This window comes from Kitasatospora sp. NPDC057940 (genome assembly GCF_042887425.1).
In the GTDB taxonomy this organism is placed as follows: domain Bacteria; phylum Actinomycetota; class Actinomycetes; order Streptomycetales; family Streptomycetaceae; genus Kitasatospora.
Window position 1 is genome coordinate 223,887 of record NZ_JBHVPH010000005.1, and the last position, 54,316, is coordinate 278,202.

Here is a 54,316-nt window from a genome sequence, read left to right on the forward strand (position 1 = left end):
CTCCCCGAGGTCCGGGCCGCCGCCCCCGACACGGTGGTCCTGGCCGACGGCTTCAGCTGCCGCACCCAGATCGCCCAACTCGCCCAGGGCCGCCAGGCCCTGCACCTGGCGGAACTGATCGCCCGGGCGCTTCGGGAGCGCGCTTAGGGCGCGGCGTGCTCGCCGAGGAAGGCCCCGGCGCGGGCCGCGGCCTCCTCCTTCGTCGGGTAGCCGCGGTCGGCGGCGCCGCGCGCACCGTCGGCGCCGACGCCCGCCCAGCGCCAGCCGCCGGATTCCGCCTCCTGCTCCAACTCGGCGGTGCCACCGAACAGTTCGAGCCCGCCCTGCGGCGCCGACGGGCGGGCCTCCGGCCACTTCTTCCGGGCGCCCTGCCGGGTGATGCCCCAGGCCGCGCCCAGTTGCTCGTAGCTCGCGCCGTAGGAGCCCGCGGTCGCGGCAGCGATCGCGGTCAGCCGCTTGACCTCCGTGTCCAGCACCTTCCAGGTGGCGAGGACGGAGAGCGCGACCTCGGCCGGGTCCGCGTTCCACATCCGGTCCTCGGGCAGCCCGGTCGCACGCGAACGCACGGCCCCGGCAAGGGGGTTCAGGGCGTCACCGAGCGCCCTGGCCAGTTCGGACCGTTCCTCGGGGGTGATCTCGATCGCTGTCATGCGACAACCATAGTTAACGAATCGTCACGCGACAACCAAAGTTACCGCCTGATCCGATCCGTACCGAGGGGCAGGCTCAAGTCCCGTCGCTCGGGCGCGAAGGGAAGGCCCGCGAGGAGCACCCGACAGCCGACCGCCAGGGCCTCGCCGAGGAAGCCCGCGCCGATCGACAGCTGGACCGGCCGGGCGTCCGGAGCGAGACCGAAGCGGCCGGCGAGGAAACCGAAGCCCGCCATCACCACGAGGGAGCCTGCGGCGACCAGGAAAGTCCGGCCGGTGTACCGCTGCCACGCCACGCCGTCACGCTCGAACAGCGTGACGGTGATGCCGCGCAGCACCCCGAGCCCGACGCCGAGCGCGGCACCGGCGGCCACCCAGACGTAGTCACCCCCACCCAGGCCCGGGTGCCGCACCAGCGACCAGATCCCGATCGTGGTGAGCACCACCGGCGGCGCGAACAGGTCCCGGGCGTTGAGCGGTTCGCCACGCAGCCGCCGGATCACCACCACCGCGACCACGACGGCGATCAGCCCCGCTTGCAGCCAGACGTTCATCGGCGCACCCCTCCCCGGGAGTTTTATAGCTCGACCATGCTAAATCAGCAATTTAGCTCGACCGTGCTATAACGGCAACATGCCCAAGATCGTGGACCCCGTGGAACGCCGCCAGGCCGTCGCGGACGCCGTGCTCCGCGTCGCCGCCCGAGAGGGACTGGAACGCGCCTCGTTGCGCAACGTCGCGGACGAGGCCGGGCTCGCCATCGGCTCGGTACGGCACTACTTCGCCGGCAGCTCCGAACTGATGATCTTCGCGATGCAGGAGCTGGCCCGCCGCATCGACAGCCGGATCCGCGCCCACGCCCGCACCCTGCTCGACCCGGAGGGCGGCACCGACCGCCGCGCACAGGTCGAGGACCTCCTCGCCGAGACCCTCCCCCTGGACGCCGGGCGCCGGGAGGAGTCCGCGCTCTGGCTGTCCTTCGTCACCGCCGCCCGCACCCGCCCCGAACTCCGCTCCCGCGCCGCCGAGGTGCAGGCCGGACTGGACGAGCTGATCCAGCGCGTCCTGACGGAGGCCGAGCGCTCCGGCGCCCTGGCGCCCGGCCTCGACCTCGCCGTCGAGACCCGCCGCCTCTCCGCCCTGCTCGACGGCCTCACCCTCCAGGCCGTCCAGCACCCGGACCTGGTCGGCCCGGGCGAACTGCGCGCCGTACTGCGCCGCCACCTCGACACCTTGGCCGGACGATGCCCCGACTGATCGCAACGGGCCGATCCGCCGCCGTCAGGCCCCGGCCTTGGCCGCCTCCTCCGTGGGCGCCTCCTCCGCGCAGACCGCCGACACGAACTCCGCGAGCCGGGCCTGCGGCAGCCCGCGCGCGATGTCCGCCTCGCTGATCATCCCGACCAGCTTGTGCTCCGGGTGGTTGATCACCGGCAGCCGGCGCACCCGGTACTGCTCCATCACCCGTAGCACCTGCTCCGCGTCCTCGTCCGCCTCCACCGTCATCGGCCGGCCCAGGGCCAGTTCGCCCGCCATCACCCCGGCCGGGTCCCGGCCCTCGGCGACGCAGCGCAGCACGATGTCGCGGTCGGTCACGATGCCCAGCAGCTTGTCGTCCTCCCCGCAGATGGGCAGCGCGCCGACGTGTCGTTCCCGCATGATCCGGGCGGCGGCGGCGAGCGTCTCGTGCTCGCGGATGCACTCCGCGCCCGGGTGCATGATGTCGCTGGCTCTGGTCATGGTCCCGCCTCCTGGCCTGGCTTCCCGCCCCCTGTTCCATCCTGGTCCGGGCCCGCGGAGGCCGCCACCGGGCACCGGTCAGGCCGCCTGGTCCGGCTCCGCGCGCCCGCCCGGCGCGTCCGCCCCCTGCAGCGGCGACTGGTCCAACAATTCCTCCAGCGGCGGGAGTTCGTGCTGCGACCGGTCCTGCTCGACCTCCTCCTTCGCCGTCTCCTCGCGCTCCACGGCAGCCCGTTCGGCGGCCTTCGCCGCTGCCGCCGCGGCGTTCACCGCGGCCCGCTGCTGGTTGTCCGTCGCGCTGTCCAGGAAGCGCAGCAGCTCCACCGGGAAGGGCAGCACCAGCGTCGAGTTCTTCTCCGCCGCCACCTCCACCACCGTCTGCAGCAGCCGTAGTTGGAGCGCCGCCGGGGTCGCGCTCATCACCGCCGCCGCCTCCGACAACCGGGCCGAGGCCTGGTACTCGCCGTCCGCCGTGATGATCCGCGCCCGCCGCTCCCGCTCGGCCTCCGCCTGCCGAGCGATCGAGCGCTTCATCGACTCCGGCAGCGCGACGTCCTTGATCTCCACCCGGTCGATCTGGATGCCCCAGCCCAGCGCCGGGCTGTCGATCATCAACTCCAGCCCCTGGTTGATCGGTTCGCGGTTGGCCAGCAGGTCGTCCAGCTCGCTCTTGCCGATGATCGAGCGCAGCGAGGTCTGCGCCACCTGGGAGATCGCGAACTGGTAGTCCTGCACGTTGACGGTCGCCCTCACCGGGTCCTCGACCCGGAAGTACACCACCGCGTCCACCCGGACGGTCACGTTGTCCCGGGTGATGCCCTCCTGCGCCGGGATCGGCATCGTCACGATCTGCACGTTCACCTTGCGCAGCTTGTCCGCGATCGGCAGCAGCGCCACCAGCCCGGGTTCGCGCACCTCCCTGCGCACCCGGCCGAAGCGGAACACCACTCCCTTCTGGAACTGCTGGACGACCCGCACGCTCAGGCCCGCCCAGATCGCCCCCAGCCCGACCAGCCCCCCGATGGCACCCAGCACCGCATCGACGATCATCGCGGCCTCCTTGCGGCCTCGGCGAGGCCTCCTCGCGCACCAGCCAGCCCCGGCCGTCGCCGACCCGGCCCAGCCGGGGGCCGCCGGAGCAGCTGATTCAACGCTACGCCTGCCCGGGCACGGCCGGCGCGAGCTCGGTACGGGGCCGAGGACGGACCGTAGGATCGTGGCCATGCCGCAGTCCGCCGCCGACGACCCCGGCCACCCCCGCCACCCCGCCGAGGCCGCCGCCCGCGCCACCTCGCTCACCGCGCTGGACCGCGTCGTCACCGACTGCCGGGCCTGCCCGCGCCTCGTCGAGTGGCGCGAGGAGACCGCCCGCACCAAGCGCCGCGCCTACCTGGACTGGGACTACTGGGCCCGCCCGATCCCCGGCTTCGGCCCGCCCGACGCCCCGCTCGTCCTGGTCGGCCTCGCCCCCGCCGCCCACGGCGCCAACCGCACCGGCCGGATCTTCACCGGCGACCCGTCCGGCGACCTGCTCTACGCCGCGCTCTACGACCTCGGGCTCGCCAACCGCCCCGAATCCGTCCGGTACGGCGACGGCCTGCGCCTGCACGGCGTCCGCATCACCGACCCGGTCCGCTGCGCCCCGCCCGACAACAAGCCCAGCACCGCCGAACGCGACACCTGCCGCCCCTGGATCACCCGCGAACTCCAGTTGCTGCGCCCCACCGTACGGACCGTCGTCGCCCTCGGCGGCTTCGCCTGGCAGGCCCTCCTGCCCGCCCTCGCGCAGGCCGGTTGGCAGGTCCCCCGGCCCCGACCCGCCTTCGGCCACGGCGCCCTGGCCGTCCTCCCCGCCACCGACGGCGGCCCCGCCCTCCAGCTGTACGGCTGCTACCACGTGAGCCCGCGCAACACGAACACCGGCCGCCTCACCACCCCCATGCTCCGCGCCCTGCTCCGCACCGCCGCCCGGTCGGCCGGGCTGGACCCGGCGCAGGAGTAGGCCCGCCGGCACACGGGTCCAGGTCGGGCACGCTCTAGCCGAACCGCGGCAGCTTGCGCCCCGCCGCCCGGTCCCACACCTGGGGCAGCCGGGACCGGGCCGTCTCGGCGGCGGTGAGCTGGCGGGCGTAGAGCACCCCGAGGCCGAAGGGCTCGACGCTGTCGGCGGCCTGCCCGGCGAGGGTGTCGGCGGCGATCACCGCGTCCTGGTGCTCGCCCAGCAGTTCCTGGACGGCCTTCATCCGGTCCGTGTACCGCTCGGCGGCAGCGCCGACCGCCGGGGCGGCGGTCTCGCCGGCGTAGCGGGCGCGTTTGGCGGCCTTGCGGGCCTCGTGCAGGGCGCGGTCGCGCTGCTCGGCGGGCCCGGCCCCGGCGTCGAGGGCCGCCCGGACGCGCTCGCCGGTGCGGTGCTGCTCGCGCTCGGCGATCCGGGCCAGCTCGGGGACGGCGTCACGCCCGGCCCGGCGGCGCAGCGGGGGGTCGGCGAGGAGGGCGGCGAGGGCGTCGGCGAGGGCGCGGCGGCGCGGGCTGTCGAGGGCCGCGAGCACCTCGGGCCACGCCTGCCGGTACTCGACCCGCCCCCACCGCTCCAGCTCCGCGGCGACCCGCTCCGGCCGGCACTCGGCGGGCAGTGCCCGGGCCTGGGCGGCCAGCCGCTCGGCGAGCACCTCGCCGTCCCTGGCGCGGCCGAGGGCGGCCGCGAGCCAGCGCAGTTCGGCGACCAGGTGGTCGGTGGCCCCGGGGGCGAACAGCCGCCGGAAGGTCCGCAGGGCGCTGCGCAGCCGCCGGCAGGCGACCCGCATCCGGTGCACCGCGTCCGGTTCGTCCGCCCGGACGGCGTCGTCGAGGCCGGCCAGTACCTCCGCCTGGGCCCCGAGGCGGTCCAGCAGCACCTGCCCCACCGTGGTGGTCGGTCGCGCCATGAGCGCTCACCCCCTCTTCGGGGTCGCCGGGAACGCCTTCCAGGCTACGGGTCCGGGCGCACGACGACGACCAGGACCGCGACGGGGACGAGCAGGCCCGGACGGGGACGGGCAGGCCAGGGAAGACCGCGCGGCGGGCCCGACGCCGATCCGCACGACCGGCGAGGCGGTCCCGGCTGAGCGCACGTCAGGCTGGTGAACGAACGGCCTCCGGCGGGCAACGCTTCCACTCCCCGGGTACGCGCCCTCGTGCCGGATGTAAGCGTCGTGGCATACTCCGGGACGTGACGACCTCCACCCATGCGATCAGGGCCCTGCGGGCCGCGGTGTTCACCGCGCTCGCCGTGCCGCTGTCCGCGCTGGGCCAGGTGGTCATCACGGGTCGCCCGCTGCCGCTCTCGCTGGTGGCGGCCGCGACCGCCGTCGTCTTCCTGGTCGCGGCCGCGCTGGCCGGCGGGGAGCGGCGGCTGCTGCACATCTCCGGTGTGCTGGTGCCGGTCGAGCTGCTGCTCAACACGACGTTCAACCTGGGGCAGGCCGGCTGTGGGCCGATCCTGTCCGAGCACGTGCCCGCGCGCGGTGTGAACCTGCTGGTGTGTGGCGGCGGTTCGGTGGACGGGTCGCTGCTGGCCGGTCCGCTGGGCCACGTGGGGCCGCTGGCCCCGGCGGCGACGCAGGTGCTGCTCCTGCTGGTGCACCTGGTGATCGCGCTGGCCGCCGCGGCCTGGCTGCGGCTGGGCGACGCGGCCCTGACGGGTCTGGCCCGGTCGCTGCGCGCGCTGCGCCAGTCGCTGACCCGCCCGTTGCGCGCCCTGGTCCTGCTGCTGCTCCCGGCTCCGGTCCGGCCGGTGCTGCGGGTGCCGCTGCCGGTGTCGGACCGCGTGCGGCCGCGCCGCGAGGACGTGGTGCTGAGCCCGGCTCCCCGGCGTGGTCCGCCGGTTCTCGCGCCTGCCTGCTGACCCGCCCGAGGCCGTAGGGCCGCCGCGCACGTTCGTCCGCAGGCAGCGCGCACAACTCCCGCGTTCACTCGATCCCGCCGCACCCGGTGCGGTTTCCCGCGCGCATCCGCGCGCCGCGTACAGGAGTTGACCTTCCATGGCTCAGACCCCCAGCAAGCAGCAGGCCAAGCGCATCAGTGCCCGTGAGCGGATCCAGGAGGCGCAGCGCATCGAGCAGGCGGCCTCGAAGCGCCGTCAGCGGATCGTCGTGGCGGTGTCCGCCGTCGCGGTGCTCGCCCTCGCGGGCGGAGCGGCGGTCGCGATCAACTCGGCGTCCGGCAAGAAGGACTCGAAGGCGGCCGCCGACGCGTCCGCGCCGACCGAGCTGGTCGTCCCGGCGAACGCCTCCGGCCCGGGCGGCACGGTGATCACCTACGGCAAGGCCGACGCCCCGCACACCATGGAGGTGTACGAGGACTTCCGCTGCCCGGTCTGCAAGCACTTCGAGGCGGCGAACGGCGAGGCGGTCAAGAAGCTGACCGAGGACGGCTCGGTCAAGGTGGAGTTCCACCTGGCGGCGTTCCTGGACAACGCCCTCGGCGGCAAGGGCTCGCGCACCGCGCTGGCCGCCGCGGGCGCCGCGCTGAACGAGGGCGTGGACAAGTTCAAGCAGTTCCACGACGTGCTGTACGCCAACCAGCCCGACGAGCGGAAGGACGACTTCGGCAACGTCAACCACATCCTCGACCTGGCCGGCCAGGTGCCGGGGCTGAAGACGGACGCCTTCGTGAAGGCCGTCACCGACAAGACGTACGCGCCGTGGGCGGCGAAGGTCGCGGAGGCGTTCAACGGCAGCGGGGTGACGGGCACCCCGACGGTCAAGGTGGACGGCAAGCCGATCACGCTGTTCAGCGGCCAGTCCACGGTGACGCCGGAGCAGTTCACCGCCCAGGTGAAGCAGGCCGCCGGCCTGCAGTAAGCACGGCACCACCGGCCCGGCCGAACCCCGGCCGGGCCGGCTCCTCCCAGCCACCGGAGTGTGCTGCCATGACCGCCGCTACCTCTGTGCACCTCTCCCCTCCCGTCCCCGGCGACGCCGGCCGTGCGCCGGTCGGCGCGGGCCGGGCGTTCTCCCTGCTGCTGTTCCTCGGCGGGCTGATCGGGCTGGCCGCCTCGGCCGTCCTGACCTTCGACAAGCTCCGCATCCTGGAGAACCCGTCCTACGTCCCCAGTTGCAACATCAATCCGGTGATCAGCTGCGGTTCGGTGATGCGCACCGAGCAGGCGGAGGTCTTCGGGTTCCCGAACCCGCTGCTCGGGCTGGCCGCCTTCGGCGCGCTGGCGGCGGTCGGGGCGGGGCTGCTGGCCGGTGCCGCGTACCGGCGCTGGTTCTGGCTGGGCCTGCACGCGGGCACCCTGCTGGGGGTGGTGTTCGTGCACTGGCTGATCGACGAGGCGCTGTACCGGATCGGCGCGCTCTGCCCGTACTGCATGGTGGTGTGGGCGACGGTGGTGGCGCTGTTCTGGTACACGACGCTGCACAACCTCCGGACGGGCGTGATCCCGGTGGGCCCGCGGCTGCGGCCGGTCGTGCGGGAGGCGGCGCGCTACCACTGGGCGGTGCCGGTGCTGTGGGCGGCGGTGATCGCGCTGCTGATCCTCAACCGGTTCTGGTACTACTGGAGCACGCTGGTCTGACGGGCCCGACGGGTTGGCGTGTTTGACGGATCGTCAGCCGACGTACCCCGTGGAGTGCAGCAGCGCGGTGGCGCCGGTGCGCCGGGCCGCCAGGGCCCGGGTGAGCCGGCGCGCCGCGCAGGGGTGCAGCAGTGCGGCCGCCCGGGCGGGGGTGAAGTACCCGTACTCGGCGATCTCCTCGGCCTGCACCCGGATCGTCGCGCCGGCCGGGACCGTTCCGCCGTCGAACATGAACTGCACGGCGGGGTGGGCGTGTTCGCCCTGGCCGGGGATCGGATCGCGCCACTCGACGACGAGCAGCCGCAGCTCGCCGACCACCAGCCCGGTCTCCTCGCGCAGTTCGCGGGCGGCGCATTCGGCGGGGCCCTCGCCCGGGTCCATCCCGCCGCCGGGGAACTGCCACTGGGCGCGGTAACTGGCCTTCAGCAGCAGGACGTCGCCGTCTTCGCCGGTGAGCAGCACGCTGCAGCCGACGTAGGCGCGCAGCAGCCCGGCCAGCCAGTCGTGTTCCGAGAGCCAGGTGTCCGTCATCGCGCCTCCTCCGCCGGTGCCCCGTCGCGGTGGCCACTCTGCCGCAACCCCCTTGCCGGATCGGGCGGTTCGTACCTAATCCACCCGATCGGGTACTCGACGCGGGAACGGGACTACCCGAAGACCGCCCGCCGGTAGGCGTTGCGCAGGTCGGTGAGCGGCTGGATGCCGCGGTCGTAGTGGACCTTGTTGGTGAGCAGCAGCGCCCAGCGGCCGAGCCGCCGGGAGATCCAGATGCCGGTGCCGGTGAAGCCGTAGTGGACGAAGGTGCCCTCGGCGGGGTCGGTGCCGGGGGCGTGCAGCCAGGACAGGCCGCGGGCGGGGGCGAGGCCGCCGGTCTGTTCGCGCAGCGACTCGGCGATCCAGGCCTCTCCCCAGGGCAGTTGGGGCGGCGGGGCGAGCAGTGCGGTGAGGAAGCGGGCGAGGTCGCGGGCGGTGGAGAAGGCCCCGGCGTTGCCGGAGACGCCGCCGAGCAGCCGGGCCGAGGGGTCGTGGACGACGCCGCACAGGTGGCTCCCGACCTGCGGGTCGTACTCGGTGGGCGCGGTGCGGGCGGTGTCGGCGGGGCCGAGCGGCCCGTACCGGGTGTCGGCCATGGCGAGCGGCCGCCAGATCCAGCGGGCGGCGAGCTCGTCCAGCGGTGCGCCGCCGAGGTCCTCGACGAGGTAGCCGAGCAGGACGGCGGCGCGGTCGGTGTACTCGACGGCCGCGCCGGGGGCGCGGTGCAGCGGGGCGGCGATCACCCCGGCCCGGATCGCCGCGAGGTCGCGCCCGTAGAGCTGCTCGAATCCGGTGCGCGGGAGCATTCCTGCGGTGTGTGCGAGGAGTTGACGGGTCGTCACCGCTCCGACGGGACGTCCGGAGGCGGGCGGCCACCAGTGGCCGAGCGGTGCGTCGAGCGGGAGCCGCCCGGCCTGCCGGAGCGCTCCGGCGCAGGGCCAGAGGGCGATGATCTTGGTGAGGCTGGCGAGGTCGTACCGGGTGTCCGGCCCGGGGGCGAGCCGGGCGTACGGGCCCTGCCCGAGCACGCCGTGCGCGCCGCCGCCGAGCGTCCCCCCGGCATCGCCGACGGCCCAGACGGCGCCGGCCCCGACGGCGCGCACGCCGCCCCGGACCAGCCGGTCCAGCTCCCCACCGGGCGCGGCCAGGGCGGGGAGCCGGTCGGCTCCTGGCGGTTGCTGGCTCATCGTCCCCCCTCAGAGGTGCCGTGAGCCTACCCGGCGGGCGGGCCGGTCAGGCCGCCGCGGGAAGTTCCTTGCCGAGGCAGATGCTCTGCGGGTGGTCGCGGTAGATGCCGAACTTCCGGATCGCCGCGTACCCCTCGGAGCCGTACAGCGCCACGGCCTCGGGCTGCTCGGTGCCGGTCTCCAGGATGACGCGGGTGCGTCCGGCCTCGGCGGCGGTCTGCTCCAGGCGGCGCAGCACCGCCCGGGCCAGGCCGCGGCCGCGGGCGGCGGGGACCACGAACATCCGCTTCAGCTCGACGTCGCCGTCGCGCAGCCCGTCCGGCCCGGCCTGCTTGGCCCGCCAGCCCCCGCAGGCGACCGGTCGGCCGTCGAGGTAGGCGACCAGGAACAGGCCGGCCGGCGCGTCGAAGTCGTCGAGGTGCAGCACGGTCTCGTCGGGGTCGCCGTAGCGGCGGACGTACTCCTGCTGCACCTCCGCCGACAGGGCCTGGGCGTCGGGGTGGGCGTAGCCGGTGACGCGGAACTCGACGGTTCCGGCCTCCATGGTGGTGCTCTTCATGAGGGAAGAGCCTACGACCTGGGTCAGCGGGCCCCGAAACGGGCGACCAGCTCGCCCTTGCCGAACATCCGTGCGGTGTCGACGGCGTTCGGGGTGCCGGCGGTGGGGTCGGCGCCGCCGTCCAGCAGGACGGTCAGCACGTCCTCGGCGCCCTTGAAGACGGCGCCGGCGAGCGGGGTCTGGCCGCGGTCGTTGGCGCGGTTCGGGTCGGCGCCGCGCGTCAGCAGGGCTTCGACGGTGGCGGCGTGGCCGTGGTAGGCGGCGAGCATGAGCAGGGTGTCGCCGCGGTCGTTGGTGAGGTCGGCGGGCGCGCCGGCGTCCACGTAGGCGGCCAGGGTGTCGGTCTCGCCGGCCCGGGCGGCGTCGAAGAGCTTTCCGGCCAGGGCGATCACCTCGGCGTCGGGGGCCCCGGGGGCGTCGGCGGGCTGCTGGTTGGCGGCGTCGGTCATGGCGGGCGGCCTTTCCGGTCTGCGGGCTCTGTGGGTTCTACAGGTTCTGCGGGTTCCACAGGGTCCGCAGGCGGCAGAGCCACGGTGGAGGAGTGTCGCTGGAGGAGTGCGGCTGGAGGAGCTGCGCGTACCGCACCGTAGCGGCCGGGCGCCGGGCCGGGCCAGCGCGCGTCCGGATGGCGGATGGCGGCCCTCGAACGGCGGCCATCCGGGCGAACTTCCCCGACCCCCCGGAAACCTCCCGCCCACCCGGCGGGAATGCCTCGCCGCACCGGAACTGCGCGGGACACGGCCCCACCCCGGCCGGTCCGCCCGCCTTGGCCCGAACTCCAGGGCGACGTTGAACGGGAAACCACCCATTTGCACCGTTCCATCATCTATTACTTTTTGTCACGATTAGCGCACTTTCCGTAACACCGTCCCGGTCCCCCCTCCCCGAGGAGCAGAACGTGATCCTCTCGATTTCCGGCATCGTCCTGTTCGGCACCATCGCCTTTCTGTTCTTTCGCAGGGACGGGCTAAAGGTCTCCCACGCCGTCGTCTGCGCCCTCTTCGGCTTCTACGTCGCCGGTTCCTCGATCGCCCCGAGCATCACCGCCGGCGGCGCCAGCCTGGCGAGCCTGCTCGGCGGCCTCAAGTTCTAGCGGTCCACGTTCCAGGCGCTGCCACTCCCCCGCACGGGCCCGGGCGCGGATCCCACCGCCCCGGGTCCCGTCATACCGGCTCCGCCCCCGCCACCCGACCCGTCCCACTCGCCCGGGGAGTCAAGGAATGCCGCTCCAACGCCATCTCAGCAAGGGCCGCGAGTTCGCCCGAACCGCCGGGGACCACGCCTCCGACATGTTCGCCCCGCTCTCCGTGATCGGCCGCGGACTGCGCCACCACGCGGGTTGGGCCAAGGACCGCTGGAACGCCACCCCGAAGGAGCGCCGCGGCCCGACGCTGTTCCTCTCCGCCGCGATGCTGGTCGGCGTCTACCTGCTGCCGCACGGCCTGCTGTTCGCCCTGATCGCGCTGATGGCCAGCTCCGCCTGGGCCGGCCGGGCCCCCAAGCCGGCACCCGCCCCGCCCGCCCCGGACGTCGCCGACATCAAGCTCGGCGCGCTCTACGCGGCGCTCACGCCGTACCTGTGCGGCCCCGAGGACGCCAACCCGCTGTACCACTACGAGGGCCACTACAAGCGCGCCTTCGGCTCCTGGGAGTTCGACGACGAGGGCCGCCTCTCCCGGCTGGAACTCGGCTACCCGGCGTACTTCACCGACACCGAGCCGAGCGCGCGGGCCCGGATCGAGCAGGTCGTCCAGGGCAAGGCCGGCCGGGCCCGGGAGTACCGCTTCGACTGGGACGAGGAATCGAACCGGCTGCGGATCGCCGCGCTCACCCCGCTGCCCGCCGACATCGTCGCCCAGCGCTTCGTGGCCGCCCCCGGCGAGATCGTGCTCGGCTTCACCGACGAGGACGGCACCGCCCGGACCATCCCGGTCGCCCAGGGCGGCGCGATCGCCCAGCAGCCGCCGGTCGTCTGGCGCACCGGCCCCCGCTCGGCCGAGCCGCACCTGCTGGCGCTCGGCGTCACCGGCTACGGCACCTCCAGCCTGATCCGCTCGATCGCGCTCCAGGCGCTCCCGTACGGGGACCTGGTGGTGGTCGACGGCGCGGGCACCGGGGAGCACGCCTGCCTGGTCAACCGGCCCGGCGTGCACACCGTGGAGACCAGCCTGCACGGCGCACTGGCCGCGCTGGAGTGGGCCGCGCAGGAGACCGAGCGCCGGCTCGCCGCGCTGAACGCCGCCCGGCACGCCGGCACCGCGCCCCCCGAGGACGCCACCCGCCCGCTCTGGCTGCTCCTGGACCACCCGACCGAGCTGAGCGAGCTCGCCCACGCCGAGGGCCGCCCGGACCCGCAGGACCTGCTGGAGCTGCCGCTGCGGCACGGCCGCGCCGCCCGCGTCACCGTGGTGATCGCCGACGACGTCGAGGCCTGGGGCCGGATCACCCCGACCGTGCGCTCCACCACCCGGGCCCGGGTCGTCCTCGGCCCCACCGGGCCCGAGGAGGGCCACGCCGTGCTCGGCGCGCCGCTGGACATCGTGCCCGCCGCGCACGCCCCCGCCGGCCGCGGCTACGCCCGGATCGGCAACGGCACCCCCGTCCGGCTCCAGGTGCCCGCCACCGTCGACCCGCTGGACGAGGAGGCCCCGACCCAGCTGCGGGACGCGGTGATCGCCCTGCTGCCGCACCGCGACACCCGCACCGAGGCCGCCGCCGACCTGCCGCCCCGGCCGGAGCACCCGCCGCTGGTCCTGCCCGCCGACCCGGCCTCCCGGACCCACCCGATCGACCTCGCCAAGGGCGAGCCGATGATCCGTTCCCGCCCGATCTCCTGACCGCGGCGGACGGGGGCGGCGGCGGTCGTCGAATCCCGCCCCGGTAGGCTCGTCACGGAAAGGCCGACCGATCACCAGATGTGAAATAGGTGACACCTAGGGTGATATCCACGGCCAGATGTGACAAATCGGGCGCCGATGGGTACAAACAGGGGCGGCACGACAGACGACGCATGTCCCCGGACGGGAATCTTCGTCGGAAGCCGAGCGTTGACCGAACGACGAAGAACAGCGACCACTAGTCCTGTGGGCCATAAGCCCGGGAGGCACGATTCATGAGCGAGCGAGCTCTCCGCGGCACGCGACTCGGGGCCACTAGCTACGAGACCGACCGCGGTATCGATCTGGCTCCCCGCCAGACCGTCGAGTATGCATGTCAGAACGGACACCGATTCGAGGTTCCTTTCTCGGTCGAGGCGGAGATCCCCCAGGCCTGGGAATGCCGCTTCTGTGGCCAGGAGGCGGTGCTTCTCGACGGCGACGAGCCGGAAGAGAAGAAGGTCAAGCCGACGCGTACCCATTGGGACATGCTGATGGAGCGCCGGACCCGTGAGGAACTGGAGGAGGTACTGGCCGAGCGACTGGCCGTGCTCCGCTCCGGCGGAATGAACCTCGCGGTGCACCCGCGGGACACCCGCAAGAGCGCCTGACCTCGCTCCCGCCACGGCGGGAGGACGCGAAAAGGGACCCTGGTCACCAGGGTCCCTTTCGCGTTCCCGCCTCGCCGTTCCCGCCTCGCGTTCCCGGGGGCCCCAGGGTCGGCCCTGGGGCCCCCGGGAGGGGCGGTCAGCCCGAGATCGGCGGGCGGTAGGTGGTGTCCGGGCCCTGCGGACCGCGCGGGCCGTCACCGGGCTCCACCACCTCGCCCTGGATCACCTTGCCGTCCGGGCGGTGGATGCGCAGCTGCTCCTGCAGCCGCATCGCGTCCGCGAACGGGTCGGCCCCGGCGGCGACGGTGCTGCGCAGCGCCTTGTCGGCCACCCGGCGGCCACCGGCCCGCCAGAGCGCCCGGGTGGGCGGGAACAGCAGGGTGAGCGCCACCAGGTCCGACAGGAAGCCCGGGACGATCAGCAGCAGGCCCGCCAGCACCGTCAGGCTGGTGCCGGTCTCGGGCTGCTCGGACTTCGGGTCCTTGCTCTGCTCGATCGCCGCGGACAGCGCCTTCAGCCCGGCCCGCTTGATCAGCGAACCGCCGATCAGCGCGCCCGCGATGAGCAGCAGCACGACGACGAATCCACCCAGCCACGAGCCCACTTGGACCAGCAGCCAGATCTCCAGCACCAGCCAGGCGGTGATCAGCAGCGGCAGCACCCGGCGGAGCTTGCCGCGCGGGGCCGGACGGGCGGGGGTAGCTTGCTGGGTCACGGTACGAATCCACTCCAAGCAGTGCTCTGCGCGCCGCACGGGAGGTCCGGGCCGGCTACGGCACCACCTGGTCCAACGATTCCCCGGCGGCCGGTGTTCCGGCGCCGGCCTTCCGTCGGCGGCCGACCAGCACGCCCGCACCGCAGGCCAGCAGGCCTGCGAGGGCCAGCGTCCACTCCGGAGCGGCGCCGACCCGGTCGGCGACCGTGGTGCCGTCGCGCAGCGGGACGACCGCCGACAGCTCGGCCGCGGTCAGCTCCGCGGTGCGCTGCTGGACCGTGCCGTCCGGGGCGATCACCGCGCTGATGCCGCTGGTGGCGGCGATCAGCACGGCCCGGCCGTGCTCGACCGCGCGCAGCCGGCTCATCGCGAGCTGCTGCTCGGGCTGGCCGGTCTTGGCGTAGGTCGCGTTGTTGGTCTGGACCACCAGGACGCGGGCGCCGCTGTCCACGGTGTCGCGGACGATCTCGTCGTAGGCGACCTCGAAGCAGATCACGTCGCCGATCCGGGCCGGGCCGAGCTGCATGACGCCGTTGTGGTCGCCGGGGTAGAAGTCCCGGGCGACCCGCTGGAGCCGGGTGATCACCTTCATCAGCTGGGCGCGGAACGGCACGTACTCGCCGAACGGGACGGGGTGCTGCTTGGTGTAGGAGGCGCCGGGGCCGGTCTTCGGGTCCCAGACGATGCCCTCGTTCTGGACGTGCTGCGCGTCCGGGCCGTCCACCAGGGTGCCGACCAGGGTGGGCACGCCGACCGTCTTCACGGCCTGGTCGATGCGCTGGTAGGCGAGCGGGTCGCTGAACGGGTCCAGGTCGGAGGAGTTCTCCGGCCAGATCACGATGTCGGGGCGCTCGACCTTGCCGGCGGCGATGTCCGCGGCCAGCCGCTCGGTCGCCACCGCGTGGTTGTTGAGGACCATCATCGGGCGGCCCAGGAAGTCCATGCCCGGGTTGGGCACGTTGCCCTGGACGATGGCGACCTTGACGGTGTCGGCCGGTGCGGTCGGCACCGGCACCAGGTACCCGGCCAGCAGCGCGGCCACCGCGCCCAGCCCCGCCAGCGCGGCGGCCCTCGGGGTCCTGCGCGGCCCGCGCAGGCGCAGCGCGGCGCCGGCGAGCAGGGCGCCCGAGAGGGCGACCGCGAAGGTCACCAGCGGTGCGCCGCCGAGCGCGGCCAGCGGCGTGAACGGGGTCGCGGTGTTGGCGAAGGCCAGCCGCCCCCACGGGAAGCCGCCGAACGGCAGCCGGTCGCGCGCCCACTCCTGGGTGATCCACAGGCAGGCCGCCCAGAGCGGCCAGGCCGGCAGCCGGGAGGTGAGGGCCAGACCGCCGCCGAGGACGGCCAGGAACAGCGCCTCCACGACCGACAGGCCGACCGTCGCGTCCCAGCCGACCACCCGCAGCCAGCTGAGCAGCATCAGGAAGAACGGCAGGCCGAAGGCGAAGCCCGTCCAGGCCGCCTGGCGGACGGTGCGGCCCCGGGTGAGCAGGGACAGCGCGGCGACGCCGAGCAGCGACAGCGGCCACAGGTCGAAGGGCGGGAAGGCGAGCGCGAGCAGCAGACCCGCCAGGGCCGCGAGGCCGGTGCGGGGAAGGCCCGCCCGGACCTTGGCGACGGCGCGGGCGGCCCGGCCGGGCCTGGGCGCCGACTCCGCCGGCTCGGGTGCGGCCCCCGGCCGCTCCTGGGTGACGGGCATGGCCACCGGCGCACCATCTTCCTGGATCTTGCTGTTCGGACGCTGTCCGAAGAAGGTACCCCGGAAGGTCGGGGAAGCGTGAGGTCAGGGTGGTAGCCCGGTCAGCGCCTCACGGCCCGGCGGGCCTTGCCGCACACGCCCCCGGCCGGGCGGCGGGGTCGGAGGCGCGGTGCTGCCCGCCCACGGGCTCCGGGCGGGAGTCCGGGGCGGGCAGCTCGCGGGGGCGTGCTCGGCTCTACTCGGCGGCCCGGTGGACGGTGCGGCCGCGGACGACGGTGCGCAGGCAGGCCGGCAGCGGGTGGCCGGGGGTGAGGTCGGGCAGGCCCGGGGTGCCCGAGCGCGGGTCGGTGGACCAGCCCGCCACCCGGGAGTCCGGGGCCTGGACGACCAGTTCGGCGGCGGCCCAGATCGCGTAGCTGGCGACGGCGCCGGGCACGAGCACGCCGTCCTGGTCGCGGCCGATCGCGCGCCAGCCGCCGCGGGTGTGCGCGGTGAAGGCCGCGCGGACGGAGATCCGGTGGTCCAGGGTCTGGTGGAAGGCCGCCGCGCGGACGGTGCCCCAGGGGTCGAGCGGGGTGACCGGGGCGTCCGAGCCGAAGGCCAGCGGCACGCCGGCCCGCAGCAGGGCGGCGAAGGGGTTGAGCCCGGCGGCCCGCTCGGCGCCGAGGCGCTGGACGTACATGCCCTCCGGGCCGCCCCAGGCGGCGTCGAAGGCGGGCTGGACGGAGGCGGTGAGGCCGAGCTCGGCGAAGGCGGCGACGGACTCGTCGTCCAGCGCCTCGGCGTGCTCGACGCGGTGGCGCAGCGCCTTGACCCGCCCGGCGCCGACCCGCTCGCCGGCCGCCCGGACGCCGTCCAGGACGGCGGCCACGGCCGCGTCGCCGATGGCGTGGAAGCCGGCCTGGAGCCCGGCCTCGGTGCAGGCGGCGACGTGGTCGGCGACCTGCTCGGCGGTCAGGTAGGCGGTGCCGGTGTGCTCGGCGTCGGCGTAGGGGGTGTGCAGGCAGGCGGTGTGCGAGCCCAGTGCGCCGTCCGCGAAGAGGTCGCCGCCGGCGCCCACCGCGCCGATCCTGCGGGCCGTCTCGACGCCGCCCAACTCGCCCCAGTAGCCGAAGACTTCGGGGCCTTCGCCCTCGGCGGCGAGGGCCAGCAGGGCGGTCAGGTCGGCCTCGGAGGAGATCTCCGGGCCGGCGCACTCGTGCAGCGCGCCGATGCCGAGTTCGGCGGCGCGGGCGAGGGTGGCGCGCTGGGCGCGGCCGCGCTGCTCGGGGGTGAGGTGGGCGAGCGCGGTCCGCCGGACGGCGTGGTGGGCGTCCCTGGTGAGCGGGCCGTCGGCGGTGTGGCCGGGGTGCTCGGCCAGGCCGGGGGCGAGGGTGCGCAGCGCGGTGGTGGCGAGCGCGGAGTGCACGTCGGTGCGGGAGAGGTAGAGCGCGGCGCCGCGGGCGGCGGCGTCGAGTTCGGCGAGCGTGGGCGGGCGGCCCTCGGGCCAGCCGGTCTCGTCCCAGCCGTGGCCGATGAGCACCCCGCCGGGCTCGGGCCGGGCGTCGACGAAGGCGGTGACGGCCGCGAGGGCGGCGGCCAGCGAGGGGCTGCCGGTGAGGTCGAGGCCGGTGAGCGCCAGGCCGGTGGCGGTGGCGTGCACGTGGGCGTCGACGAAGGCGGGGGTGACCAGGGCGCCGTCCAGCTCGACGATCTCGTCGGCGGTGGCGGCGTACGCCTCGGCGGCGCCGTCGCTGCCGACCCAGGCGATGTGCTCGCCCTCGACGAGCATCGCGGTGGCGAAGGGGTCGGCGGGGCTGTAGACGGCGCCGCCGCGCAGCAGGACGGTCCGGGAAGTGCGTTCGGTCATGCCGCTAAGTCTGCACCTGCGGGGTTCGTCCTCAGAGCCTCGGGGGTCGTGCCTCGTAGGGGGTGGAGAGGACGACGGTGGTGCGGGTGGAGACGCCGGCGGCGCTGCGGATGCGGGCGAGCAGGTCCTCCAGGTCGCCGGGGGCGCCGACGCGCACCTTGAGGATGTAGTTCTCGTCGCCGGCGACGCTGTGGCAGGCCTCGATCTCGGGCAGGCCGGCCAGCCGTTCGGGGGTGTCGTCCGGGGCGCTGGGGTCGAAGGGCTTGACCGAGATGAACGCGGTCAGCGCCAGGTCGACGGCGTCGGGGTCGATGATCGCGGTGTAGCCGCGGATCACCCCGCGCTGTTCGAGGCGGCGCACCCGCTGGTGCACCGCCGAGGTGGACAGGCCGGTGGCCTTGCCCAGGTCCGTGTAGCTCATCCGGCCGTCCTCTAGGAGCAGCTGGACGATGCGTTGGTCGAGATCCTCCACAGTGCGCAAACCTACCCGGTCGGGGGCACGGGGGGCGCACGCGGTGTCACATCGGGTGCCCGCAGGTGTCACGCGGGCAAATGCCAGGCGAATGTGGCAGTGGATGTGGCCAAGGACACACCCGGTGCATCACGGTGCACCGGACCGCAGGGTTATGAGCCCGAATCGGAGGGAAGTGCTGGTTGTGGCCCCGGGCGACCACGCCGGGCCCGATCCGAGGGGGATCCTCATGCCGACTGACCAGCGTGCCCTGGGCGCCGACGAGACCGACGATACGACCGGCCGCGACGACCTCGCGGTCGATCACGGCCACGTCCCGGGCATCGACCCGGGCGAGGCCGAGACCTGGGACATCTTCCGGGTGCACTGCCCCGAGTGCCGCCGCCCGATCGCCCTGGTGGCCGACGAGGAGCGGCTGCCGCAGCACGCGCTGCTGCCGACCGCCTGGAACCCCTTCACCCCCGCGCTGTGCCCGGGTTCGGGCACCCCGACCGACGACCTCGCCGAGGTGGAGACCCCGGAGGACGCCCAACCCGCCGGGCTCGACGCGCTGTTCCGGCTCCCCACCGAACTCGACTGGCGCACCCAGCCGTTCTCGCACGCGGTGGCGCACCGGCCGACGCGGACCGCCGTCGTCGCCCCGGCCGTCCCGGTCATCTCGGCCATCCCCGAGCAGCGCCGCCGCCTGGTCCGGCGCTGATCCGCCGGCCCGCGCGGGCGGGTTGCTGATCCGCCCTCCCGCGCAGGCGGGTTGACGCAGAAACGAAGACGCCTCCGGCCGTCACTCCGCACCCTGGAGTGACGGCCGGAGGCCGTTCGTGGGGGGCTCAGCCCTTGGTGAGGTGACGACCGATCACAAGCCGCTGGATCTGGTTGGTGCCCTCGACGATCTGCAGCACCTTCGCCTCGCGCATGTAGCGCTCGGCCGGGAAGTCCTGCGTGTAGCCGTAGCCGCCGAGCACCTGGACCGCGTCGGTGGTCACCCGCATCACGGCGTCGGTGCAGAACAGCTTGGCCATCGCCGCCTCCTTGGAGAACGGCAGGCCCGCGTCCCGCAGCCGGGCGGCGGACAGGTAGAGCGCCCGCCCGGCCTCGATCTGGGTGGCCATGTCGGCGAGCATGAAGGACAGGCCCTGGAACTCGGCGATCGGGCGGCCGAACTGACGGCGGGTGCGCGCGTAGTCGACCGCGAGGTCGAGCGCGGCCTGCGCGACGCCGACCGCGCAGGCGGCGATGCCGAGGCGGCCGGAGTCCAGTGCGGCGAGCGCGATCTGGAAGCCCTGACCCTCCTCGCCGATCAGCCGCTCCCGGGAGACCCGGGCGGCGTCGAAGTGCAGCTGCGCGGTCGGCGAGGAGCGCATGCCCATCTTGTGCTCCGACTGGGCGGCCGACAGGCCCTGTGCGTCGCCCGGGACGAGCAGGCAGCTGATGCCCTTGGAGCCCTCGTCGCCGGTGCGCACCAGGGCGCTGTAGAAGTCCGCCCGGCCGCCGTGGGTGATCCACGCCTTGGTGCCGTTCACCACGTACGCGTCGCCGTCGAGGTCGGCGCGGGTGCGCAGCGCGGCCGCGTCCGAGCCGGACTGCGGCTCGGAGAGGCAGTAGGCGCCGAGCTGCTCGCCGGAGAGCATTCCGGGCAGCCACCGGCCGCGCTGCTCCTCGGTGCCGAAGCCGGCCAGCGCGTGGCAGGAGAGGGTGTGCACGCTCACCCCGAGGCCGACGGCCAGCCAGCCGGCCGCCAGCTCCTCCAGCACCTGCAGGTACACCTCGTAGGGCTGCCCGCCGCCGCCGTACTTCTCGTCGTAGGGGAGGGAGAGCAGGCCGGCCTCGCCGAGGGTGCGGAAGACCTCGCGCGGGAAGCGGCCGGCGGCCTCGTCCTCGGCCGCGCGGGGCTGCAGTTCGCGCTGGACCAGGTCCCGGGTGAGGCTCAGCAGCTCGTGGGCCTCCTCGCTGGGCAGCTGGCGCTCCACGGCTTTCGCTGGGGACGGGGTCATGGCGGCGGTCGCCTCCTCGATCGGGCACCGGAGCGTGGTGTGGCTGGTCCGGCGCGGGTGTGGCAGGTCGGCCCGACCGGCACCGGATTACGGTGAACGGCCGTTCACAGGCATGGCGATGCGAGTATGCCGGAAACCCGGGCCGCCGTCACGATCACTCAGGAGTAACTGGACGGACTGGTGGGCTACGGCACCGTAGGGTTGCCGTTGTGGCTGCTTCCCGACCCCTCTCCCCCGCCCTTCCGCCCGTTCCCGGCGACGCGGTGGCCTCGCTCGCGGCGGAGCTGCGCGCACTGCCGCCCTCCTGCGGACCGGTGCGGCTGATCGCGGTGGACGGGCACGCGGGCTCGGGCAAGACGACCTTCGCCGGGCGGCTGGCGGCGGCGCTCGGCGGGGCGCCGGTGGTCCACCTCGACGACCTGGCCACCCACGCCGAGCCCTTCGGCTGGACCGGGCGGCTGCGCGAACAGGTGCTGGAGCCGCTGGCGGCCGGCCGGGACGGCGCGTACCGGGTGTACGACTGGACGCTGCGCCGCTTCGCGGGCACGGCCGCGGTGCCGGTCGCCCCGGTGGTGCTGGTGGAGGGCGTCGGCGCCGGCCGGCGGGCGGTGCGGCCGTGGCTGGCCCGGGTGATCTGGCTGGAGCTGGACGCCGCCTCGGCCCGGCGGCGCGGCGAGCAGCGGGACGGGCCGGATCTGGCCGAGTTCTGGGCCGGCTGGGCCCGGGCCGAATCGGCACATTTCGCCGCGGATCCGAGCCGTCCGTTCGCCGGGACGCGGGTCGACGGGGTGACCGGACGAATCACGCCGGGCACCGTGGGTGAACCTTCAACAAGCCCTTGACCTGCACTGTCACCAGGATTTAGGTTCTCCTCAGCCGCCGGAACGGGATGTTCCGGCCGCCTCGGACCCGGCGTCCCCGGCTTGTTCCCCCGTGAGCCGGGGGCGCCGTCCGGTCCTTTCCGAATCGCGCTCCCCCATCGCCGGTTCGGGCCCCCACCCGCTCAACGACCGCTCACACGATCGCATTTGACTCCGTGGGCGCCCTTCCGGATCAGCGCCACGCCGGTACGATTCCTCGCAGGCGCAGATGCGCCCGGGGGCTTTCGACCACCGGCCCGGCTGCACGCAGGCGACCTGCCACCGAGCCCCGGGCCATGCCGCGGGGGGGCGTGAGTGACGACGGTGGACAGTTCGGACAGCAACGCGGGCGGCCCGGACCGGCTCGCCGAACGCGCGTGGCTGCGTGCCATGGACGCGTACACGGCGGGCGCGTACGCCCGTGCCGAGGAGGAGTTCCGCGCGGCCGTCCGGCTGGACCCGGGCATGGCCGACGCCTGGCTCGGCCTGCACGCGCTGCGCAGCGACACCTCGGCGGCGCTGCTGGCCATGTACCGCAACCAGAAGCGGTTCGGCGAGCAGCGGCGGCGCCACCGCCGCCCGCTCAGTTCCTGGTACTGGCTGGGCTGGTGGGTGCAGCCCGTCCTGGAGGACGCCCGCGACCTGGCGCTGGCGCACGCCTCGCACTGGCTGGACGGCCGCCACCTGGCCGAGCTGGACCGGGCGCTGGAGCAGTGCCCGGCGCCCAGCGAGGACCCGTCCGCCCAGTTCCTGTACGCCTGCCGGTCCTATCTGCTCAAGGACTGGGAGCAGTTGATCCGGGACACCGACCGGCTGCTGGACGACCCGCTGCTCGGCATCGAGGCCGGGCTGTTCGCCGGCATGGCGCGGGTCCGGCTGGACATGTGCGCCCAGGCGCAGGCTCCGTTGGCCGCCTCGCTGGCCCGCTGCCGCTCCGAGCAGCCCCAGCGCAAGGAGCTGCGGTACTGGCTGGCCCGGGCGTACGAGGGGGCCGGGCGCAGTGCGGCCGCGCTGCCGCTCTACCGGGCGGTGCACCGGGCCGATCCGGTGTTCATGGACACCGCCGCGCGGCTGGCCGCGATCGCGGCGGAGGACGGGTTGGCGGACGACCTGCCGGACGCCCTGCTGGACGGCGGCCTGCCGACGGGCGGGCGGTCGGCCGGGTACGAGGACACCGGGCCGGACGAGGTGGACGAGGCCGACAGGACGGACGGGACGGACGAGGCGGACTTCCCGGACGGGGCCGGGTACGCCACGGCGGGGGGCTTCGGCGACGCGGCCCCCGGCTTCACCGAGGGCGTCGGGTACACCGGCGGGGTCGGATTCGTCGAGGGCGTCGGGTTCCTCACGGGGCCCGGACCGGGCGACGGCTCCACGGCCGGCCCGGCACCGCAGGCGGCCGGCGAGCGGTCGGGTTCGCCGGGCGGCTCCGCCGCCCCGCTGCCGGCACCGGTCCGCGCCGAGGCCCAGCCCCGCACCGCTCCGCCGCCCGCCACCCAACCGGTCGACGACGAGCGCGAGTTGGACGCGGCACTGGCGGAACTCTCGCTGATGGTGGGCCTGGAGCCGGTCAAGCGCCAGGTGCGGGCGCTGTCCGCGCAGCTGCGGATGTCCAGACTCCGGGCCGCGCAGGGCCTGCCGGTCCAGCCGCCCAAGCGCCACTTCGTCTTCTCCGGCCCCTCCGGCACCGGCAAGACCACCGTGGCCCGGATCCTCGGCCGGGTCTTCCACGCCCTCGGGCTGCTCTCCGGCGACCACCTGGTGGAGGCCCAACGGGCCGACCTGGTCGGCGAGTTCCTCGGCCAGACCGCGGTCAAGGCGAACGAGCTGATCGATTCGGCGCTGGACGGCGTGCTGTTCATCGACGAGGCGTACAGCCTCTCCAACTCCGGCTACACCAAGGGCGACGCCTACGGCGACGAGGCCCTCCAGGTGCTGCTGAAACGCGCCGAGGACAACCGCGACCGCCTGGTGGTGATCCTGGCCGGCTACCCCGAGGGCATGAACCGGCTGCTCGCCACCAATCCCGGCCTCAACTCGCGTTTCACCACCCGGGTCGACTTCCCCAGCTACCGCCCGACCGAGCTGACCGCGATCGGCGCCGCGCTGGCCGGCCGGGACGGCGACGGCTGGGACGAGGACGCGGCCGAGGAACTGGCCAGCATCTGCGCCCACGTGGTCCGCGAGGGCTGGATCGACGAACTGGGGAACGGCCGGTTCATCCGCACCCTGTACGAGAAGTCCTGCGCCTACCGGGACCTGCGGCTCTCACTGCTGCGCGAGCCGCCGGGCCGGGAGGACCTGGCGACCCTGCGCCTGCCCGACCTCGTCCAGGCCTACGGGGAGCTGATCGACGGCCGCGGCTGAGACCGGCTCCCCGGGATCGCGCCGGGCTCAGCCCCGGAGCAGCTCGGCCTCGCGCTCGGGGTCGAGGCCGACCTGCGGCCGGTCGGCGCGCTGCGGGGCGACGCCGCCGATCGACCGCAGCCAGGCCCAGGTGTCCTCGACCGTCTCGCCCACCGGCCGGCAGCGCAGTCCGGCGGCGACCGCCCGCTCCACGGACGCGCCGTGCAGGAAGTCGTTCAGCTCTCCGGGCGCCAGCCAGATCGGCAGCTCCGTCCAGGGCTGGACGCCGGCCGCCAGGATGCGCTCGGGGTCGGTCCAGCGCAGGTCCGCGTCCGAGCCGGTGACCCGCACGCAGGCCTCCAGCAGCTCGCCCATCGTGGTGTGGCCCGCCGGGCCGACCACGTTGCACGCGCCGCCGAGCCGGGCCGCCGACGCGTCCAGGAGCCAGCCCGCGAGGTCGCGGACGTCGATGTACTGCAGCGGCAGGTCGTACGGGCCGGGGGCGAGCACGGGGCCGCCCCGGGCGATCCGGTTCAACCACCAGGGCAGCCGGCCGATGTTCTCGTGCGGGCCGAGGATCAGCCCGGCCCGGGCGAGCAGGGCGCGCCCGCCGAACTCCGCCTCCAGGGCCAGTTCGGCCCCGCGCTTGGCCTCGGCGTAGGGCACCTCGCCGTCGGCGTCCGGGGACGACTCGACCGCCTTCGCCGACTCGTCCGCCCCGCGCGCCAGCGGGTAGTCGTACACCGACCGGCTGGAGACGTACCCGTAGTGGCCGACCCGGCCGGCCAGCAGCCGGGCACTGTCACGCACCGCCGCCGGGGCTCCGGACCAGGTGTCCACCACCGCGTCCCACTCCCCCGTGGCCAGCGCCGCGAGCCCGCCCTCGGCGGTGCGGTCGCCCCGCAGCGCGGTCACGCCCGCGGGCGCGGGCTGCGTACCGCGGTTGAGGGCCGTCACCTCCCATCCCCTGGCCAACGCCTCCTCGGCGACGACCCGTCCGACGAAATTCGTTCCACCCAGCAGGAGAAGCCTCATGCCGACCACCCTGCGCCCAGGGTGGCCGGCATGGGAACGGCTGAACGCTGAGAGCAGAATCGCCCGCAGCGGACACGCCGTCAGCGGAGGGGGGAACCTCAGGCGGCGGAGCGGTGGTCCGGGTCGTGCATCTCGCCGACCAGCTCCTCCAGCACGTCCTCCAGCATGACCACACCGAGCGTGCGGCCGTCCTGGTCCAGCACGGCGGCCAGGTGGCAGGTCGCCCGGCGCATCGCGCCGAGCGCGTCGTCCAGCGGGAGGCTGCCGCGCAGCACCGTGATCGGACGCCACAGCCGGGCCGGGACGGGCGCGGACGGGTCCTCCACGTCGAGGATGTCCTTGAGGTGCAGGTAGCCGAGGTAGCCGTGGCCGGCCGGGTCGCCGTCGGTGACGGGGAAGCGCGAGAAGCCGGTGCGCAGGGCGAGCTCCTCGACCTCCGCGGCGGTCACCTTGGTGTCCACGGTGACGAGCTGCTCGGGCTTGAGCAGCACCTCGGTGACCGGGCGGTGGCCCAGTTCCAGGGCGTCCTCAAGACGCTCCTGGCGGCCCTCGTCGAGCAGTCCGGCGTCCCGGGAGTCGGCCAGCAGGTACATCAGCTGCTCGGTGGTGAACACCGACTCGACCTCGTCCTTGGCCTCGACCCGGAACAGTCGCAGCACGCCGTTGGCGATGGCGTTCAGCAGGCTGATCACCGGGGCCAGCCAGCGGGCCAGCCGGTCCAGCGGCGGGCCGAGCCAGAGCGCGGCCTTCTCCGGGCCCGCCATGGCCATGTTCTTGGGCACCATCTCGCCGATCACCATGTGCAGGAAGACCACGACGGCCAGCGAGATGCCGTACGACAGCGGGTGCATCAGGCCGGACGGGACGCCGATCGCGTGGAACGGGCCCTCCAGCAGACTGGCGATGGTCGGCTCGGCCAGGGCGCCGAGGCCCAGCGAGCAGACGGTGATGCCGAGCTGGGCGGCGGCCAGCATCGCGGACACGTTGGACAGCGCGTGCAGCACGGTGCGGGCACGCTTGTGGCCGGCCTCGGCGAGCGGTTCGATCTGGCTTCGGCGCACCGAGACGACGGCGAACTCGGCGCCGACGAAGAAGGCGTTCCCGAGCAGGAGCAGGACGGCGACGGCCAGTTGCAGCGCGGTCATCGGGCGTTCTCCTGGTCGTCTCCGAACGAGGCCGGCGCGCTGGTGCGCTCGACCCGGACCTGGCTGGTGCGGTGCCGGTCGACACCCGTCACGGTGAAGCGCCAGCCCGGCAGCTCCGCCTGCTCCCCGACCTCGGGCAGCTTGCCGAGCAGGTCGGCGACCAGGCCGGCCAGCGTCTCGTACGGGCCGTCCGGGGCGATCAGGCCGATCGCCTCCAGCTGGTCGATCCGGGCGCGGCCCTCGGCCTCCCAGGCCGGCAGGCCGTTCACCGGGGGCAGCGGGAGCAACTCGGGGCGGTCGGCCGGGTCGTGCTCGTCCTGCACCTCGCCGACGATCTCCTCGACGATGTCCTCGACGGTGACGACGCCGGCGGTGCCGCCGTACTCGTCGACCACGATGGCCATCGGCTGGAGGCGGCGCAGCTGGTCGAGCAGCCGCTCGGCGGGCAGGGTCTCGGGCACCAGCAGCGGCGGCGAGGTGAGCTCGCTCACCCGGACCAGGCCGCGCCGGGCGGCCGGGACGGCGAGGGCGTCCTTGAGGGTCACGATGCCGGTGACCTCGTCCAGGCTGTGGGTGTAGACCGGGAAGCGGGACAGGCCGGTGGCCCGGGTCAGGTTGATCACGTCGGAGGCGGTGGCGTCGCCCTGGAGGGAGGCGACGTCGATCCGCGGGGTCATCACGGACTCGGCGGTCAGTTCGCCCAGGCCCAGGGTGCGGACGAACAGGGTCGCCGACTCCTCGTCTATCGCGCCGGCCTTGGCCGAGTGGCGGGCCAGCGAGACCAGTTCGGCCGGGGTCCGGGCGTGGTCCAGCTCCTCCTGCGGCTCGACGCCGAAGGCGCGGACCGTCCGGTCGGCCGCCCCGTTGAGGAAGCTGATCAGCGGGCGGCAGGCGAAGGAGAAGGCCATGTGCGGGGCGGCGACCGCGCGGGCCACCTGGAGCGGGCGGGAGATCGCCCAGTTCTTCGGGACCAGCTCGCCGATCACCATCTGCACCACGGTGGCGAGCACCATGCCGACGACCACGGCGACGCCGCGGGCGGCCGACTCGGGCACGCCGATCCCGGTCATGACGGGGCTGAGCAGGGTGGACAGCGCCGGCTCGGCGAGCATGCCGACCACCAGCGAGGTGACGGTGATGCCGAGCTGGGCGCCGGAGAGTTCGAACGAGAGGTGCCGCAGGGCCCGGGAGACGCGGACGGACTTGGCGTCGCCGGCCTCGGCGGAGCGTTCGACGGCCCCGCGCTCGACGGTCACGAAGGCGAACTCGGCGGCCACGAACAGGCCGTTGGCGAGGATCAGCAGGAGGGCTGCGAGCAACAGCAGCCAGGCGGTGATCACAGTGCCGCCTGCCTTCCGCTGACAGGAAGGTGGGCGGCGCAGGTACTACCGGACGGATCGTCCATCGAGGGGGGAAGTCACTCCTCAAGTCGTCTTTCGGGCAGGACGGAAGTTTTGCCCTGCTTTTACCAGCGTAGACCATACCCGGACGGTGGTAGGAAGAGTGTTCGGACCCGCCGGGCCGAGGATTCGCAGGCCCGGCCGGTCCCCCGGGCTCAGGCCCCGGCGTGGTGCTCGACCAGGTCGCGCAGGGCGCGGGCGTGCGCGATCGCCTGGTCCTTGCCGACGCCGGACTGGATGCCGACCGCGGCGAGCGAGGTGCCGTCGGCCAGGTCGAGGGTGGCCCACGGGTCGCCCTGGCGGAAGTTGACCCGGACGATCTCGGCCCAGGTGAGCCGGCGGCTGCGGACGAAGTTGACCACCGTCACGCCCTGCGCGTCGGCGCTCACCCGGGGGCGGGCCAGCATCAGGCCCACGCACGCGAACAGCACGCCGCTGCCCGCCATCATGATCCGGTCGTTGAGCTGCCAGTTCTCCGGGAGCGCCACGGCCATCACCGCGAACAGCACCACCAGCAGCGCGCAGACCGGCAGCAGCACGGCGCGGGTGCGGCGCGGCGCCCAGGTGACGGGGAACTCGACGGGCGGCGTGGACACGTGGGGTCTCCGGTGGGGTGGTTCGGGGGGAACGGTCGTTCCCGGGAACGACGGTCCCGGGCGGCGGGCGGATCGGACGAAGGGCGGGGACGCCGGTCAGCGTCCCCGCCCCATTCAACCGTTCCTTACCCGCACCACGGCGGGCGAGGTCGCCGCCGCGCCGGTCAGAGGCGGCAGGCGTGGATGTTGGTGACCAGGATGGCCCGGGCGCCGATGCCCCACAGGTCGTCCATGATCTGCTGGGCCTCCTTACGGAGCACCATCGAGCGCACCGCCACCCAGCCCTCGGTGTGCAGCGGGGAGACGGTCGGCGACTCCAGGCCGGGGGTGAGCGCCACGGCGGCGCCGACCTTCTCGGCGCGGATGTCGTAGTCCATCAGCACGTAGCGGCGGGCCACCAGCACGCCCTGGAGCCGGCGCAGGAACTGGTCCACCCGGGTGTCCTCGCCCGCGCCCTTGGGGCGGATCACCACGGCGTCCGAGATCAGGATCGGCTCGCCGAACACCTCCAGGCCGGCGTTGCGCAGGCTGGTGCCGGTCTCCACCACGTCGGCGATCACGTCGGCGACGCCCAGCTGCACCGCGGTCTCCACCGCGCCGTCCAGCTTGGTGACGGTCGCCTTCACGCCGTGGTCGGCGAGGTGCTGCTCGACCAGGCCGGTGTAGGAGGTCGCGATCCGCAGGCCCTCCAGGCCCTTGACGTCCTCGACGGCCACGCCTTCGGGGCGGGCGAAGCGGAAGGTCGACGCGGCGAAGCCGAGGGCGAGCACCTCCTCGGCGTTGGAGTGCGAGTCCAGCAGCAGGTCACGGCCGGTGATGCCGATGTCCAGGCGGCCGGAGCCGACGTAGACGGCGATGTCGCGCGGGCGCAGGAAGAAGAACTCGACCTCGTTGTTCGGGTCGACGAGGACGAGCTCCTTGGGGTCCTTCCGCTGGCGGTAGCCGGCCTCATGGAGCATCTCCGCCGCGGGACCCGAGAGAGAACCCTTGTTGGGGACGGCGATGCGCAGCATGGGAGGTTGGTTCCTTACCTGTGGGGAGGGGTGTGCGGTTCGGGTTTAGAGGTACTTGTAGACGTCGTCGAGCGTCAGCCCGCGGGCGATCATCATCACCTGAACGTGGTACAGGAGCTGTGAGATCTCCTCGGCGGTCTGCTCGTCCGTCTGAAACTCGGCGGCCATCCAGACTTCGGCGGCCTCCTCGACGACCTTCTTGCCGATCGCATGGACGCCCTGCTGGGCGAGCTGCGCGGTACGGGAGGACGAGGGGTCGCCGGTGGCGGCCTTCTGCTGGAGCTCGGCGAAGAGCTCCTCGAATGTCTTCGAAGCCATGATGGGACTCACCTTACGGCGTGCGGGCTGACCGGCGGTAAACGGTCCCGGACCGTGGACAGTCCGTTGGATGTCCACGGTCCGGGTCGGGACGGTGCGCTCAGAGCGCGGCGCGCAGCACCGCGGCGGTCGCGACGGCGGCGGTGACGGCCTCGTGGCCCTTGTCCTCCGCGGAGCCGGGCAGGCCGGCGCGGTCGAGCGCCTGCTCCTCGTTGTCGCAGGTCAGCACGCCGAAGCCGACCGGGACGCCGGTGTCGACGGTCACCTGGGTGAGGCCGGCGGTGGCCGCCTGGCAGACGTAGTCGAAGTGCGGGGTGCCGCCGCGGATCACCACGCCGAGGGCGACGACCGCGTCGTAGCCGTGGTCGGCGAGGCGCTTGGCGGCGACCGGCAGCTCGAAGGTGCCGGGGACGCGCAGCACGGTCGGCTCGACGACGCCCAGTTCCTTGAGCGCCCGGTGGGCGCCGTCCAGCAGGCCGTTCATCACGACGTCGTGCCACTGGGCGGCGACGACGGCGACCTTGAGGTCGGCGGCGCCGTCGATGGTCAGCTCGGGGGCTCCGTGGCCGCTCATGCTCGTTCTTCCTGTCCGTGGTGGTGGTTCGTGAGGTGGTGCGTGATGCGTGCGAGGGGCGTGCGGTGGGTTCAGGAGTCGAGACCGGGCAGGTCGTGGCCCATCCGGTCGCGCTTGGTGCGCAGGTAGCGCAGGTTGTGCTCACCCGGCGCGATCTCGACCGCTTCGCGCCCCTTGACCTTGAGGCCGTGCTCGGTGAGCGCGGTGAGCTTCTCCGGGTTGTTGGTGAGCAGGGTGAGCGAGCGGACGCCGAGGTCCACCAGCATCTGCGCCGCGATGCTGTAGTCGCGGGCGTCGGCCGGCAGGCCGAGGTCGAGGTTGGCGTCGACGGTGTCGCGCCCCTGCTCCTGGAGTTCGTAGGCGCGCAGCTTGTGGGCCAGGCCGATCCCCCGGCCCTCGTGGCCGCGCAGGTAGAGCACCACGCCGCGGCCGGACTCGGCGACCTTGTGCAGCGAGGCCTCCAGCTGGGGGCCGCAGTCGCAGCGCAGCGAGCCGAAGACGTCGCCGGTCAGGCACTCGGAGTGGACCCGGACCACGACGTCCTCGCCCTCGGGCAGCCGGCCGTCCGCGCCGAGGCCGCCGGCCACCAGCGCGAGGTGCTCGACGCCGTCGATGGTGCCCTTGTAGCCGACGGCCGTGAACTCGCCGTGGACGGTGGGCAGGGCGGTCACAGCGGCCCGGTCGACGTGCAGTTCGGTGCGGCGGCGGTAGGCGATCAGGTCCTCGATGGAGATGATCGCGAGGCCGTGCTCGCGGGCGAAGGCGACCAGTTCGGGCAGCCGGGCCATGGTGCCGTCGTCGTTGACCACCTCGGCGATCGCACCGGCCGGCGGCAGTCCGGCGAGCCGGGCCAGGTCGACGGCGGCCTCGGTGTGGCCGGGGCGCACCAGCACGCCGCCCTCGACCGCGCGCAGCGGGAACACGTGCCCGGGGCGGGTGAGGTCGCCGGGCTCGGTGCCGGGCGAGGACAGCAGCCGGACGGTGCGGGCTCGGTCGGCGGCGGAGATGCCGGTGTCGACCCCCTCCCGGGCGTCCACCGAGACGGTGTACGCGGTGCCCTTGCGGTCCTCGTTGACCTGGGTCATCGGCGGCAGCTTGAGCCGGTCCAGCTCCTCGCCGGTCAGCGGGGCGCAGATCACGCCGGAGCTGTAGCGGATGGTGAAGGCCATCAGCTCGGGGGTGGCGGCGGAGGCGGCGAAGACGATGTCGCCCTCGTTCTCGCGGTCCTCGTCGTCGACCACGATCACGGCGCGGCCGAGGGCGATGTCGGCGATCGCGCGCTCGACCGGGTCGAGGACGAGTTCGGGTGCCGCCTCGCGCTCGCGGTCGGCGGTGTGGTTCTCGGTCATACCGTGACTCCCTGCGGGACGGTGGCGGAGTTGACGCGCGGCTCACGACTGCTCAGCCACCAGGAGCGCAGGCCGAGCAGCACCAGGACGAAGTAGATCGAGTAGGTGAGGCCGGAGAAGGGGTAGCCGTTGTTGAAGGCGAGCGGGACGCCGACCACGTCGACGGCGATCCAGGCGAACCAGAACTCCAGCCAGCCACGGGCCTGGGCGACCATCGCGGCCAGCGTGCCGACGAAGATGTAGGCGTCCGACCAGGGGCTCCAGGACAGGCTGGGGTGGGCCGTGAACAGCCAGGCCAGCGCGACGGTGCCGGCCGCGGTGCCGACCACCAGGGCGGCCCGCTCGGGCCAGGTGGCGAAGCGGACGGCGATCGTGCCGGTGTCCCGGCGGCCCCGCCGCCACTGGGCCCAGCCCCAGGCGGCGGTGACGAGCACGATCAGCTGCTTGCCGATCAGGCCGGGGACGTGGCCCCCGAGGTAGGCGGCGATCAGCACGGCGCCGGACAGGAGTTGGAGCGGCCAGCTCCAGACCGAGCGGCGCCAGCCGAAGGCCAGCCCGGCCAGGCCGAGCAGGTTGCCGAACATGTCGGCCCACTTCACGTGCTCGCCGAAGACGGTGAACGCTTCTCCGCTGAGCCAGTTCACTTGGACTCTCCGGCGATCGTCGGGGGAAGGGTGCGGGAGTCGAGCAGTCGCTCGACGTACTTGGCGAGCACGTCCACTTCGAGGTTGACGCTCTCGCCGACGGCCTTGGCGCCGAGCGAGGTCAGCGCGAGGGTGGTGGGGATGAGGCTGACGGTGAAGCTGTCCCGGGCGGCCTCCACCACGGTGAGGCTGACGCCGTCGACCGTGATCGAGCCCTTCTCCACCAGGTAGCGGGAGATGGTGTCGGGCAGCGAGAAGCGCAGCACCTCCCAGCGCAGGTCGCCCACCGCGTCGCGCTCGCCGGGCTCGCGGCCCAACAGCGTGCCGGTGGCGTCGACATGGCCCTGGACGAGGTGGCCGCCGAGCCGGTCGCCGAGCGCCATGGCGCGCTCCAGGTTGACCCGGGAGCCGGGCTTCAACTCGCCGAGGCTGGAGCGGTGCAACGTCTCGGCCATCACGTCGGCGCTGAACTCGCCGGTGTCGGCCGCCAGTTGGTCCGGGCTGTCGACAACGGTCAGGCAGACGCCGTTGACCGCGATGGAGTCGCCGTGCCGCGCACCCTGACAGACCACCGGGCCGCGCAGGCGGATTCGCGAGGAGTCGCCGATCTCCTCGATCGACACGACCTCGCCGAGCTCTTCGATGATGCCGGTGAACACCCGGGTTCTCCTCGCGCTTGGGGCGCGGACTCCGGGGCGGCATGGGAGATGACACGGACGGGCAACGGCGCGCGAGCCGACGGCACGACCCGTCGCCGGGATGCCGAGGCCGCCGGGAGATCGCTCGCCCGGCACGGGAGACACCTCTCCCGCCGTTCACCTGGCCGTGGTCCACCGGGGGACCACGGATACTGCTCTTCGTCCGCCCGCGCACGCCTCCCATCCGGACTTTAACCGTCGGTCCAGGAATTTCACCTGGTCAACCGGCCGCTGGCTGCGGACGGGTCGCGGACTGTAACCGCCGGTTCGGATTTTCACCGACCCCGGAGTGCGCTGAACGTCACTGCTGTTGGGGTCATTCTGCCATGACGCGCGCAAGCCCAGGGAGAGCCTTCCGCTGTGGGCTGTTTCACGCGGATGCGGGGAATGTGCGGCCGGGTGGTAGGTGGCGCCCGCAACACGGCGTTCACCTACGGAGGGTGGCGAGCGCATACGAAGGGTAGTCGGGCGCGGTCGGAGCGCGGCGGGTGCGCTCAGAGCGTGGCGGGTGCGGCGATCGACGTGAAGTGGCTGACCACCGGCGGGTGCGCGAGGTAGCACAGCTCGCCTTCCGACCAGACCGGCCGGATCCGCCACATCGGCCCCGCGTACCCGCGCAGCGCCTCCTCGTCTCGCCAGCGGCTCACCACGAGCACCCGGTGTCCGTCCTCGGTCACCGAGCGCAGCAGTTCGCCGCCCAGGCAACCGTCGGTCCGTCCGAGCTGCGGGATCACCTGGGTTGTCAGCAGCACACAGAATTCCTCGATGCGACTGGCCAGGACCTGCCCGGCCCAGATCCTCACGATCACGACCACCACCTCCGAGCGGAGCGCCTGGCCCCATTATCAGGGTAAAAGCGCTGGTGGGGAGGGGTGGCGGGGAAGCTTTACCGAGGACCGCACCGGTCGGCGGCCGGGGGCTCCGGGAAGGGGCTCGGCTAGATTTCCGGTATGACCAGCACACCGGAATCTGTCATATCGTCAACCGCCGCTCCGGATGCGCCGGGCAGCCTGTTCGCCGCTCTCAGCGCAGGGGCGCTGACCGACCCGGCGCAGCTGCGCGAGATCTACGAGCAGCCCGGCGACCACGCGCGCCGCAAGCAGGTCGACCACCTGCACGAGGTCGCACGGCGGCTGATCGCCTGCTCCTCGCTGGTGTTCGTGGCCAGCTCGGACGCCGCCGGGCGCTGCGACGTCTCCCCGCGCGGCGGGCCGGCCGGGGTGGTCTCCGTCCTCGACGAGCACACCCTCGCCATCCCGGACGCCACCGGCAACAAGCGGTTGGACACCCTGCACAACATCCTGGAGAACGGCCGGGTCGGGCTGCTCTTCGTCGTCCCGGGCCGGGACACCACGCTCCGGGTCAACGGGCGGGCCTGCGTCTCCACCGACCCGGAGCTGCTGCGGCAGCTGACCGCCGTCGGCAAGCCCCCGCGCAGCGCGATCGTGGTGGCCGTCGAGGAGGTGTACGCGCACTGCCCGAAGTCCTTCCTGCGCGGCTCGGCGTGGAAGCCGGAGAACTGGCCGGCCAAGGACGCGCAGCCGACCTCGGCCGAGATCACCCTCTCGCACCTGCGGGACGACTCGCTGACCATCGAGATGATCGAGCGGACCGAGCGGGAGGCGCTGCTCCACCGCTACGAGTGACGACCGCGGCGCGGGCGGGTGCGGCGGGCGCCTTCCGCCACACGGCGTGCCGCCGCGTGGCGGGCGGCGCTCGGCGCTCGATGCTCGGTGCTCGGCGCTCGGCGCTCGGCGCTCGGTGCTCGGCGCTCGGCGCTCGGCGTGCTCAGGCGGCCTTGGGCAGGTCCACCACCGGCGCGTCGCTGGCCGCCCGCTGGACGGCCTCGACGCCCTTGTGGGCGGCCTCCTTGCTGGAGTAGCCCTGGCCGGTGGCGACGATCTCGCCGTTGCCCGCCTTGAGCCGGAACCGGTACTTGCCGCCGGCGTCCTCGTAGACCTCGAACTTGCCCGCCATCGGGCCACCTCCTCGTGCGGCGCGCGGCGCGCCTCTGGTCGACCCCCTCCAGCACCGTGCGCCCCCCGACCGGGCGGCCGCACCCGCTCGGGGGCCGGACGGGTGACGCCCCGCGACCGCGCGATCGCGGAGGTGCCGGGGCGGGCGCCGGTGGTTTGAATGGACGGATGGACTGCGTCTTCTGTGCGGTGGTGGCGGGCGAGGAGCCCGCGCACCGGGTGCTGGACGACGAGGCGGCGGTGGCCTTCCTGGACCGGCGGCCGCTGTTCCCCGGCCACGTGCTGGTCGTCCCGCGCGCCCACCACCGCACCCTGGCGGACCTGCCGGCCGCCGAGGTGGGGCCGTTCTTCCTCCAGGTGCAGCGGGTGGCCGCCGCGGTGGAGCGCGGACTGGGCGCGGCGGGCAGCTTCGTGGCGGCGAACAACCGGATCAGCCAGTCGGTGCCGCACCTGCACGTCCACGTGGTGCCGCGCAATCCGAAGGACGGGCTGCGCGGCTTCTTCTGGCCGCGGGGGAAGTACCCGGACGAGGCGGGGGCGGCGGAGATCGCGGCCCGGCTGCGCGCGGTGCTCGGCGGCTGAGGGGCGGCTCGGGGGCTGAGGGGGGCGGCTCGGGGGCCGAGGGGGCTCGCGGGGGCACCAGGGGGCGTGCGCACAGCATTTGTGAGCCTGTTTCACCCACTCTCTTGACAGGTATAGAACACTCCGCTTGAGTCGCCTTCACGGCCCCGCACCGGCCCACACCCCGGTCGGCCGCCTTCCCCTGGCGCACCCCCGCACGAGGCCCGGCTCCCCTGCCCGCTCAAGTCCCTGTCACGACGACGTGCGGCCCCCACCGCACAAGGGGTGATGACGTGTCAATGAAACGCCTGCTCGCGCTGCTCTCCGCCGTGGTCACGGCGCTGGCGGTCGCGGTCCTCCTCCCCGCCTCCGCCAGCGCCGCCGCCTGCGGCACGCCGTGGAGCGCGGCCACCGCCTACACCGGCGGCGCGGCCGTCTCGTACAACGGGCACAACTGGACCGCCAAGTGGTGGACCCAGAACGAGGCCCCGAGCACCGGCGGCACCGGGGTCTGGGCCGACCAGGGCTCCTGCGGCGGGTCCACCGACCCGACGCCGACCCCGACGTCCGGCACCTGCAACTACCCCGCCTGGGTCGCCGGCCGCGCCTACGCCGCCGGCGACATCGTCCGGTACACCAACGGCGGCTACTACCGCGCCACCCACGACAACCCGGGCTACGACCCGGTCATCAGCACCTGGTACTGGTCGCCGTACGACTGCGGCTCGACCCAGCCGCCCAACCCGGGCGGATTCCCGGTCAGCCAGGCCCAGTTCGACCAGATGTTCCCGGGCCGGAACTCCTTCTACACCTACCAGGGCCTACTCGACGCGCTCGGCGCCTACCCCGCCTTCGCGGCCACCGGCAGCGACACCGTGCGCCGGCAGGAGGCCGCCGCGTTCCTCGCCAACGTCAGCCACGAGACCGGCGGACTGGTGTACGTGGTCGAACAGAACACCTCCAACTACCCGCACTACTGCGACACCTCGCAGCCGTACGGGTGCCCGGCCGGGCAGGCCGCGTACTACGGGCGCGGGCCGATCCAGCTGAGCTGGAACTTCAACTACAAGGCCGCCGGCGACGCGCTCGGCATCGACCTGCTGCACAATCCGAACCTGGTGCAGACCGACCCGGCGGTGGCCTGGAAGACCGGCCTCTGGTACTGGAACACCCAGAACGGGCCGGGCACCATGACCGCGCACAACGCCATGGTCAACGGGTCCGGCTTCGGTGAGACGATCCGCAGCATCAACGGCTCGCTGGAGTGCAACGGCAACAACACCGCCCAGATGCAGCACCGGATCAGCCTGTACCAGAGCTTCGTCCAGATCCTCGGCACCGTCCCCGGGGGCAACCTGAGCTGCTGACGGCTCGCCCCCGCCCCACCGCGCGCCCCGCTACGCCCGGACCGGTCATCACACCGTGGTGCCCGTACGCTGCCGAGCGTAGCGGGGCGTACCCATGTGGGGGGCGTACTCCTGCGGGAGCAGCGGAGGGCGGCTGAAATCGTCGTTCCGGCGGACGACTTCGCAGGTCGCGGCCCCCTACGCTCAAGGCATGAACGAACTCGCCAGCCTCGTGCAACAGACCGCCGACCGGCTCGCGGGCCAGCACGTCGGCGCGGTGGTCGCCGGGCTGGCCGGCGGCGCCGTGGAGATCCGTGGCGCCGGGCGGACCGGTCCGGGCGGCGCCATGCCCGGGCCGCACACCCTGTTCGAAGTCGGTTCCGTCACCAAGGTGTTCACCTCGCTCGTCCTCGCGCGGCTGGTGCTCGCCGACTCCGGCGGGGCCGCCACCGGGCTCGACGACCCGCTCGACGAACCGCTCGCCGACGTGCTCGCCGACGTCCGGCCCGACGGTGTCGCCGTCCCGGCCAGGGGCGGGCAGCCGGTCACCCTGCGGCACCTCGCCACCCACACCTCCGGGCTCCCCCGGCTGCCCCGGGGCATGCTGGCGACGGCGCTGCTCAATCCCAACAAGCCCGATCCGTACGCCCACTGCAGCACCGAGCACGTCCTCGCCGGGCTGGCCCGGACGCGACTGCGGGCCACCCCCGGGCGCGGCTTCCGCTACTCCAACCTCGGCGCCGGACTGCTCGGCCTGGCCCTCGCCCACCGGGCCGGCACCGGCTACGAGGAGCTGGTGGCGCGCGAGATATGCGAGCCGCTGGGGCTGGTGGACACCCACGTGCGCTCGGGCCGGGAGCAGTCCGAGCGGCTGGCGCACGGGCACACCTCCGGCGGGCGGCCCGTGCCGTACTGGGACTTCGCGGACGTTCCCGGCATGGGCGGGCTAAGGTCGACCGCCTCCGACCTGGCGATACTCCTGCGGGCCCAGCTGGCCGCCGACCGCGAGCCGGACGCGCCGCTGGCGCCCGCGATCACGCTCACCCGGGAGACCCGGCACCGGGTCAACCCGTTCGCCTGGATGCACCTGGGGTGGCTCGGCCACCGCCTGCACACCCAGCAGGGCGGCCACCTGCAGATCTGGCACAACGGCGGCACGGGCGGGTTCCGCTCCTTCGTGGCCTTCGATCCGGAGAAGCAGGTGGGGGTGGTGGTCCTGGTGAACACCCGCCGCTCCGCCGATCCGGCCGGGACGGCCCTGCTGCGCACGCTGCAGAACGAGTACGCGACGACGAGCTGACGAGCCGGGGCCGGGGCGAGGCGGTGAGCGGGCGAGGCGGAGGACCGGGTGCGGCCGTCGGCGGAATGAGGTGGAGGATGGGGTGCGGTCGTTTCAGGGCCAAGAGGTACGAATTGGCCCTGTTCGAGGGCGCGGCGGTCGGTCGATGCTGAGGATCTGACAGTCGTGGTTCCGGTTGTGGTGTTCGCTCAGCGGGAGGTGGCCGAGGTGGCGGTGGTGTGGCCCTTGTCGCGGGCTCGGTCGGTCGCGGACGGCGACGGGCGGCTCGGCCGGCCGGTGCGGGTGTACCGGCGGTTCCGGCCGCTGCCGTGGCGGACCCGGGCCTGGCTGGACGCGGCGTCGGCCGCTGCCGCCGGGGCGGCCTGGCTGGCGAGCGGGGAGTGGTGGCCCGCGCCCGTGGTGGCCGCGGCGGCGATCACGGCCGCGAGCGGGTACGGGCGGCTGCGGCCGACGCCGGGTCTGCGGGCCGTCCGGGTGCACGAACACGGGCTGGTGCTGGTCGGGGCGGACGGCACGGAGCAGCCCCTGCCGTGGAGCGCGGTGGAGGCCACCGAGTACTCCCCCGGCGGGCGGCACGGAGTGGGCGAGCAGGGCCGGATCTGGCTGGTCGGCGCAGACGAGCCGCTGGCACTGGCGCAGCTGCGGCAGCTGGACGAGCTGTTCCGGGAGCTCGACGAGCGACTCCGCCCGACCCTCCGGGCCGCGCTGCACGAGGCGCTGCGCACGGAGGGCGGCGTCCGGTTCGCCCGGGGGCGGCTGGCGCTGACGGCCGGCGGGCTGGTGCACCGGCCGCCGCACCCGCTCGCCGCGACGGAGGCGTTCCGGTGGGCGGAGGTGCGGTCCGCGCGGGCCTCGGAGCTCGGGGAGCTGGAGATCCGGACGCACTCGGCCGGCCTGCCGCTCACCCTCCCGGTGCCGAACGCCGGTGCGGCGGCGGCCTTCGTCGAGGAGGTCCGGGCCCGGAGCCTCTGACCGGCGGACGATCCGGGGGGGTCGGACTCCCGAACTCACCGCTCTGCGGTGCGTTCGACTCCTCAAGCAACCGCGGCCCGGCCGGCGTCCATCCGGCCGACCCCTAAGGGTCCCCGCCCGCACGTCCCGGAAGGGATCTGTACGCCGCTGAGGGGACGTCAACTTCCGCTCCCGCGGCCTACCGTCCCTCACATGAACCGACTTCGCGCCACCGCGGCCGCGGCAGCCCTGCTGCTCACCCTGCCGCTGTCCGTCGCCGCCGCCGTACCGGCCCTGGCCGCTCCCGCCGCCCCGACGAACGCCTCCGCCCCCGCCGCCGCTCCCGCCGCCGTCCACGTCGACCTGCCGCGCCCGACCGGCCCGTACGCGGTCGGGCAGGAGGTCCTGCACCTGGTGGACCAGGACCGCCCGGATCCGTGGGTCCCCTCCGCCGGTCCGCGCCAGCTGATGGTGTCGATGTACTACCCCGCGAAGGCCGGGACGGGCAGCGCGGCCCCGTACATGACCCCCGCGGCCGCCCGGATGCTGCTGGACGGGAAGCTCCCGGGCAACACCATCCCGACCGAGACGGTCACCGGCATCCGGACCTGGGCGAAGTCCGACGCGCGCCCGCAGGGCGGCCACTTCCCGCTGGTGGTGCTGTCGCCGGGCTTCACCATGCCGCGGGCCTCGCTGAGCGGCCTCGCCGAGGACCTGACCAGCCGCGGGTACGTCGTCGCGCTGGTCGACCACACCTACGAGAACACCGGGACGACGTTCCCCGACGGGCAGACCCTCCCGTGCCTGCTGTGCAACAAGCTGACGACCCCGGAGTCCTGGGCCGCCGTGGACAACAGCCGGGCGAAGGACGTCTCCTTCGTCCTCGACCAGCTGACCGCCCGCCCCCACCCGGCCTGGCGCTACGCCCGCATGATCGACCGCGACCGGATCGGGATGGCCGGGCACTCGGCCGGCGGCGCCTCGACCGTCCCGTCCCTGCTCACCGACGACCGGATCCGGGCCGGGGTGGACCTGGACGGCACCATGGACGTCACCGTCCCCGCCTCCGGGATCGGCGGCAAGCCCTTCCTGATGATCGGCCACCCGCTGCCCGACGGCGCCGAGGACGGCAGCTGGACGGAGAGCTGGTCGCACCTCGACGGCTGGAAGCGCTGGTTGACCTTCGCCGGCTCCAACCACGGCACCTTCACCGACTTCCCGCTGTTCTTCGAGAAGCTCGGCCTGCCCCAGCCTCCCGGCACCACGATGTCGGGCGAGCGGGGCGCGGAGCTCACCCGCTCGTACGTGGCGGCCTTCTTCGACCTCCAGCTGAAGGGCGAGCCGCAGCCGCTCCTCGACGGGCCGACCGCAGCCGCTCCGGAGGTGACGTTCCACCCGTAAGCGGAACGCGAACGGCGCGGCCGTCGGCAGCCTGCCGGCGGCCGCGCCGTTCGCCTGTCGCCCGGCGTTCGCTACGCGGCCGGCGCCGCCGAGGCGATCGGTTCGAGCAGCCGGTGCGGGCGGAGCAGGGAGCGGGAGACCGGGTCGTCCCGGTGCGTGCCGTCGCGGGCGGGGTTGGGGCGCATCGTGATCCCGGCCGGCGGGACGGGTGCACCGCCGCACCGCGGGCAGGCGCCGACGACGTCCAGGTCGGTGCCGCAGACGGCGTGCGCGAACAGGTGGTGCGGGCCGCCCTCGGTCGCGTGCCGACCGCCCCAGCGGCTCAACTGGTAGATCGGCCCCCACAGTTCGAGGCCGGTCTCGGCGAGCAGGTAGCCGTGGCGCAGCGGCGCCTGCTGGTACGGCTCCTTGCGCAGCACTCCGGCCGCGACCAGGGCGTTGAGGCGGGCGGTGAGGACGGCGCGGGGGATGCCGAGGTGGGCGAGGAAGTCGTTGAAGCGCTGCACTCCGTAGAAGGCGTCGCGGAGGATCAGCAGGCTCCAGCGTTCGCCGACCACCTCCAGGGCGCGGGCCAGTGCGCAGTCCTGCTGTTCGTAGTCGGTTCCCAGCGCCATGCGGGTCAGCGTAGTCCACCCGGGCAGAGGGTTCAATGAACAGACCAACGGTGGTAGCGTGCCGATCGAGACGAAGGTTCATTCACCAGACCTATGGTCCGTGCTCCGGAGGGAACACCTCATGTCCCCCGCACCACCCGGCTCCTCCCCCGCCACCGCGCCAGCCCGGCCCGGCGCCACCCTGGCCGCCACGGCGGCCGCGACCGCGCTGGTCACCGTCGCCTACACCGCCCCCACCGCCTCGCTCGCCGCCACCGCCCAGGCCGCTCACCTCGGGGCCACCGGCCGGACCTGGATCCTCACCGGCACCCTGGTCGGCGTCTCCGCCCTGCTGCTCACCGCCGGAAGCGCCGCCGACGACCACGGCCGCAAGCGGGTCTTCACCTTCGGCGTGCTGCTGTTCGCGGCCGCCGAGGCGCTGGCCGCGCTGGCCCCCGGCGGCGCCGTCTACCTGGCCGCCCGGATGCTGCTCGGCGTCGCCTCGTCCGCCGTCCTGGCACCCGCGCTCGGCCTGATCAGCCACGCCCACCCGCCCGGACCGGGCCGGATCCGGGCACTCGGGGTCTGGGGCGCCGCCGTCGGCCTCGGCATCGCCGTCGGCCCGGTGTACGGCGCGCTGGTCGAGCAGTGGGCCGGCTGGCGCGCGGTCAGCGGCGGGCTCGCGGTCGTCGCGGCCGCCCTGGCGGCGTACGCGGCCACCGTCCTCACCGAGTCGCGGGCCGAACGGCCCCGCGCCCTCGATCCGTACGGGGTGCTGACGCTGGCCGCCGGGACGTCCTGCCTGATCGCCGGGCTGGCCGAGGGGCGCGGCGGCTGGGGGCGGCCGGTGGTCGTCGCGCTGCTGGCGCTCGGGGTGCTGCTGCTGGCCCTGTTCGGGCTGGTCGAGGCGAAGGTCCGGGAGCCGATGCTGGACCTCGCGCTGTTCCGCAGCCCCGGCTTCGTCGCCGCCACCGGCGGGGCGCTGTTCACCGGGATCTCGCTGGTCGGCTTCATGAGCTACCTGCCGACCCTGCTCCAGGGCGTCCTGGGCCTGTCCGGCCTGGCCGCGGGCGGGGTGCTGGCGCTCTGGTCCGGCCTGTCGGTGCTGTCCGCGCTCCAGGCGCGGCGGCTGGCGGCGCACCTGTCGGCCACCGCGCAGGTCGCCGCCGGGCTCGCGGTCTGCGGCCTCGGCGAGGCGGGCCTGTACGGGCTGGCGCCCGGCTCCGGCTGGCTGCGGCTGGCACCGGGCCTGGCGGTGGCGGGCGTCGGCAGCGGGGTGCTCAACGCGGCGCTGGCCCGGCTGGCCGTCAGCAGCGTCCCGGCGCACCGGGCGGCCATGGGCTCGGGCGCCAACAACACCTCCCGGTACCTGGGCTCGGCGCTCGGCGTCGCGGTCGCCGTGGCCGTCGCGGGCTCGGCCCGACCGGGCGGCCCCGGCCGGGAGGCCGCCGCCCGCGCCCTGGCGACGGGCACCGACCGGGCCGTCCTGGTCGCCGCCGCCCTGTGCCTCGGCGGCGCGCTGCTCGCCCTGGCCGCCCGTGCCGCCGAAGCCCGCACCGCCGGAGCCCGGGGCGGCGGCGCGGCGGAGGCCGGACCGGCCCGCGAGCGGGCCGCGACCCGGTGAGGCGCGCGGGAGGTCGGCCGGGCCGACTTCCCGCGCTCGACCGCCGCCGGGGCCGCCAGGACCGCCAGGGCCGCCGGGAGCTCAACGGCTTCTTCCCCGGCGCCCGCTGCCGCTCCGGTGCGCCCGCTACGGTGAGCGGCCCGCCGGGGCCGCGTGCGAAGATGGCAGGGCTGGTGGGGACGATCTCCGGACGGTTCTCTGGCCATGGTGAACGACAACGAACACCACCTGGGCGAGCCGCAACAGGACGCCCTGCTGATGGTGCCGATCGCGACGGCGCTGATCGAGGCCGACGGCCGGATCCTGCACTGGAGCGGCGACGCGGAGGCACTGCTCGGCTACTCCCCGGGGCAGGCGATCGGGGCCAGGGCCGCCAAGTTGCTGACCTCCGAGGAGCAGCGGCCCGAGGTGCTGGAGCTGTTCCAGCAGATCCTGAACGGCCGGGCCTGGTCCGGTGTGTTCCCGGTCCGGCACCGGGACGGGCACCTGGTGAACCTGGAGTTCCGCACCCATCCGATCAAAGGGCCGGACGGCCGCACGCTGGTGCTGGCGGTCGCGTGCGACGTGACCACGCTGCGCCGGATCCAGGCGGACCTGGCGGTGCTCGACGGCTTCTTCACCCAGTCCCCCGTCGGCATGGGCGTCTTCGACCCCGAGCTGCGCTTCGTCCGGCTGAACGAGGCGCTGGCCCGGGCCAACGGCCTGCCCGTCGAGGAGCAGCTCGGCCACCGGGTCACCGAGGTGCTGCCCGGGATCAACGGCGCCGAGGTGGAGTCGGTGATGCGGCGGGTGCTGGAGAGCGGCGAACCGGTGGTGGACACCCGCTCGCACGGCCGCACCCCGGGCGACCCGCAGCACGACCACGCGTGGTCCGCCTCGTACTTCCGGCTGGAGGAACCCGGCGGCCGGGTGCTCGGGGTGAGTTCCACCGTCATCGACGTCACCGAGCGGTTCCGCGCCGAGGCCCGGGCGGCGCGGGCCCAGGAGCGGCTGGCCCTGCTGGTCGACGCGACCGCCTCCATCGGCACCACGCTCGACCTGCGGCAGACCGCCCGGGAGCTGGCCGACTCGATGGTGCCCAGGGTCGCCGACATCAGCGGGGTGTTCGCGCTGGAGGAGCTGGTGACCGGGCGGAACGTCGAACCGCCCGACCCGGACGCGCCGCAGCTGGTCCGCCGGCTGGCCCTGGCCACCGCCGACCCGCTGTACCCGGCCGAATCACTGCCGGTGGAATCGCTGTACGAGCTGACGCCGGACTCCCCGTACGCCCGGGCGCTGGCCACCGGGCGGACGGTGGTGGTGCCGTCCTGGGAGCTGCCGCTGCTGAGCGAGGCCATCACCGAGAGCCACCGCCGGGCCTACCTCGGCGACCGGCCCCGCTCGGTGCGGATCACCCCGCTGGTGGCGCGCGGCACCACGCTCGGCATGGTGGTGTACTCGCGGCGCGGCGACCGGGAGTCGTTCGCCGAGGCCGACATCACCCTCGGCGACGAGCTGGCCTCGCGGGCCGCCGTCGCGATCGACAACGCCCGGCTGTACCTGCGCCAGCACCAGACCGTCCTGGCCCGGCAGCAGGCGCTGCGCGAGGCGAAGGCCGCCCAGGAGCGGCTGGCGCTGGTCAACGTGGCCTCCACCCGGATCGGCACCACCCTCGATCTCGCCCAGACCGCACAGGAGTTGGCCGAGGTGGCGACGCCCAGGCTGGCCGACTCCGTGGTCGTCGAGGTGCTGGAGGACCTGGTCCGCGGCGAGCGCGAGGCCCGCGCTCCGGCGGACGGTTCGGCGCTGCTGCGGCGGATGGCCTTCCACTCGGTGCCCGGCTCGACGTTGCGGCCGGTCGCCCGGCTCGGCGGGGTGCACCGCTTCGTACCCGGCACGCCGTACGCGTGGAGCCTGGCGCACCGCAAGCCGGTCCTGGTACCGCGGATGGACGCGGAGGGGATGGCCTGGTTCGCCGACGACCCGGTGCGCGCCGCGGCGGTGCGGGAGCAGAACGTCCACTCCTTCATGGTCGTCCCGCTGATCGCGCGCGGCACCGCGGTCGGCGTCGCGGGCTTCTACCGCACCCTGGCGGAGCGCCCGTACGAGGAGGACGACCTGGCGCTGGCCGGCGAGTTGGCGGTGCGGGCCGCCGTGTCCATCGACAACGCGCTGCTGTTCACCCGCGAGCGCGACGCGGCCGCCGCCCGGCAGCGGGCGCTGGACGAGACCCGGGCCGCCCAGCAGCGGCTGTCGCTGCTCAACGAGGCCAGCACCCGGATCGGCACCACCCTCGATCTGCACCGCACCGCCCAGGAGTTGGTGGAGGTGGTGATCCCGCGCTTCGCCGACTTCGTCACCGTGGACCTGCGCGACGCGGTGCTCGGCGGCGAGGAGCCCGGCCCCGTCCCGGACAACGAGACGATACTGATGCGGGCGGTGGCGGTCGGCGAGGCGACTCGGGACGGCACCATGACGGCGGCCTCCGACCAGGTCGGCGAGACCTCGCAGTCCGCCCAGCTGTACGCCCAGAGCCTGCGCACCCGGCGCTCGATCCTGGTCTCCGAGGTGACCGAGGAGGAGATGCGCCGGATCGCCGCCTCGCCCGACCGGGTCCAGCCGGGGATGGCCGCCGGGGTGCACTCGTACCTGATGGTGCCGCTGGTGGCACGCGGACTCGTGCTGGGCGGCGCGGAGTTCGTCCGCACCCGCAACCCGGAGCCGTTCGGCCCGGAGGACCGCTCGCTGGCCGAGGAACTCGCCGCGCGCACCGCCCTCGCGATCGACAACGCCCGGCTCTACCGGCGCGAGCGGGACACCGCGCTCACCCTCCAGCGCAGCCTGCTGCCGCAGGAGATCCACCGCACGCTCGGCCTCGACCTCGCCTACCGCTACCTGCCCAGCAGCGTGGTCAGCGAGGTCGGCGGCGACTGGTTCGATGTCGTGCCGCTCTCCTCGGGGCGGGTCGCGCTGATCGTCGGCGACGTGATGGGCCACGGCATCCGGGCCGCCGCCACCATGGGCCAACTGCGCACCGTCGCCCGGACGTTGATCACCCTGGACCTGGACCCGGAGCGCGTCCTGCACCGACTGGACGAGGCCTCCAGCGCGCTCGGCGAGGGCCAGTTCGCCACCTGCGTCTGCGTGGTGTACGACCCGGTGGACCGCCACTGCACCGCCGCCTGCGCCGGCCACCTGCCGCCCGTCGTCGCCGATCCGCAGGGGCGGGCGCACCTGGTCGAACTGCCGCCCGGCGCACCGCTCGGCGTCGGCGGGGTCCCGTTCGAGAGCGTGGAGTTCACCCTCCCCGAGGAGGCCATCCTGGCGCTCTACACCGACGGGCTGGTCGAGCGCCGGGGCCACGACATCGACGAGGGACTGCAGTTGCTCTGCCGGACGGTCGCCGACCGGCGCCTGTCGCTGGAGCAGACCTGCGACGCCGTCCTGGCCGAACTCACCGGCCCCACCAGCGAGGACGACATCGCCGTCATCATGGCGCAGGTCCGGCCGGTCGGCGCGGACCGGATCGCCAGCCTGCCGCTCACCGGCGACCGCGCGATGGTCGCCCACTCGCGCCGGTTCACCCGCGAGACGCTGGCCTCCTGGGGCCTCGAAGCGCTCGCCGACTGGGCCGAACTGCTCACCAGCGAGCTGATCACCAACGCCCTGGTGCACGCCGGATCCCCCACCCAGCTGCGGCTGTTCTGCAACCGGGCGCTCACCGTCGAGGTCGCCGACCAGGAGAGCGAGGCGCCCCGGATCCGGCGCGCCCGCGCCGAGGACGAGGGCGGGCGCGGCATCCACCTGGTCAACGAGCTCGCGCACCGCTGGGGCAGCCGCCGCACCGGGGACGGCAAGGTGGTCTGGTTCGAGCTGGAACTGCCCCCGGGCAGCCCGTCCGAGTGATCCGACCCGCGACCGGGTGATCCGGCCCGCGACCGGTCGGCGCGGCCTGCGTCAGGACGCCACGGCCCGCGACCGGGCGCCACGGCCTGCGACCGGGTGGCACGGCCCGCGTCCGGGCGGCGCGGCCCGCGGGCTCAGTCCGGCAGGAGCAGGTTCACGTCGCCAAACTCGTGCCAGAGGTACCGGTGCTGGACGGCGGCCCGGTAGCACTCGGCGAGCAGGGGCCGCCCGGCGACGGCGGCCAGCATCAGCAGGTGCGAGGCGCTGGGCTCGTGCCAGCCGGTGAGCAGGCCGTCGACCGCGCGCACCCCGCGCTCCGGAGTGACCACCAACTCCGTCCAGCCGTCCGCCTCCTGGATGGTGCCGTCCGGCGCGGCGGCCGACTCCAGGGCGCGCACCACCGTGGTGCCGACGGCGATCACCCGCCCGCCGCCGGCCCGCACATGGCCGACCAGGCGGGCGGTGGCCGCCGGGACGTGGAACCGCTCGGCGTACGGCGCCTCGTGCGCCTCCGGGGAGGCCACCCCGGTGTGCAGCGTGACCGGCGCGACCAGCACCCCGCGACCCGCCAGCCGGGCCACCACCTCCGCGCTGAACGGCCGTGCGGCGCTGGGCATCTCGCTGCTTCCGGGGACGGTCGCGAAGACCGTCTGGTAGGCCTCGATCGGCCAGTCGCGGTCCACGTAGCCGTACCGGATCGCTTTGCCGTGCACCTCCAGGTACGGCAACAGCCCTGCCGGCAGGGTCAGTTCGGCGTGCCAGAGCCGGGCGGTGAACGGTGCGACCAGCTCGGCCGCGCCGCCGGCTGGCAGCGCCACCCGCAGACCGGGGCGGGCCGGGGAGTCGGCCGGCGGGTAGTAGGCGGCCGCCGACCCCGGCACCACCCGCCGCAATTCCACCAGGTGGGAGCCGCGTCGGTCGGGCTGGGCGGAGGACAGGTGCAGCGCGACCGCCGTACCGTCGGGCAGTCGGCCGGGCAGCGCGGCCGGCAGGGTGGCCGAGTTGTTGACCACCAGCAGGTCACCCGCGCGCAGCACCTCGGGCAGCTCGGTGAAGCGGTGGTGCTCGACGCTCCCCCGGTCGCGCCGGCCGACCAGCATCCGCACGCCGTCCCGCGCCCCGCCGCGCGCCTCCGCCGGTGCCCGGGCGGAGAGTTCGGGCGGTACGGCGACGTCGAGGCCGAGGTCCACGAGTCCGGTCATCGCCCACCCCTGGCCGCGGCCTTCAGGTCCTCGGCGCGGTAGCGGCCGGAGAGGGCCCGGTCGTGCAGCAGTCCGAGCAGAACCGGCACCACCTCCTCGGGCAGCGGCTCGCCGGAGATGTCCTCACCGGGGCTGGCCTCCTGCAACATCTCGGTGCGCATGCTGCCCGGGTCCACCGCCCACACCCGCAACTCCGGCTCCTCGCGGGCGAGTACGGCGGTGGCGTGGTCGAGCGCCGCCTTGCTGGCGCCGTAGCCGCCCCAGCCGAGGTAGGGCACGACGGCGGCGTCCGAACTGATGTTGAGCACGGCCCCGGCGCGGGCGCGCAGCTGCGGCAGGAGGAGCTGGGTGAGGGCGATCGGGGCGAGCGCGTTGACCTCGAAGGTCTCCAGCAGGTCCGGCAGCGGGAAGTCGGCCAGCCGGGGCAGCGGCTCGGCGCCGGGCACGGTGGCGCCGTTGAGCGTACCGGCGTTGTTGACCAGCAGGCTCGCGCCGCCGAGCCCGTCGGCGGCCGCGGTCAGGTGGGCACGGTGGTCGTCGTCGACGATGGAACCGGAGAGGGCGACGACCTTGGTGACGGCGGCGAGGGCCGTCTCGGCGGCGGCGAGTCCGGCCGCGCCACGGGCGCTGATCACCAGCTGCCAGCCGTCGGCGGCGAGGGCCTTGGCGAGCGCCAGGCCGAGGCCCCGGGAGGCGCCGGTGACCACGGCTACGGGGGCGGGGGCGGTGTGCTGTGCTGCGTTCATGTCCCCACCCTCGCCCCGCGAGGGGCGGCGGCGGATCGGCCGCCGGGACCGGGACCCGGTCGTCCGTTGGGCCTACGGTGCCTGGGTCGCCGGACCTGGGCCGGTGGCCCAGGCCTGCGGGTCCGTCCAGGCGGCGAGGGTGCGGCGGGTGTCGAAGCGGCGCTCCCGGCCGGTCAGCGGGTCGGTGAACTCGACCACCGAGGCGAGGAGTTGAAGCGGGCTGCGGAAGTCGTCCGGGGCCGGTTCGGGCAGCACCACCGGATACACCGGGTCACCGAGGATCGGGACGCCGAGGCCGCACATGTGCAGCCGCAGCTGGTGGGTGCGCCCGCTCAGCGGCCGCAGCCGGTAGCGGGCCAGGCCGTCGCGGCGTTCCAGCAGGTCGATCCGGCTCTCGCTGTTCGGCGGCGCGTCGAGTTCCCGGGCCGCGATCACCCCGCGCTCCTTGAGGATGTGGCTGCGCACGGTGCGCGGCAGCTCCAGCGCCGGGTCGTACGGGGCGATCGCCTGGTACTCCTTGCGCACCAACCGGTCGCTGAACAGGGTCTGGTAGGCGCCGCGCTCCTCGGGGCGCACCACGAACATGGCCAGGCCCGCGGTGAGCCGGTCGAGCCGGTGCGCGGGGCTGAGGGCGGGCAGGTCGAGACTGTGCCGCAGCCGGGACAGGGCCGTCTCGACGACGTGTCGGCCGCGCGGGGTGGTGGCCAGGAAGTGCGGCTTGTCGACGACGACCAGGTGCTCGTCGCGGTGCAGCACCTCCAGCTCGAACGGGACCGGGACCTCCTCGGGGAGGTCCCGGTAGAACCACAGGTGCGCGCCGGGCCGGAACGGCTCGTCCGGGGCGACCGGGCCGTGCTCGCCGACGATCTCGCGGCCGCCCAGCGCCGCGTCGATCCGCGCGGCGGCCACGGCCGGCAGCCGCTCGACCAGGTAGGCGCGGACGGTCGGCCAGGGGCCCTCGGGCGGCAGCCGCAGGTGCACCGGGTCCACACCGTGGCGCTGCGGGAGGGGGGAGGCCGGGCGGCGGCTCTTGCGTCTCATCTCCCGGCCAGCGTAGTCCGCCCGCCCGGGGCGGCCTCGGCCGAGGTCCCCGAGTTGCCCGAGTTGCCCGAGCAGCCCCGGGCCCCCGAGGTGCCGCTCACGGGGAGTGCGGAGCACAGTGGACGGTAGGTCGCCAATCCGCCGGGAGCAGCCGGGAGGACGTGTGAGCGCAGACGGCCCGGACGGTGTGCCGCCGCTGCACCTGCCGCGGCGCACCCGGATGCTGTTGGTCGGCGCCTTCGGGCTGCTGGTCGCCGCCGTGGTGGCCGACCTGGTGACCGGACCGGGGACGACCCTCTCCCCCGTCCTGGCCGTCGCGCCGGTCCTGGCCGGGGCGACCACCCGCAGCGCCCGGGTGCCGCTGGCCGCCGGGGGCATCGCCGTCGTGGCGGTCGGGCTGCTGGAGACCACCAACACCGAACTGCCGGCCGAGGTGCACATCACCGCGCTGATCACGGTGCTCGCGGCGACCCTGGCCAGCGCCGCCAACGTCGTCCTGGTCGCGGCCCGGGAGCGGGAGCTGTTCCACGTCCGGACGGTCGCCGAGGCGGCGCAGCGGGCCCTGCTGCGCCCGCCGCCGGAGCGGATCGGGCGGCTGCGCACCGCGGTGCGCTACGTCGCGGCGGCGGCCGAGGCGCGCATCGGCGGGGACCTGTACGCGGTGGTCGACACCCGCTACGGCACCCGGATCCTGCTCGGGGACGTGCAGGGGCACGGGCTGCCGGCGGTGGAGACGGCGGCCGACGTGCTGGGGGTGTTCCGCGAGGCGGCCCGGACGGAGCCCGATCTCGGGCGGCTGGCCGAGCGGCTGGACGCGGCGCTCGCCGCCCGACCGGAGGAGGGGCACTTCGCCACCGCGCTGCTGCTCACCGTGCCCGCGGAGCGGGGGCCGGTCGCCGTGGTCAACTGCGGGCACCCGCCCCCGCTGCTGCGCCGCGCGGGCCGGGTGCGCGCGCTGACGCCGGCGTACGCCGTGCCGCCGCTCGGGCTGCGGGGGCTGACCGGTGGCGGGTACCCGACGGGCCGCTTCGAGCCGCTGCCGGGGGACCTGCTGCTCCTGTACACCGACGGCATCACCGAGGCCCGCAACGCCGAGGGGCGGTTCTACCCGCTGGAGGAGCGGCTGCCGGGGCTGCCCGCGGGGAGCCCGGCGGACCTGCTGGAGGACCTGCTCGCGGACGTCGGCGGCTGGGTCGGCGACGCCGGGCTGACGGACGACGCGGCGCTGCTGGCGCTCCGCTGGGAGCACTGACGGGCGGACGGGCAGGGGCGCGGGATGTGCGGGCCGGCGGGAGCAGTGACGGCCCGGCCGATTGTCAGTGCCGTGTGCAAGGCTTCGCACACGGTCGGTGAGGGGCCGGCCGGGTAGCGATCGTCGGAGGGAGAGTGCCATGGGGGCCAAGGCCAGCGGGTCGTTCGAGCTGACCAGCTTCGAACCGGTGGAGACGGAGGAGCGCGAGGGTGCGTCCTTCGGGCGGGTCCGGATCTCCAAGAACTTCACGGGCGGGCTGAGCGGCACCAGCGAGGTGCGGATGCTCTCCGTCGCGGGCCCCTCGGGCGGCCCGGCGTCGTACGTCGCGGTGGAGCACGTGACGGGCGAACTGGACGGGCGGAAGGGTTCGTTCGTGCTCCAACACGCGGCGTGGGACACCGGCGGGACGACCATACGCGTGGTGCCGGGCACCGGGTCGGGCGAGCTGGCCGGGCTCACCGGCGAGTTCCGCCTGACCGTCGACGAGGCCGGCACCCACACCTACGTCCTGGAGTACGAGCTGGGCTGATCATCTGGTGTCCGCCTGGTCTCCGCCGCGTACCGCGCGGCGCACGCACCGGGCCGCCGTCCGCGCTGTCACGATGATGCGATCAGTGCACGATCGACATCGGAGGGTGGCGCATGCCCGGTACGACGATGACGGCGGACGGCACGCCGGTCGCGGTGCTGGCCGCGAACGCGGTCACGGCTCAGGTCACGGCGCCGGTCACGGTCGAGGAGGTGGTCGGTCGGCTGCGGGAGATCGGGACGGGCCTGCCCCCGGCGGACGGGGTGGCGGTCTTCAACCGGCTCTACCTCACCGTCACGGAGGCCGTCCGCGACCGGCTCGCCGGCTCGTACTTCGCCGATCCGGCGGCGATGGCCGAGCTGGACACGGTGTTCGCCGGGCGCTACCTGCTGGCCGTGGCAGCCGACGCGGCCGGGCAGGAGCCGCCCGCCTGCTGGCGTCCGCTGTTCGCGCTGCGCGCCCACCCGGGGGTGCACCCGCTGCAGTTCGCGCTGGCCGGGATGAACGCCCACATCCAGCACGACCTGCCGCTCGCCGTCGTGGACACCTGCCTGCGGCGGGGCTGCGAGCCTGCCGGGCTCGCGGCGGACTACCACCGGATCAACGGCCTGCTGGCGGAGGTGGAGACGACCGTCCGGGAGCAGCTGATGCCCGGCCCGGACCTGCTGGAGCACGTCGAGCCGCTCACCCACCTGCTCGGCGTCTGGTCGGTGGAGGCCGCCCGCGAGGGGGCGTGGTCCGCCGTCCAGGCGCTCTGGGAGCTGCGCGCGGTGCCGGCCGCCGCGCGCGCCTTCGCCGCCGCCCTGGACTGCTCGGCCGGCCTGCTCGGCCACGCCCTGCTGCTCCCGCTCGGCCCGCACCCCGCACCGGACGCAGGCTGCTGCGGCTCACCACACGCGGCGGACGCCCCGGGCACGGCGGCGGGCACGCCGGACGCACCGGGCAAGGCACTGCACCCACCTGGCAAGGCACTGCACGCAGCCCACGAGGCGCCGGACGCCCCCCGCACGGCGGCCGGCCGGCTCCCCGAGGCGAGGAACCGGCCGGCCGGTGAAGGAGCGGGCGCTCAGGCCCGGCCCGATCAGGCCCAGCTGGAGTGCAGCGGCTTGCCCTCGGCGTAGCCGGCCGCGCTCTGGATGCCGACGATCGCCTTCTCCTGGAACTCCTCCAGGGTGTTGGCGCCCGCGTAGGTGCAGGAGCTGCGCACACCGGCCACGATCGAGTCGATCAGGTCCTCGACGCCCGGGCGGGCCGGGTCGACGAACATCCGGGAGTGCGAGATGCCCTCCTCGAACAGCGCCTTGCGGGCCCGGTCGTACGAGGAGTCCTGGGCGGTGCGGTTGCTCACCGCACGGGCCGAGGCCATGCCGAAGCTCTCCTTGTACTGGCGGCCGTCGGCGGCGGTCTGCAGGTCGCCCGGGGACTCGTAGGTGCCGGCGAACCAGGAGCCGATCATCACGTTGGAGGCGCCGGCGGCCAGCGCCATCGCGACGTCGCGCGGGTGGCGGACGCCGCCGTCGGCCCACACGTGCTTGCCGAGTCGGCGCGCCTCGGCGGCGCACTCCAGCACGGCGGAGAACTGCGGGCGGCCGACGCCGGTCATCATCCGGGTGGTGCACATGGCGCCGGGGCCGACGCCGACCTTGAGGATGTCGGCGCCCGCCTCGACCAGGTCGCGGACACCGGCGGCGGAGACCACGTTGCCGGCCACGATCGGGATCCGCGGGTCGAGGCCGCGCACCGCGCGCAGCGCGCTGATCATCGACTCCTGGTGGCCGTGCGCGGTGTCCACGACCAGCACGTCGGCGCCGGCGTCGATCAGGGCCTTGGCCTTGCCGGCCACGTCGCCGTTGATGCCGACGGTGGCGGCGATCCGCAGCTTGCCGGCGGCGTCCACGGCCGGGGTGTACAGGGTGGCGCGCAGCGCGCCCTTGCGGGTGAGGATGCCGACGAGCCGGCCCTCGGCGTCGACGACCGGGGCGAGCTTGCGGTGCGCCTCGGTGAGCTTGTCGAAGGCGGTGCGCGGGTCGATGCCCTCGTCCAGGAGCAGCAGGTCGCGGGACATCACGTCGGCGAGGCTGGTGAACCGGTCCACGCCCTGGCAGTCGGAGTCGGTGACGACGCCGACCGGCCTGCCGTCCTCGACGACCACGAGGGCGCCGTGCGCGCGCTTGGGCAGCAGCGACAGCGCCTCGGCGACGGTGGCGCCCGGGGCGAGGGTGATCGGGGTGTCGTGCACCAGGTGGCGCTGCTTGACCCAGGAGACGACCTCGGCGATGACCTCGGTGGGGATGTCCTGCGGGATGGCGACCAGGCCGCCGCGGCGGGCGACGGTCTCGGCCATCCGGCGGCCCGCGATGGCGGTCATGTTGGCGACGACCAGGGGGATGGTGGTGCCGGTGCCGTCGTTCGAGGAGAGGTCGACCGCCTGCCGGGAGCCCACGGCGGAACGGCTGGGGACCATGAAGACGTCGTCGTACGTGAGGTCGTACGAGGGCTTGAGGTCGTTCAGGAAGCGCATGAAGGGGGCTCTCTGGCTGGGAGAAATTACACCTCGGGTGCGGTTGCGGCACTGCCGCCGGGCGCACTCGGGCGCCCGGCACCCAGCATTCGATTCTCCGGGACGGTGGGATCAAAAGCCAGTTCGAGGCCCTTTGCTGGCACTGTGTACAAACCATGATCAATGCTCCGCGCGTAGACTTGGACGATCATCCAAGGCCGGCGGTTTTCGCCCCGGCCAGGGCCACTCCCGTAGCATTCACGCGGTAACGGCGAGGCGAGCGGGAAGCGGCGACAGGCAATGACGGCGGGCGTGGACATCAAGCAGGACCAGAGCGGCACGGACACCGGGGAGGAGATCGACTACGGTCCCGGCCTCGACCCCGAGCGGCTGCGGCTCTGCCTGGACGTGCTCGCCGAGCTCGACGAGCTGCACGTCGACCACCCGGACGCGATCACCGTCCGCCAGGCCGTCGGCGGCATATTCCGGACGCTCAAGCAGCGCCGCCGCCAGGAGACCCGGGCCCGCAAGACCGCCAACGACCGCGAGGTCACCGCGCGCACCGCCACCGGCGCCCCCACCCGGATCGACGACGAGACCGCCGGCGCCTTCGGCCTGACCACCGTCACCAGCACCGAGATCGCCGGCATCCTGGAGCGGCCCCGCTCCTGCTACACGTGCAAGCAGCGGTACGTCGAGGTCGACGCCTTCTACCACAACCTCTGCCAGGACTGCGCCGTCAAGAACCGGGCCCACCGGGACGCCCGCGCCGACCTCACCGGCAAGCGCGCGCTGCTCACCGGCGGCCGGGCCAAGATCGGCATGTACATCGCGCTGATGCTGCTGCGCGACGGCGCCCACACCACCATCACCACGCGCTTCCCCAACGACGCCATCCGCCGCTTCACCGCGATGCCGGACAGCGCCGAGTGGATCCACCGCCTCAAGGTCGTCGGCATCGACCTGCGCGACCCGGCCCAGGTCATGGCGCTCG

General features: G+C 74.2%; 55 protein-coding genes and 1 riboswitch (2 of these 56 only partly in view). Of the genes, 24 read left to right on the forward strand and 31 right to left on the reverse strand.

Going from position 1 to position 54,316, the window contains the following annotated elements:
• Positions 1-147: the 3' portion of an FAD-binding and (Fe-S)-binding domain-containing protein gene (locus ACFVTF_RS11270; RefSeq protein WP_387812135.1), read on the forward strand. Its footprint begins 2,775 nt before the window's first position; the window shows 147 of its 2,922 coding nt (coding positions 2,776-2,922); its start codon lies off the left edge, out of view; its stop codon occupies positions 145-147.
• Here ACFVTF_RS11270 and ACFVTF_RS11275 read toward each other — a convergent pair.
• Together ACFVTF_RS11275 and ACFVTF_RS11280 are read right to left on the reverse strand one after the other, a co-directional pair.
• Positions 144-650, reverse strand: coding sequence for a hypothetical protein (locus tag ACFVTF_RS11275; RefSeq protein WP_387812138.1), 507 nt, complete (start codon positions 648-650; stop codon positions 144-146). The genes ACFVTF_RS11270 and ACFVTF_RS11275 overlap by 4 nt on opposite strands.
• 41 nt (positions 651-691) lie before the next feature.
• Positions 692-1,204, reverse strand: coding sequence for a DUF1453 domain-containing protein (locus ACFVTF_RS11280; protein ID WP_387812141.1), 513 nt, complete (start codon positions 1,202-1,204; stop codon positions 692-694).
• Positions 1,205-1,283: 79 nt separating this feature from the next.
• Here ACFVTF_RS11280 and ACFVTF_RS11285 point away from each other — a divergent pair, with 79 nt between their 5' ends.
• Positions 1,284-1,907 (forward strand): TetR/AcrR family transcriptional regulator, encoded by a 624-nt coding sequence (locus tag ACFVTF_RS11285; RefSeq protein ID WP_387812144.1) that lies wholly within the window; start codon positions 1,284-1,286, stop codon positions 1,905-1,907.
• 24 nt (positions 1,908-1,931) lie between these two features.
• Here the strand turns inward: ACFVTF_RS11285 and ACFVTF_RS11290 are convergent, their stop codons facing one another.
• Positions 1,932-2,390, reverse strand: a complete 459-nt coding sequence (locus tag ACFVTF_RS11290) for a CBS domain-containing protein (protein WP_371515994.1) — start codon at positions 2,388-2,390, stop codon at positions 1,932-1,934.
• Between the two features lie 78 nt (positions 2,391-2,468).
• On the reverse strand, positions 2,469-3,440 hold the full coding sequence (locus ACFVTF_RS11295) for an SPFH domain-containing protein (RefSeq protein ID WP_387812147.1): 972 nt from the start codon (positions 3,438-3,440) through the stop codon (positions 2,469-2,471).
• Between the two features lie 172 nt (positions 3,441-3,612).
• Here ACFVTF_RS11295 and ACFVTF_RS11300 point away from each other — a divergent pair, with 172 nt between their 5' ends.
• Positions 3,613-4,392, forward strand: a complete 780-nt coding sequence (locus ACFVTF_RS11300; RefSeq protein ID WP_387812150.1) for a uracil-DNA glycosylase — start codon at positions 3,613-3,615, stop codon at positions 4,390-4,392.
• Positions 4,393-4,426: 34 nt separating this feature from the next.
• Here ACFVTF_RS11300 and ACFVTF_RS11305 read toward each other — a convergent pair whose 3' ends face one another.
• Positions 4,427-5,314, reverse strand: coding sequence for a CHAD domain-containing protein (locus ACFVTF_RS11305; RefSeq protein WP_387812153.1), 888 nt, complete (start codon positions 5,312-5,314; stop codon positions 4,427-4,429).
• 284 nt (positions 5,315-5,598) lie between these two features.
• Here ACFVTF_RS11305 and ACFVTF_RS11310 point away from each other — a divergent pair, with 284 nt between their 5' ends.
• The 3 genes from ACFVTF_RS11310 (at position 5,599) to ACFVTF_RS11320 (ending at position 7,950) form a co-directional block, all read left to right on the forward strand.
• Positions 5,599-6,273: a hypothetical protein gene (locus ACFVTF_RS11310; protein ID WP_371515998.1), complete on the forward strand. Its 675-nt coding sequence runs from the start codon at positions 5,599-5,601 to the stop codon at positions 6,271-6,273.
• A 136-nt stretch (positions 6,274-6,409) separates the two neighbouring features.
• On the forward strand, positions 6,410-7,231 hold the full coding sequence (locus ACFVTF_RS11315; RefSeq protein ID WP_371515999.1) for a DsbA family protein: 822 nt from the start codon (positions 6,410-6,412) through the stop codon (positions 7,229-7,231).
• A 68-nt stretch (positions 7,232-7,299) separates the two neighbouring features.
• Positions 7,300-7,950, forward strand: coding sequence for a vitamin K epoxide reductase family protein (locus tag ACFVTF_RS11320; protein ID WP_387812156.1), 651 nt, complete (start codon positions 7,300-7,302; stop codon positions 7,948-7,950).
• 33 nt (positions 7,951-7,983) lie between these two features.
• On the opposite strand, the gene ACFVTF_RS11325 is transcribed toward ACFVTF_RS11320, so the two are convergent.
• From ACFVTF_RS11325 to ACFVTF_RS11340, 4 genes are all read right to left on the reverse strand, one after another.
• On the reverse strand, positions 7,984-8,481 hold the full coding sequence (locus tag ACFVTF_RS11325) for an NUDIX domain-containing protein (protein WP_387812159.1): 498 nt from the start codon (positions 8,479-8,481) through the stop codon (positions 7,984-7,986).
• Positions 8,482-8,594: 113 nt separating this feature from the next.
• A complete protein-coding gene (locus ACFVTF_RS11330) occupies positions 8,595-9,668 on the reverse strand; it encodes a serine hydrolase domain-containing protein (RefSeq protein ID WP_387812162.1) in 1,074 nt (357 codons plus the stop codon).
• Positions 9,669-9,714: 46 nt separating this feature from the next.
• Complete coding sequence (locus tag ACFVTF_RS11335; protein ID WP_387812165.1) at positions 9,715-10,227, reverse strand: GNAT family N-acetyltransferase; 513 nt, start codon at positions 10,225-10,227, stop codon at positions 9,715-9,717.
• Positions 10,228-10,250: 23 nt separating this feature from the next.
• Positions 10,251-10,676, reverse strand: a complete 426-nt coding sequence (locus ACFVTF_RS11340; protein ID WP_387812168.1) for an ankyrin repeat domain-containing protein — start codon at positions 10,674-10,676, stop codon at positions 10,251-10,253.
• Between the two features lie 449 nt (positions 10,677-11,125).
• Between ACFVTF_RS11340 and ACFVTF_RS11345 the strand changes: the two genes are divergently transcribed.
• From ACFVTF_RS11345 to ACFVTF_RS11355, 3 genes are all read left to right on the forward strand, one after another.
• Positions 11,126-11,320, forward strand: coding sequence for a hypothetical protein (locus ACFVTF_RS11345; protein ID WP_063346460.1), 195 nt, complete (start codon positions 11,126-11,128; stop codon positions 11,318-11,320).
• A 127-nt stretch (positions 11,321-11,447) separates the two neighbouring features.
• Entirely contained in the window at positions 11,448-13,064 is a 1,617-nt protein-coding gene (locus tag ACFVTF_RS11350) for a hypothetical protein (protein ID WP_387812170.1), read from the forward strand.
• Positions 13,065-13,339: 275 nt separating this feature from the next.
• Complete coding sequence (locus ACFVTF_RS11355) at positions 13,340-13,714, forward strand: RNA polymerase-binding protein RbpA (protein WP_030306127.1); 375 nt, start codon at positions 13,340-13,342, stop codon at positions 13,712-13,714.
• Positions 13,715-13,850: 136 nt separating this feature from the next.
• Here the strand turns inward: ACFVTF_RS11355 and fxsA are convergent, their stop codons facing one another.
• The 4 genes from fxsA to ACFVTF_RS11375 form a co-directional block, all read right to left on the reverse strand.
• Positions 13,851-14,429, reverse strand: coding sequence for an FxsA family membrane protein (fxsA, locus tag ACFVTF_RS11360; protein ID WP_371516005.1), 579 nt, complete (start codon positions 14,427-14,429; stop codon positions 13,851-13,853).
• Between the two features lie 55 nt (positions 14,430-14,484).
• A complete protein-coding gene (gene lnt / locus ACFVTF_RS11365) occupies positions 14,485-16,125 on the reverse strand; it encodes an apolipoprotein N-acyltransferase (RefSeq protein ID WP_387812174.1) in 1,641 nt (546 codons plus the stop codon).
• Between the two features lie 235 nt (positions 16,126-16,360).
• Positions 16,361-17,974 carry an amidohydrolase gene (locus ACFVTF_RS11370; RefSeq protein WP_387812177.1) on the reverse strand — a complete coding sequence of 538 codons (1,614 nt, stop codon included), beginning with the start codon at positions 17,972-17,974 and terminating at the stop codon, positions 16,361-16,363.
• A gap of 31 nt (positions 17,975-18,005) precedes the next feature.
• On the reverse strand, positions 18,006-18,446 hold the full coding sequence (locus tag ACFVTF_RS11375) for an Lrp/AsnC family transcriptional regulator (protein WP_350883567.1): 441 nt from the start codon (positions 18,444-18,446) through the stop codon (positions 18,006-18,008).
• 229 nt (positions 18,447-18,675) lie between these two features.
• Between ACFVTF_RS11375 and ACFVTF_RS11380 the strand changes: the two genes are divergently transcribed.
• Complete coding sequence (locus ACFVTF_RS11380; RefSeq protein ID WP_363581684.1) at positions 18,676-19,146, forward strand: hypothetical protein; 471 nt, start codon at positions 18,676-18,678, stop codon at positions 19,144-19,146.
• Between the two features lie 127 nt (positions 19,147-19,273).
• On the opposite strand, the gene ACFVTF_RS11385 is transcribed toward ACFVTF_RS11380, so the two are convergent.
• Positions 19,274-20,437 (reverse strand): acyl-CoA dehydrogenase family protein, encoded by a 1,164-nt coding sequence (locus ACFVTF_RS11385; RefSeq protein ID WP_387812180.1) that lies wholly within the window; start codon positions 20,435-20,437, stop codon positions 19,274-19,276.
• Between the two features lie 209 nt (positions 20,438-20,646).
• Here ACFVTF_RS11385 and ACFVTF_RS11390 point away from each other — a divergent pair, with 209 nt between their 5' ends.
• Positions 20,647-21,279, forward strand: a complete 633-nt coding sequence (locus tag ACFVTF_RS11390; protein WP_387812183.1) for a uridine kinase — start codon at positions 20,647-20,649, stop codon at positions 21,277-21,279.
• A gap of 408 nt (positions 21,280-21,687) precedes the next feature.
• A complete protein-coding gene (locus ACFVTF_RS11395; protein ID WP_387812545.1) occupies positions 21,688-23,664 on the forward strand; it encodes an AAA family ATPase in 1,977 nt (658 codons plus the stop codon).
• 27 nt (positions 23,665-23,691) lie between these two features.
• Here ACFVTF_RS11395 and ACFVTF_RS11400 read toward each other — a convergent pair whose 3' ends face one another.
• The 11 genes from ACFVTF_RS11400 to ACFVTF_RS11450 all read right to left on the reverse strand — a co-directional run bounded on the left by ACFVTF_RS11400 (position 23,692) and on the right by ACFVTF_RS11450 (position 33,224).
• Positions 23,692-24,678, reverse strand: a complete 987-nt coding sequence (locus ACFVTF_RS11400) for an NAD-dependent epimerase/dehydratase family protein (protein ID WP_387812185.1) — start codon at positions 24,676-24,678, stop codon at positions 23,692-23,694.
• A 98-nt stretch (positions 24,679-24,776) separates the two neighbouring features.
• Positions 24,777-25,823: a hemolysin family protein gene (locus ACFVTF_RS11405; RefSeq protein WP_387812188.1), complete on the reverse strand. Its 1,047-nt coding sequence runs from the start codon at positions 25,821-25,823 to the stop codon at positions 24,777-24,779.
• On the reverse strand, positions 25,820-27,163 hold the full coding sequence (locus ACFVTF_RS11410) for a hemolysin family protein (protein ID WP_371516012.1): 1,344 nt from the start codon (positions 27,161-27,163) through the stop codon (positions 25,820-25,822). The genes ACFVTF_RS11405 and ACFVTF_RS11410 overlap by 4 nt, the downstream gene beginning before the upstream one ends.
• Positions 27,164-27,378: 215 nt before the next feature.
• Positions 27,379-27,819: a PH domain-containing protein gene (locus tag ACFVTF_RS11415; RefSeq protein WP_350883553.1), complete on the reverse strand. Its 441-nt coding sequence runs from the start codon at positions 27,817-27,819 to the stop codon at positions 27,379-27,381.
• Positions 27,820-27,983: 164 nt separating this feature from the next.
• Positions 27,984-28,832, reverse strand: a complete 849-nt coding sequence (hisG, locus tag ACFVTF_RS11420; protein WP_350883551.1) for an ATP phosphoribosyltransferase — start codon at positions 28,830-28,832, stop codon at positions 27,984-27,986.
• A 45-nt stretch (positions 28,833-28,877) separates the two neighbouring features.
• Entirely contained in the window at positions 28,878-29,150 is a 273-nt protein-coding gene (locus ACFVTF_RS11425) for a phosphoribosyl-ATP diphosphatase (protein WP_063346472.1), read from the reverse strand.
• A gap of 100 nt (positions 29,151-29,250) precedes the next feature.
• A complete protein-coding gene (gene ribH, locus ACFVTF_RS11430; RefSeq protein WP_387812193.1) occupies positions 29,251-29,724 on the reverse strand; it encodes a 6,7-dimethyl-8-ribityllumazine synthase in 474 nt (157 codons plus the stop codon).
• Positions 29,725-29,795: 71 nt separating this feature from the next.
• Entirely contained in the window at positions 29,796-31,073 is a 1,278-nt protein-coding gene (locus tag ACFVTF_RS11435; RefSeq protein ID WP_387812196.1) for a bifunctional 3,4-dihydroxy-2-butanone-4-phosphate synthase/GTP cyclohydrolase II, read from the reverse strand.
• Complete coding sequence (locus tag ACFVTF_RS11440; protein ID WP_350883668.1) at positions 31,070-31,657, reverse strand: nicotinamide mononucleotide transporter family protein; 588 nt, start codon at positions 31,655-31,657, stop codon at positions 31,070-31,072. Before ACFVTF_RS11440 ends, ACFVTF_RS11435 begins: the two co-directional genes overlap by 4 nt.
• A gap of 56 nt (positions 31,658-31,713) precedes the next feature.
• Entirely contained in the window at positions 31,714-32,376 is a 663-nt protein-coding gene (locus ACFVTF_RS11445; protein WP_387812198.1) for a riboflavin synthase, read from the reverse strand.
• A gap of 207 nt (positions 32,377-32,583) precedes the next feature.
• Positions 32,584-32,711: riboswitch (FMN riboswitch) on the reverse strand.
• A gap of 198 nt (positions 32,712-32,909) precedes the next feature.
• Positions 32,910-33,224 (reverse strand): antibiotic biosynthesis monooxygenase family protein, encoded by a 315-nt coding sequence (locus ACFVTF_RS11450; protein WP_350883541.1) that lies wholly within the window; start codon positions 33,222-33,224, stop codon positions 32,910-32,912.
• Between the two features lie 141 nt (positions 33,225-33,365).
• On the opposite strand from ACFVTF_RS11450, the gene ACFVTF_RS11455 reads away from it, so the two are divergent.
• A complete protein-coding gene (locus tag ACFVTF_RS11455; protein WP_387812202.1) occupies positions 33,366-34,061 on the forward strand; it encodes an MSMEG_1061 family FMN-dependent PPOX-type flavoprotein in 696 nt (231 codons plus the stop codon).
• Positions 34,062-34,203: 142 nt separating this feature from the next.
• On the opposite strand, the gene ACFVTF_RS11460 is transcribed toward ACFVTF_RS11455, so the two are convergent.
• Entirely contained in the window at positions 34,204-34,392 is a 189-nt protein-coding gene (locus tag ACFVTF_RS11460) for a DUF1508 domain-containing protein (protein ID WP_350883537.1), read from the reverse strand.
• Positions 34,393-34,559: 167 nt separating this feature from the next.
• Between ACFVTF_RS11460 and ACFVTF_RS11465 the strand changes: the two genes are divergently transcribed.
• From ACFVTF_RS11465 to ACFVTF_RS11485, 5 genes are all read left to right on the forward strand, one after another.
• Entirely contained in the window at positions 34,560-34,973 is a 414-nt protein-coding gene (locus ACFVTF_RS11465; RefSeq protein WP_387812205.1) for an HIT family protein, read from the forward strand.
• Between the two features lie 278 nt (positions 34,974-35,251).
• On the forward strand, positions 35,252-36,319 hold the full coding sequence (locus ACFVTF_RS11470) for a glycoside hydrolase family 19 protein (protein WP_387812548.1): 1,068 nt from the start codon (positions 35,252-35,254) through the stop codon (positions 36,317-36,319).
• Between the two features lie 190 nt (positions 36,320-36,509).
• On the forward strand, positions 36,510-37,598 hold the full coding sequence (locus ACFVTF_RS11475) for a serine hydrolase domain-containing protein (protein ID WP_387812208.1): 1,089 nt from the start codon (positions 36,510-36,512) through the stop codon (positions 37,596-37,598).
• A gap of 165 nt (positions 37,599-37,763) precedes the next feature.
• Positions 37,764-38,570 carry a hypothetical protein gene (locus ACFVTF_RS11480; RefSeq protein WP_387812211.1) on the forward strand — a complete coding sequence of 269 codons (807 nt, stop codon included), beginning with the start codon at positions 37,764-37,766 and terminating at the stop codon, positions 38,568-38,570.
• A gap of 192 nt (positions 38,571-38,762) precedes the next feature.
• Positions 38,763-39,950, forward strand: a complete 1,188-nt coding sequence (locus tag ACFVTF_RS11485; protein WP_387812213.1) for an alpha/beta hydrolase family protein — start codon at positions 38,763-38,765, stop codon at positions 39,948-39,950.
• A 71-nt stretch (positions 39,951-40,021) separates the two neighbouring features.
• On the opposite strand, the gene ACFVTF_RS11490 is transcribed toward ACFVTF_RS11485, so the two are convergent.
• A complete protein-coding gene (locus tag ACFVTF_RS11490) occupies positions 40,022-40,564 on the reverse strand; it encodes a winged helix-turn-helix transcriptional regulator (RefSeq protein ID WP_387812216.1) in 543 nt (180 codons plus the stop codon).
• A 121-nt stretch (positions 40,565-40,685) separates the two neighbouring features.
• On the opposite strand from ACFVTF_RS11490, the gene ACFVTF_RS11495 reads away from it, so the two are divergent.
• The gene (locus tag ACFVTF_RS11495; RefSeq protein WP_387812219.1) at positions 40,686-42,167 is read left to right on the forward strand and encodes an MFS transporter; all 1,482 of its coding nucleotides are present in this window, start codon (positions 40,686-40,688) and stop codon (positions 42,165-42,167) included.
• Between the two features lie 204 nt (positions 42,168-42,371).
• The gene (locus ACFVTF_RS11500) at positions 42,372-46,052 is read left to right on the forward strand and encodes a SpoIIE family protein phosphatase (RefSeq protein WP_387812221.1); all 3,681 of its coding nucleotides are present in this window, start codon (positions 42,372-42,374) and stop codon (positions 46,050-46,052) included.
• A gap of 134 nt (positions 46,053-46,186) precedes the next feature.
• Here the strand turns inward: ACFVTF_RS11500 and ACFVTF_RS11505 are convergent, their stop codons facing one another.
• The 3 genes from ACFVTF_RS11505 to ACFVTF_RS11515 form a co-directional block, all read right to left on the reverse strand.
• Positions 46,187-47,254 carry an S-adenosylmethionine:tRNA ribosyltransferase-isomerase gene (locus tag ACFVTF_RS11505; RefSeq protein ID WP_387812224.1) on the reverse strand — a complete coding sequence of 356 codons (1,068 nt, stop codon included), beginning with the start codon at positions 47,252-47,254 and terminating at the stop codon, positions 46,187-46,189.
• Positions 47,251-48,000 carry an SDR family NAD(P)-dependent oxidoreductase gene (locus tag ACFVTF_RS11510; RefSeq protein ID WP_387812226.1) on the reverse strand — a complete coding sequence of 250 codons (750 nt, stop codon included), beginning with the start codon at positions 47,998-48,000 and terminating at the stop codon, positions 47,251-47,253. Before ACFVTF_RS11510 ends, ACFVTF_RS11505 begins: the two co-directional genes overlap by 4 nt.
• A gap of 72 nt (positions 48,001-48,072) precedes the next feature.
• Positions 48,073-49,041 carry a pseudouridine synthase gene (locus tag ACFVTF_RS11515; protein WP_387812229.1) on the reverse strand — a complete coding sequence of 323 codons (969 nt, stop codon included), beginning with the start codon at positions 49,039-49,041 and terminating at the stop codon, positions 48,073-48,075.
• A gap of 163 nt (positions 49,042-49,204) precedes the next feature.
• Between ACFVTF_RS11515 and ACFVTF_RS11520 the strand changes: the two genes are divergently transcribed.
• The 3 genes from ACFVTF_RS11520 (at position 49,205) to ACFVTF_RS11530 (ending at position 51,943) form a co-directional block, all read left to right on the forward strand.
• Positions 49,205-50,293 carry a PP2C family protein-serine/threonine phosphatase gene (locus ACFVTF_RS11520; protein WP_387812232.1) on the forward strand — a complete coding sequence of 363 codons (1,089 nt, stop codon included), beginning with the start codon at positions 49,205-49,207 and terminating at the stop codon, positions 50,291-50,293.
• 139 nt (positions 50,294-50,432) lie between these two features.
• The gene (locus tag ACFVTF_RS11525; protein WP_387812235.1) at positions 50,433-50,822 is read left to right on the forward strand and encodes a DUF3224 domain-containing protein; all 390 of its coding nucleotides are present in this window, start codon (positions 50,433-50,435) and stop codon (positions 50,820-50,822) included.
• A gap of 113 nt (positions 50,823-50,935) precedes the next feature.
• Entirely contained in the window at positions 50,936-51,943 is a 1,008-nt protein-coding gene (locus tag ACFVTF_RS11530; protein ID WP_387812238.1) for a DUF5995 family protein, read from the forward strand.
• Here ACFVTF_RS11530 and ACFVTF_RS11535 read toward each other — a convergent pair.
• A complete protein-coding gene (locus ACFVTF_RS11535) occupies positions 51,904-53,343 on the reverse strand; it encodes a GuaB1 family IMP dehydrogenase-related protein (protein WP_387812241.1) in 1,440 nt (479 codons plus the stop codon). The genes ACFVTF_RS11530 and ACFVTF_RS11535 overlap by 40 nt on opposite strands.
• A 279-nt stretch (positions 53,344-53,622) precedes the next feature.
• On the opposite strand from ACFVTF_RS11535, the gene ACFVTF_RS11540 reads away from it, so the two are divergent.
• Positions 53,623-54,316 carry the 5' portion of an SDR family NAD(P)-dependent oxidoreductase gene (locus ACFVTF_RS11540; protein ID WP_387812244.1) on the forward strand. The gene runs 815 nt beyond the window's last position, so 694 of the gene's 1,509 nt are visible here — the first part of the coding sequence; its start codon is at positions 53,623-53,625; its stop codon lies beyond the right edge, outside the window.

Bases quoted from the DNA above. Each gene is read 5' to 3' on its own strand.
- ACFVTF_RS11435 (WP_387812196.1), bottom strand. From the start codon at position 31,073: ATGACCGAGAACCACACCGCCGACCGCGAGCGCGAGGCGGCACCCGAA.
- ACFVTF_RS11300 (WP_387812150.1), top strand. From the start codon at position 3,613: ATGCCGCAGTCCGCCGCCGACGACCCCGGCCACCCCCGCCACCCCGCC.
- ribH (WP_387812193.1), bottom strand. From the start codon at position 29,724: ATGAGCGGCCACGGAGCCCCCGAGCTGACCATCGACGGCGCCGCCGAC.
- ACFVTF_RS11315 (WP_371515999.1), top strand. From the start codon at position 6,410: ATGGCTCAGACCCCCAGCAAGCAGCAGGCCAAGCGCATCAGTGCCCGT.
- ACFVTF_RS11280 (WP_387812141.1), bottom strand. From the start codon at position 1,204: ATGAACGTCTGGCTGCAAGCGGGGCTGATCGCCGTCGTGGTCGCGGTG.
- ACFVTF_RS11285 (WP_387812144.1), top strand. From the start codon at position 1,284: ATGCCCAAGATCGTGGACCCCGTGGAACGCCGCCAGGCCGTCGCGGAC.
- hisG (WP_350883551.1), bottom strand. From the start codon at position 28,832: ATGCTGCGCATCGCCGTCCCCAACAAGGGTTCTCTCTCGGGTCCCGCG.
- lnt (WP_387812174.1), bottom strand. From the start codon at position 16,125: ATGCCCGTCACCCAGGAGCGGCCGGGGGCCGCACCCGAGCCGGCGGAG.
- ACFVTF_RS11535 (WP_387812241.1), bottom strand. From the start codon at position 53,343: ATGCGCTTCCTGAACGACCTCAAGCCCTCGTACGACCTCACGTACGAC.
- ACFVTF_RS11340 (WP_387812168.1), bottom strand. From the start codon at position 10,676: ATGACCGACGCCGCCAACCAGCAGCCCGCCGACGCCCCCGGGGCCCCC.
- ACFVTF_RS11455 (WP_387812202.1), top strand. From the start codon at position 33,366: ATGACCAGCACACCGGAATCTGTCATATCGTCAACCGCCGCTCCGGAT.
- ACFVTF_RS11305 (WP_387812153.1), bottom strand. From the start codon at position 5,314: ATGGCGCGACCGACCACCACGGTGGGGCAGGTGCTGCTGGACCGCCTC.
- ACFVTF_RS11460 (WP_350883537.1), bottom strand. From the start codon at position 34,392: ATGGCGGGCAAGTTCGAGGTCTACGAGGACGCCGGCGGCAAGTACCGG.
- ACFVTF_RS11290 (WP_371515994.1), bottom strand. From the start codon at position 2,390: ATGACCAGAGCCAGCGACATCATGCACCCGGGCGCGGAGTGCATCCGC.
- ACFVTF_RS11525 (WP_387812235.1), top strand. From the start codon at position 50,433: ATGGGGGCCAAGGCCAGCGGGTCGTTCGAGCTGACCAGCTTCGAACCG.
- ACFVTF_RS11470 (WP_387812548.1), top strand. From the start codon at position 35,252: ATGAAACGCCTGCTCGCGCTGCTCTCCGCCGTGGTCACGGCGCTGGCG.
- ACFVTF_RS11495 (WP_387812219.1), top strand. From the start codon at position 40,686: ATGTCCCCCGCACCACCCGGCTCCTCCCCCGCCACCGCGCCAGCCCGG.
- ACFVTF_RS11530 (WP_387812238.1), top strand. From the start codon at position 50,936: ATGCCCGGTACGACGATGACGGCGGACGGCACGCCGGTCGCGGTGCTG.
- ACFVTF_RS11515 (WP_387812229.1), bottom strand. From the start codon at position 49,041: ATGAGACGCAAGAGCCGCCGCCCGGCCTCCCCCCTCCCGCAGCGCCAC.
- ACFVTF_RS11330 (WP_387812162.1), bottom strand. From the start codon at position 9,668: ATGAGCCAGCAACCGCCAGGAGCCGACCGGCTCCCCGCCCTGGCCGCG.
- ACFVTF_RS11425 (WP_063346472.1), bottom strand. From the start codon at position 29,150: ATGGCTTCGAAGACATTCGAGGAGCTCTTCGCCGAGCTCCAGCAGAAG.
- ACFVTF_RS11370 (WP_387812177.1), bottom strand. From the start codon at position 17,974: ATGACCGAACGCACTTCCCGGACCGTCCTGCTGCGCGGCGGCGCCGTC.
- ACFVTF_RS11440 (WP_350883668.1), bottom strand. From the start codon at position 31,657: ATGTTCGGCAACCTGCTCGGCCTGGCCGGGCTGGCCTTCGGCTGGCGC.
- ACFVTF_RS11400 (WP_387812185.1), bottom strand. From the start codon at position 24,678: ATGAGGCTTCTCCTGCTGGGTGGAACGAATTTCGTCGGACGGGTCGTC.
- ACFVTF_RS11320 (WP_387812156.1), top strand. From the start codon at position 7,300: ATGACCGCCGCTACCTCTGTGCACCTCTCCCCTCCCGTCCCCGGCGAC.
- ACFVTF_RS11395 (WP_387812545.1), top strand. From the start codon at position 21,688: ATGGACGCGTACACGGCGGGCGCGTACGCCCGTGCCGAGGAGGAGTTC.
- ACFVTF_RS11510 (WP_387812226.1), bottom strand. From the start codon at position 48,000: ATGAACGCAGCACAGCACACCGCCCCCGCCCCCGTAGCCGTGGTCACC.
- ACFVTF_RS11275 (WP_387812138.1), bottom strand. From the start codon at position 650: ATGACAGCGATCGAGATCACCCCCGAGGAACGGTCCGAACTGGCCAGG.
- ACFVTF_RS11490 (WP_387812216.1), bottom strand. From the start codon at position 40,564: ATGGCGCTGGGAACCGACTACGAACAGCAGGACTGCGCACTGGCCCGC.
- ACFVTF_RS11385 (WP_387812180.1), bottom strand. From the start codon at position 20,437: ATGACCCCGTCCCCAGCGAAAGCCGTGGAGCGCCAGCTGCCCAGCGAG.
- ACFVTF_RS11465 (WP_387812205.1), top strand. From the start codon at position 34,560: ATGGACTGCGTCTTCTGTGCGGTGGTGGCGGGCGAGGAGCCCGCGCAC.
- ACFVTF_RS11325 (WP_387812159.1), bottom strand. From the start codon at position 8,481: ATGACGGACACCTGGCTCTCGGAACACGACTGGCTGGCCGGGCTGCTG.
- ACFVTF_RS11500 (WP_387812221.1), top strand. From the start codon at position 42,372: ATGGTGAACGACAACGAACACCACCTGGGCGAGCCGCAACAGGACGCC.
- ACFVTF_RS11350 (WP_387812170.1), top strand. From the start codon at position 11,448: ATGCCGCTCCAACGCCATCTCAGCAAGGGCCGCGAGTTCGCCCGAACC.
- ACFVTF_RS11295 (WP_387812147.1), bottom strand. From the start codon at position 3,440: ATGATCGTCGATGCGGTGCTGGGTGCCATCGGGGGGCTGGTCGGGCTG.
- ACFVTF_RS11475 (WP_387812208.1), top strand. From the start codon at position 36,510: ATGAACGAACTCGCCAGCCTCGTGCAACAGACCGCCGACCGGCTCGCG.
- ACFVTF_RS11335 (WP_387812165.1), bottom strand. From the start codon at position 10,227: ATGAAGAGCACCACCATGGAGGCCGGAACCGTCGAGTTCCGCGTCACC.
- ACFVTF_RS11355 (WP_030306127.1), top strand. From the start codon at position 13,340: ATGAGCGAGCGAGCTCTCCGCGGCACGCGACTCGGGGCCACTAGCTAC.
- ACFVTF_RS11380 (WP_363581684.1), top strand. From the start codon at position 18,676: ATGCCGACTGACCAGCGTGCCCTGGGCGCCGACGAGACCGACGATACG.
- ACFVTF_RS11405 (WP_387812188.1), bottom strand. From the start codon at position 25,823: ATGACCGCGCTGCAACTGGCCGTCGCCGTCCTGCTCCTGCTCGGGAAC.
- ACFVTF_RS11485 (WP_387812213.1), top strand. From the start codon at position 38,763: ATGAACCGACTTCGCGCCACCGCGGCCGCGGCAGCCCTGCTGCTCACC.
- ACFVTF_RS11505 (WP_387812224.1), bottom strand. From the start codon at position 47,254: ATGACCGGACTCGTGGACCTCGGCCTCGACGTCGCCGTACCGCCCGAA.